61 protein-coding genes and 2 pseudogenes (2 of these 63 running past the window's edge) are annotated in these 57303 nt (G+C 45.0%); 20 read left to right on the forward strand and 43 right to left on the reverse strand.

Going from position 1 to position 57303, the window contains the following annotated elements; all coding sequences use genetic code 11:
* From K7J14_RS02335 to K7J14_RS02370, 9 genes are all read right to left on the reverse strand, one after another.
* Nucleotides 1–150 carry the 5' portion of a single-stranded DNA-binding protein gene (locus K7J14_RS02335; protein WP_230752617.1) on the reverse strand. 249 nt of this gene lie to the left of the window's left edge, so 150 of the gene's 399 nt are visible here — the first part of the coding sequence; it begins with the start codon at nucleotides 148–150; its stop codon lies beyond the left edge, outside the window.
* A gap of 320 nt (nucleotides 151–470) precedes the next feature.
* Nucleotides 471–659, reverse strand: coding sequence for a hypothetical protein (locus tag K7J14_RS02340; protein WP_230752618.1), 189 nt, complete (start codon nucleotides 657–659; stop codon nucleotides 471–473).
* 36 nt (nucleotides 660–695) lie between these two features.
* The gene (locus tag K7J14_RS16320) at nucleotides 696–965 is read right to left on the reverse strand and encodes a hypothetical protein (protein WP_408033965.1); all 270 of its coding nucleotides are present in this window, start codon (nucleotides 963–965) and stop codon (nucleotides 696–698) included.
* Nucleotides 962–1789 (reverse strand): hypothetical protein, encoded by an 828-nt coding sequence (locus K7J14_RS02345; protein ID WP_230752620.1) that lies wholly within the window; start codon nucleotides 1787–1789, stop codon nucleotides 962–964. The genes K7J14_RS16320 and K7J14_RS02345 overlap by 4 nt, the downstream gene beginning before the upstream one ends.
* 9 nt (nucleotides 1790–1798) lie before the next feature.
* Nucleotides 1799–2134 (reverse strand): hypothetical protein, encoded by a 336-nt coding sequence (locus tag K7J14_RS02350; RefSeq protein WP_230752622.1) that lies wholly within the window; start codon nucleotides 2132–2134, stop codon nucleotides 1799–1801.
* Nucleotides 2131–2874 carry a ParB/RepB/Spo0J family partition protein gene (locus K7J14_RS02355; protein WP_230752624.1) on the reverse strand — a complete coding sequence of 248 codons (744 nt, stop codon included), beginning with the start codon at nucleotides 2872–2874 and terminating at the stop codon, nucleotides 2131–2133. The genes K7J14_RS02350 and K7J14_RS02355 overlap by 4 nt, the downstream gene beginning before the upstream one ends.
* Nucleotides 2875–2888: 14 nt before the next feature.
* Nucleotides 2889–3650, reverse strand: coding sequence for a ParA family protein (locus tag K7J14_RS02360; protein ID WP_230752626.1), 762 nt, complete (start codon nucleotides 3648–3650; stop codon nucleotides 2889–2891).
* Nucleotides 3651–4040: 390 nt separating this feature from the next.
* Complete coding sequence (locus tag K7J14_RS02365; protein WP_230752628.1) at nucleotides 4041–4334, reverse strand: hypothetical protein; 294 nt, start codon at nucleotides 4332–4334, stop codon at nucleotides 4041–4043.
* Nucleotides 4335–4596: 262 nt separating this feature from the next.
* Nucleotides 4597–4833, reverse strand: a complete 237-nt coding sequence (locus K7J14_RS02370) for a helix-turn-helix domain-containing protein (RefSeq protein ID WP_230752630.1) — start codon at nucleotides 4831–4833, stop codon at nucleotides 4597–4599.
* Between the two features lie 212 nt (nucleotides 4834–5045).
* Between K7J14_RS02370 and K7J14_RS02375 the strand changes: the two genes are divergently transcribed.
* The 4 genes from K7J14_RS02375 (at nucleotide 5046) to K7J14_RS02390 (ending at nucleotide 9321) form a co-directional block, all read left to right on the forward strand.
* On the forward strand, nucleotides 5046–5369 hold the full coding sequence (locus tag K7J14_RS02375) for a helix-turn-helix domain-containing protein (protein WP_230752632.1): 324 nt from the start codon (nucleotides 5046–5048) through the stop codon (nucleotides 5367–5369).
* Nucleotides 5370–5505: 136 nt separating this feature from the next.
* Complete coding sequence (locus K7J14_RS02380) at nucleotides 5506–5871, forward strand: helix-turn-helix domain-containing protein (protein ID WP_230752635.1); 366 nt, start codon at nucleotides 5506–5508, stop codon at nucleotides 5869–5871.
* A gap of 383 nt (nucleotides 5872–6254) precedes the next feature.
* Nucleotides 6255–7982, forward strand: coding sequence for a PAS domain S-box protein (locus K7J14_RS02385; RefSeq protein ID WP_230752637.1), 1728 nt, complete (start codon nucleotides 6255–6257; stop codon nucleotides 7980–7982).
* 16 nt (nucleotides 7983–7998) lie between these two features.
* Nucleotides 7999–9321, forward strand: coding sequence for a methyl-accepting chemotaxis protein (locus K7J14_RS02390; protein WP_230752639.1), 1323 nt, complete (start codon nucleotides 7999–8001; stop codon nucleotides 9319–9321).
* Here K7J14_RS02390 and K7J14_RS02395 read toward each other — a convergent pair.
* Nucleotides 9281–10273 (reverse strand): IS30 family transposase, encoded by a 993-nt coding sequence (locus K7J14_RS02395; protein WP_230752641.1) that lies wholly within the window; start codon nucleotides 10271–10273, stop codon nucleotides 9281–9283. The two genes, K7J14_RS02390 and K7J14_RS02395, sit on opposite strands and share 41 nt — an antisense overlap.
* Before the next feature lie 182 nt (nucleotides 10274–10455).
* Between K7J14_RS02395 and K7J14_RS02400 the strand changes: the two genes are divergently transcribed.
* From K7J14_RS02400 to K7J14_RS02425, 7 genes are all read left to right on the forward strand, one after another.
* Nucleotides 10456–10767, forward strand: a complete 312-nt coding sequence (locus K7J14_RS02400; RefSeq protein ID WP_230752643.1) for a CZB domain-containing protein — start codon at nucleotides 10456–10458, stop codon at nucleotides 10765–10767.
* Nucleotides 10768–10885: 118 nt separating this feature from the next.
* Nucleotides 10886–11299, forward strand: coding sequence for an SRPBCC domain-containing protein (locus K7J14_RS02405; RefSeq protein WP_230752644.1), 414 nt, complete (start codon nucleotides 10886–10888; stop codon nucleotides 11297–11299).
* 5 nt (nucleotides 11300–11304) lie between these two features.
* Nucleotides 11305–11715: a YybH family protein gene (locus K7J14_RS02410; protein WP_230752646.1), complete on the forward strand. Its 411-nt coding sequence runs from the start codon at nucleotides 11305–11307 to the stop codon at nucleotides 11713–11715.
* A gap of 169 nt (nucleotides 11716–11884) precedes the next feature.
* Nucleotides 11885–12292 (forward strand): DUF3795 domain-containing protein, encoded by a 408-nt coding sequence (locus K7J14_RS16325; protein WP_408033972.1) that lies wholly within the window; start codon nucleotides 11885–11887, stop codon nucleotides 12290–12292.
* A 163-nt stretch (nucleotides 12293–12455) separates the two neighbouring features.
* Entirely contained in the window at nucleotides 12456–12923 is a 468-nt protein-coding gene (locus tag K7J14_RS02415; protein ID WP_230752649.1) for a hypothetical protein, read from the forward strand.
* Nucleotides 12924–13089: 166 nt separating this feature from the next.
* A complete protein-coding gene (locus tag K7J14_RS02420) occupies nucleotides 13090–13821 on the forward strand; it encodes a substrate-binding periplasmic protein (protein ID WP_230752651.1) in 732 nt (243 codons plus the stop codon).
* A 110-nt stretch (nucleotides 13822–13931) separates the two neighbouring features.
* Nucleotides 13932–14489, forward strand: coding sequence for a dihydrofolate reductase family protein (locus tag K7J14_RS02425; RefSeq protein ID WP_230752655.1), 558 nt, complete (start codon nucleotides 13932–13934; stop codon nucleotides 14487–14489).
* Nucleotides 14490–15175: 686 nt separating this feature from the next.
* Here K7J14_RS02425 and K7J14_RS02430 read toward each other — a convergent pair.
* Complete coding sequence (locus K7J14_RS02430; protein ID WP_230752658.1) at nucleotides 15176–16378, reverse strand: IS256 family transposase; 1203 nt, start codon at nucleotides 16376–16378, stop codon at nucleotides 15176–15178.
* A gap of 76 nt (nucleotides 16379–16454) precedes the next feature.
* Between K7J14_RS02430 and K7J14_RS02435 the strand changes: the two are divergent.
* The 6 genes and pseudogenes from K7J14_RS02435 to K7J14_RS02460 all read left to right on the forward strand — a co-directional run.
* Nucleotides 16455–16958 (forward strand): annotated as a pseudogene (locus K7J14_RS02435) (DUF6338 family protein); the annotation flags it as partial.
* A gap of 369 nt (nucleotides 16959–17327) precedes the next feature.
* Nucleotides 17328–17882: a YdeI/OmpD-associated family protein gene (locus tag K7J14_RS02440; protein ID WP_230752663.1), complete on the forward strand. Its 555-nt coding sequence runs from the start codon at nucleotides 17328–17330 to the stop codon at nucleotides 17880–17882.
* A 214-nt stretch (nucleotides 17883–18096) separates the two neighbouring features.
* Nucleotides 18097–18603 carry a GIY-YIG nuclease family protein gene (locus tag K7J14_RS02445; protein ID WP_230752666.1) on the forward strand — a complete coding sequence of 169 codons (507 nt, stop codon included), beginning with the start codon at nucleotides 18097–18099 and terminating at the stop codon, nucleotides 18601–18603.
* 293 nt (nucleotides 18604–18896) lie between these two features.
* The gene (locus K7J14_RS02450; RefSeq protein ID WP_230752668.1) at nucleotides 18897–19865 is read left to right on the forward strand and encodes a hypothetical protein; all 969 of its coding nucleotides are present in this window, start codon (nucleotides 18897–18899) and stop codon (nucleotides 19863–19865) included.
* Between the two features lie 223 nt (nucleotides 19866–20088).
* Nucleotides 20089–21990: an HsdM family class I SAM-dependent methyltransferase gene (locus K7J14_RS02455; protein WP_230752670.1), complete on the forward strand. Its 1902-nt coding sequence runs from the start codon at nucleotides 20089–20091 to the stop codon at nucleotides 21988–21990.
* Nucleotides 21977–22975, forward strand: coding sequence for a restriction endonuclease subunit S (locus K7J14_RS02460; protein ID WP_230752672.1), 999 nt, complete (start codon nucleotides 21977–21979; stop codon nucleotides 22973–22975). Before K7J14_RS02455 ends, K7J14_RS02460 begins: the two co-directional genes overlap by 14 nt.
* Nucleotides 22976–23318: 343 nt before the next feature.
* Here K7J14_RS02460 and K7J14_RS02465 read toward each other — a convergent pair whose 3' ends face one another.
* The gene (locus K7J14_RS02465; RefSeq protein WP_230752674.1) at nucleotides 23319–23633 is read right to left on the reverse strand and encodes a helix-turn-helix domain-containing protein; all 315 of its coding nucleotides are present in this window, start codon (nucleotides 23631–23633) and stop codon (nucleotides 23319–23321) included.
* 11 nt (nucleotides 23634–23644) lie between these two features.
* A pseudogene (locus K7J14_RS02470) lies at nucleotides 23645–23914 on the reverse strand (type II toxin-antitoxin system RelE/ParE family toxin); the annotation flags it as partial.
* Nucleotides 23915–24612: 698 nt separating this feature from the next.
* On the opposite strand from K7J14_RS02470, the gene K7J14_RS16200 reads away from it, so the two are divergent.
* Nucleotides 24613–25920 (forward strand): tyrosine-type recombinase/integrase, encoded by a 1308-nt coding sequence (locus K7J14_RS16200; protein WP_230752678.1) that lies wholly within the window; start codon nucleotides 24613–24615, stop codon nucleotides 25918–25920.
* 100 nt (nucleotides 25921–26020) lie between these two features.
* On the opposite strand, the gene K7J14_RS02480 is transcribed toward K7J14_RS16200, so the two are convergent.
* From K7J14_RS02480 to K7J14_RS02535, 12 genes are all read right to left on the reverse strand, one after another.
* Entirely contained in the window at nucleotides 26021–26335 is a 315-nt protein-coding gene (locus K7J14_RS02480; RefSeq protein WP_230752681.1) for a hypothetical protein, read from the reverse strand.
* A 1191-nt stretch (nucleotides 26336–27526) separates the two neighbouring features.
* Nucleotides 27527–28933 (reverse strand): DNA primase family protein, encoded by a 1407-nt coding sequence (locus K7J14_RS02485; RefSeq protein ID WP_230752683.1) that lies wholly within the window; start codon nucleotides 28931–28933, stop codon nucleotides 27527–27529.
* Nucleotides 28934–29222: 289 nt separating this feature from the next.
* Entirely contained in the window at nucleotides 29223–29513 is a 291-nt protein-coding gene (locus K7J14_RS02490) for a hypothetical protein (RefSeq protein ID WP_230752685.1), read from the reverse strand.
* Nucleotides 29510–31045, reverse strand: coding sequence for a hypothetical protein (locus K7J14_RS02495; RefSeq protein WP_230752687.1), 1536 nt, complete (start codon nucleotides 31043–31045; stop codon nucleotides 29510–29512). Before K7J14_RS02495 ends, K7J14_RS02490 begins: the two co-directional genes overlap by 4 nt.
* Nucleotides 31042–31593, reverse strand: a complete 552-nt coding sequence (locus K7J14_RS02500; RefSeq protein ID WP_230752689.1) for a hypothetical protein — start codon at nucleotides 31591–31593, stop codon at nucleotides 31042–31044. Before K7J14_RS02500 ends, K7J14_RS02495 begins: the two co-directional genes overlap by 4 nt.
* Nucleotides 31594–31603: 10 nt before the next feature.
* On the reverse strand, nucleotides 31604–31837 hold the full coding sequence (locus K7J14_RS02505; RefSeq protein ID WP_230752692.1) for a hypothetical protein: 234 nt from the start codon (nucleotides 31835–31837) through the stop codon (nucleotides 31604–31606).
* Nucleotides 31818–32165, reverse strand: a complete 348-nt coding sequence (locus K7J14_RS02510) for a hypothetical protein (RefSeq protein WP_230752695.1) — start codon at nucleotides 32163–32165, stop codon at nucleotides 31818–31820. Before K7J14_RS02510 ends, K7J14_RS02505 begins: the two co-directional genes overlap by 20 nt.
* Entirely contained in the window at nucleotides 32162–32428 is a 267-nt protein-coding gene (locus tag K7J14_RS02515) for a hypothetical protein (protein WP_230752697.1), read from the reverse strand. Before K7J14_RS02515 ends, K7J14_RS02510 begins: the two co-directional genes overlap by 4 nt.
* A complete protein-coding gene (locus tag K7J14_RS02520) occupies nucleotides 32418–33056 on the reverse strand; it encodes a C40 family peptidase (RefSeq protein ID WP_230752700.1) in 639 nt (212 codons plus the stop codon). The genes K7J14_RS02515 and K7J14_RS02520 overlap by 11 nt, the downstream gene beginning before the upstream one ends.
* Nucleotides 32987–33298 (reverse strand): protein kinase family protein, encoded by a 312-nt coding sequence (locus tag K7J14_RS02525; RefSeq protein ID WP_230752702.1) that lies wholly within the window; start codon nucleotides 33296–33298, stop codon nucleotides 32987–32989. The genes K7J14_RS02520 and K7J14_RS02525 overlap by 70 nt, the downstream gene beginning before the upstream one ends.
* Nucleotides 33295–34851, reverse strand: a complete 1557-nt coding sequence (locus K7J14_RS02530; protein ID WP_230752705.1) for a hypothetical protein — start codon at nucleotides 34849–34851, stop codon at nucleotides 33295–33297. Before K7J14_RS02530 ends, K7J14_RS02525 begins: the two co-directional genes overlap by 4 nt.
* Entirely contained in the window at nucleotides 34833–35612 is a 780-nt protein-coding gene (locus K7J14_RS02535; protein ID WP_230752707.1) for a hypothetical protein, read from the reverse strand. The genes K7J14_RS02530 and K7J14_RS02535 overlap by 19 nt, the downstream gene beginning before the upstream one ends.
* Before the next feature lie 270 nt (nucleotides 35613–35882).
* Between K7J14_RS02535 and K7J14_RS02540 the strand changes: the two genes are divergently transcribed.
* Entirely contained in the window at nucleotides 35883–36695 is an 813-nt protein-coding gene (locus K7J14_RS02540; protein WP_230752709.1) for an undecaprenyl-diphosphate phosphatase, read from the forward strand.
* A 58-nt stretch (nucleotides 36696–36753) separates the two neighbouring features.
* On the opposite strand, the gene K7J14_RS02545 is transcribed toward K7J14_RS02540, so the two are convergent.
* The 10 genes from K7J14_RS02545 to K7J14_RS02590 form a co-directional block, all read right to left on the reverse strand.
* Nucleotides 36754–37464 carry a transglutaminase-like domain-containing protein gene (locus tag K7J14_RS02545; RefSeq protein ID WP_230752711.1) on the reverse strand — a complete coding sequence of 237 codons (711 nt, stop codon included), beginning with the start codon at nucleotides 37462–37464 and terminating at the stop codon, nucleotides 36754–36756.
* Nucleotides 37465–37478: 14 nt separating this feature from the next.
* On the reverse strand, nucleotides 37479–39584 hold the full coding sequence (locus tag K7J14_RS02550; protein WP_230752715.1) for a heavy metal translocating P-type ATPase: 2106 nt from the start codon (nucleotides 39582–39584) through the stop codon (nucleotides 37479–37481).
* Between the two features lie 16 nt (nucleotides 39585–39600).
* Complete coding sequence (locus K7J14_RS02555; RefSeq protein ID WP_230752719.1) at nucleotides 39601–39951, reverse strand: ArsR/SmtB family transcription factor; 351 nt, start codon at nucleotides 39949–39951, stop codon at nucleotides 39601–39603.
* Between the two features lie 235 nt (nucleotides 39952–40186).
* Complete coding sequence (hflK, locus tag K7J14_RS02560) at nucleotides 40187–41293, reverse strand: FtsH protease activity modulator HflK (protein ID WP_230752721.1); 1107 nt, start codon at nucleotides 41291–41293, stop codon at nucleotides 40187–40189.
* A gap of 8 nt (nucleotides 41294–41301) precedes the next feature.
* Nucleotides 41302–42198 (reverse strand): protease modulator HflC, encoded by an 897-nt coding sequence (gene hflC, locus K7J14_RS02565; RefSeq protein WP_230752723.1) that lies wholly within the window; start codon nucleotides 42196–42198, stop codon nucleotides 41302–41304.
* The gene (hflK, locus tag K7J14_RS02570) at nucleotides 42191–43744 is read right to left on the reverse strand and encodes an FtsH protease activity modulator HflK (protein ID WP_230752726.1); all 1554 of its coding nucleotides are present in this window, start codon (nucleotides 43742–43744) and stop codon (nucleotides 42191–42193) included. Before hflK (K7J14_RS02570) ends, hflC begins: the two co-directional genes overlap by 8 nt.
* Complete coding sequence (locus K7J14_RS02575; RefSeq protein WP_230752728.1) at nucleotides 43741–45693, reverse strand: peptidylprolyl isomerase; 1953 nt, start codon at nucleotides 45691–45693, stop codon at nucleotides 43741–43743. Before K7J14_RS02575 ends, hflK (K7J14_RS02570) begins: the two co-directional genes overlap by 4 nt.
* 173 nt (nucleotides 45694–45866) lie before the next feature.
* The gene (locus tag K7J14_RS02580) at nucleotides 45867–47534 is read right to left on the reverse strand and encodes a sensor histidine kinase (protein WP_230752730.1); all 1668 of its coding nucleotides are present in this window, start codon (nucleotides 47532–47534) and stop codon (nucleotides 45867–45869) included.
* On the reverse strand, nucleotides 47531–48229 hold the full coding sequence (locus tag K7J14_RS02585) for a response regulator transcription factor (protein ID WP_230752733.1): 699 nt from the start codon (nucleotides 48227–48229) through the stop codon (nucleotides 47531–47533). The genes K7J14_RS02580 and K7J14_RS02585 overlap by 4 nt, the downstream gene beginning before the upstream one ends.
* Nucleotides 48226–49428 (reverse strand): lipoprotein N-acyltransferase Lnb domain-containing protein, encoded by a 1203-nt coding sequence (locus K7J14_RS02590; RefSeq protein WP_230752735.1) that lies wholly within the window; start codon nucleotides 49426–49428, stop codon nucleotides 48226–48228. The genes K7J14_RS02585 and K7J14_RS02590 overlap by 4 nt, the downstream gene beginning before the upstream one ends.
* A gap of 292 nt (nucleotides 49429–49720) precedes the next feature.
* On the opposite strand from K7J14_RS02590, the gene lnt reads away from it, so the two are divergent.
* Nucleotides 49721–51340, forward strand: coding sequence for an apolipoprotein N-acyltransferase (gene lnt / locus K7J14_RS02595; protein ID WP_230752738.1), 1620 nt, complete (start codon nucleotides 49721–49723; stop codon nucleotides 51338–51340).
* A 15-nt stretch (nucleotides 51341–51355) separates the two neighbouring features.
* Here lnt and K7J14_RS02600 read toward each other — a convergent pair whose 3' ends face one another.
* The 8 genes from K7J14_RS02600 to K7J14_RS02635 form a co-directional block, all read right to left on the reverse strand.
* Nucleotides 51356–51757: a hypothetical protein gene (locus tag K7J14_RS02600; RefSeq protein WP_230752740.1), complete on the reverse strand. Its 402-nt coding sequence runs from the start codon at nucleotides 51755–51757 to the stop codon at nucleotides 51356–51358.
* A 281-nt stretch (nucleotides 51758–52038) separates the two neighbouring features.
* On the reverse strand, nucleotides 52039–52452 hold the full coding sequence (locus K7J14_RS02605; protein WP_230752743.1) for a hypothetical protein: 414 nt from the start codon (nucleotides 52450–52452) through the stop codon (nucleotides 52039–52041).
* A complete protein-coding gene (locus K7J14_RS02610) occupies nucleotides 52452–52964 on the reverse strand; it encodes a hypothetical protein (RefSeq protein ID WP_230752746.1) in 513 nt (170 codons plus the stop codon). The genes K7J14_RS02605 and K7J14_RS02610 overlap by 1 nt, the downstream gene beginning before the upstream one ends.
* Nucleotides 52965–53035: 71 nt before the next feature.
* Complete coding sequence (locus K7J14_RS02615) at nucleotides 53036–53596, reverse strand: hypothetical protein (protein WP_230752749.1); 561 nt, start codon at nucleotides 53594–53596, stop codon at nucleotides 53036–53038.
* Nucleotides 53597–53599: 3 nt separating this feature from the next.
* On the reverse strand, nucleotides 53600–54913 hold the full coding sequence (locus tag K7J14_RS02620; RefSeq protein WP_230752751.1) for a phage major capsid protein: 1314 nt from the start codon (nucleotides 54911–54913) through the stop codon (nucleotides 53600–53602).
* Complete coding sequence (locus tag K7J14_RS02625; protein WP_230752754.1) at nucleotides 54903–55616, reverse strand: HK97 family phage prohead protease; 714 nt, start codon at nucleotides 55614–55616, stop codon at nucleotides 54903–54905. The genes K7J14_RS02620 and K7J14_RS02625 overlap by 11 nt, the downstream gene beginning before the upstream one ends.
* 3 nt (nucleotides 55617–55619) lie before the next feature.
* Complete coding sequence (locus K7J14_RS02630; protein ID WP_230752756.1) at nucleotides 55620–56258, reverse strand: helix-turn-helix transcriptional regulator; 639 nt, start codon at nucleotides 56256–56258, stop codon at nucleotides 55620–55622.
* A gap of 25 nt (nucleotides 56259–56283) precedes the next feature.
* On the reverse strand, nucleotides 56284–57303 hold the 3' portion of the coding sequence (locus K7J14_RS02635; protein WP_230752759.1) for a phage portal protein. Its footprint extends 111 nt past the window's final position; only the last 1020 of its 1131 coding nucleotides appear in the window; its start codon lies off the right edge, out of view; it ends in the stop codon at nucleotides 56284–56286.

Here is a 57303-nt window from a genome sequence, read left to right on the forward strand (position 1 = left end):
GTTTGCTTTTTTTGACCAGGTCTCCCCTGTTTTCTTTGAATAATTATTCGCAAGCGAGAACTCGCACAAGACTAGATTAGCGCCCTTGCGTTTCAGTTCTGCATCTCTCACTAAACGTCCCGTAAGAGACACATGGTTTAAATCGCCCATCTTCAAAAACCTCCGTACTGATTTACTATCTTCAAGAGAAGCTAATTCACGAACTCGTGATTCAAAGAAACCTCCGGATGAGTGGTATACTCGAAGGCAACCAAACCGTCCCCGCGTATGTAGGGCGAAATACCAATCCCCCGGAGGGTAAAAACATGACTCAAATAATTTGATCAAAACAAATCTTAAATTTGGTGAATGCAATGGCTGAAGCAAATGGCACAACGTATGATTTAACAAAAGGAAGTCTCGAAGACCTTGCAAAGCAGACTGTAGCTGCTGCTAAAGTCTTTCAGGACTTTCTTGAATTGAAAGACTAATTAGCCTTTCACCGGCGTGCATCGTATGAGGATCGCGCCGGTTTTCGCATCGAGTGTCATTACTTTTGAAAGGCTTCCGGCCTCAATAACTGCGTACCCAGCATCACGGGCATCCTCTTCAATGGCTCGATCTACCTGGAACCCTGCGCTTTCCAGCGCCGTAATCGCTTTCATCAGTTTTGACTCCAATTTGTCCTCCTTATGGTTTTAAAAAGTGAAACTAAATTATAGAAATGAAAAAGTAAGACCGTGAACACTATTTCGCATACCACGACAAACCCGAGATACTTGCGTAGGAGCTAGACCGTAACATCGTGCGGCCTCTGATATACTTTCAAAGGTCTTTCCCGTTTCATTACATATGACTGCTTTTGCCCACTGTTCGATAATTGCTCTTGTAACATTAACCTTCCATGAAGACGACAGAACTCTATTTTTCATGGCAAGAGAAATCTTTTGTCTTGTTAAGGGTGAATGCCTTTTCCTACTATTCATTCTTTCATAATCCTTTCCGCATAGATTTTTCCGTGACTAGCTTCACCTGCATTGATTCCATTCATTTCGCCTAACTCATTAATGATTTTACGGAGTCTTTCGTTCAAAGCGGTGATTGTTTTTTCAATACGCCTCTTTTCCCTTTCTAGTTCCTCGTCTCGTGCCGTTGATTGAGATTGAGTAGTGGTTTTGATTTGAGCAATGCTTTTACCAGATTCAATTGCACCGATTACCCGTTGGTCATTTCCCTTGTTGGAAATCAGAACATGCGCTGCATCGAGTGAGAGGTTTTCAACTTTATGAGCTGGCAGTGTACTTATAGCACACATTTTCTTAACCGTTACAAGGGAGAGTTGCAGATCATGCTGGAAAATATCTTCATATCTAATCGCTTCGTTTTCACTTGTTTCGTGGATTTCCTGAAGCAATACCCCTAATCGTTGTTCAAGGAGAAGTATTTCATGCTGTAATGCTTTAGCCTCATCTATTTTCTTCTGTATGGATGCAGATCGTATGCGTTGGTATATTCCTTTTGTTTCTGCATCATCAAGAAGCGTGTTAAAAAGAGACCAGAATGCAATATCGTGTGCGCGAGAAGAGGATGCTCCCGATTCGACACGAAGATGGTGGGCGTATTCATGTATCGCTGTATACAGAAGCTGATTATCCTGAGAAAAATTCTTGTTATGAAGAAAGATTTCTGCCGTACCAGGTTTATAAAGCCCGTTTACTTTCTTGCTTTTCTTACCAGTAAAAATAACAGTGAAATCTCGTTTGGTATCGGCAAGTGATAGCAATATTTCTTTTACTCTCTCTTGGTTCATTACCTCCACCTACCTTTTTTGAAATGGGTCTTCTGTATTCTGCTGTACGACGGAGGCATAGAAACATTCTTCAATACAATGGAGGCTGTCCTTAACTTGCCGCATAAATCTATTAAGACTTTTTTTATCCTTGAAAAACCAAGTATCTGCATGGAGGCGATCATCAAGGACGGTACAGACAAAACCTACTCCAGTAAAAATCTGGTAAGGAGCCATCCGTGAAAGTCTTCTCTTTGAAAAGTACATCTTAGGATGCAACAAGATGGTATCGACCTGACCATAGACGAGCTTCTTATCATGAGAACGATACAGTCCGCGCGTTTCGCTCTTTTTTACGGTACTCATATCCCGTACTCCTTTACATACGATGAAAGGCCTTCAATATCACCAGAGGTAAGAAATGACTGAATAGTAGTGATAATCTGTATGACTTCTTTTGAAGGCTTCTTATCCTTACTCTTCCTACCAGTCGATTCAGTCATTGTTTCCCGAACGAGGTGATACGCTTTATTAAGCGTGAGTTCACCTGACTCGATCTGTTTTTTGATTTCATCGGTAGCATATTTTTCCACCATGCGGGTCTTCTCAACCCGTGAGGTGGAAATACCCAAAACCTCTGCCGAACGTGCAGCGGATTTTCCGTCACCCGTTGCCCCACGTCCTCGTGTTTTAAGAGAATCCACTACTTTAAGCGCTCTCATAAGCTCCGCATCTGAAAGGTTGCGCCTTTCAGTTTGAAGGCTTATGGCATATTCAAGCGCATCTTCAATAGAAGAAAACTCGTGTAAGAAACATGGGATTTCGTGGAGTCCGGCACGAAGAGCGCCTTCCCGCCTATGATGTCCGTCAATAAGGATATGTTTCCCATTGAAATTCCATATATGTACCGGTTGGGAATTATCGTATCCGCCTTCCATGATTCGTTGCGTTATTTTCTCCACGTTACCAGGAATAAGCGGAAACAGTTCCTGGAACTCCTTCTGGAGCTTAATTTCGGTAAGTGGTATAAGACGCGCCAATAGCACGCGCCCGGAATTATTAAGGTCAAGCTTTTTCTCGTCTTTCAGAATGGTTAGTGGCTTCATTTCCTTTTCCTTCTTTAGAAAGCAACCGGTTCGCTTACCGGCTCTCCGGTGATTATTTCGACTAACGAAGCGACACCGTCAAAAATCTTTTCGCTTGTTTTACGGGTAATCTTCTGATCCCGGTCAATGCGGTTTGTTACCGCAGATGTTTTAGGCAGATAAATGTTAAGGCACTGGGTGAAGGTCTTTTTATAGAGTGATATGTACTGATAATGGGATGAGTTTTTATTTTGGGCGTATTGATTAACACCATTGAAAAAAAGACCCCAGGAAGACATTTTCTCGGCTTCCACAATCTTACTTTGCAAAGTAAGACATGAAATCATGTCGAACTGGCACAATAGTACCGGAGTTAAAATCAGGTCAGACGCATAGATTGCGTTATTGATCGTGGAATTAAATCCCTGGGACGTATCAAGGAGAATGTAGTCATAGAGAGATAGTTCTTTATGTTCCATTTCCACAAGACGAGAAAGAACCAGATCATCCTTCAATACCAGGTGTTCAATGTCACTGTTTGAAGGAATTAACTCTATATTCTCATTTTGGGTGGATACGATATTATCTGTAAGGCGACCAGTCTTTACGGCCTGAGAAAACCCTTTCCCCCGCAACCCGGCTTTGCTTTCAAGATAATGCAATGTCGTTGAATTGCTGTAGTCGGTATCAATTACCAATACCGACTTGCCGACAGCAGCCAGGTAATTTGCGATTAAAATGGTGGAGGAAGATTTCCCAACTCCACCTTTGGTTGATACAAAAGATACGATTTTCATACTTGAGCTCTCCTTTAGTACGGTTTCAACTAGTCTCATAACATGGAATAGTTAATTATTTGTATATGGCAGAAAGGGGAGTCGAACCCCAATAGAGTAAAAACTTGGAGTGGAGAGCTCCTGACTCTTTTTACTCCCGGAATACCATCCGCTGCCAAGAATTATATTTAAGTATAGCTTCGCCGGAACAAGCTTCTCTCCAAAGCTTGAACTTCATCAATGGCACTTTACTCGCCATTCTTAGCCTCCCAGCCGAAACATGGTGAAGCAAGGCCGGTTGCGTACCCGGCGCCGTACCTAAGGTTGGTAGGCCGCTTTCATAACAAGTTGAAGAACTTATCTTCTTTCAGTAATCCACTGCTTTTTTTTATCCCGAGGAAGGCTTTGTTATTAAAAGCTGTCTGCGTAATTAATCTGGAAAGAACGTGCTTCGGTTCGCCCTTCTTCATATCCAGAAAACCATGCATCTAACTGACAAGATCCCTTTGAGAAAGGAGGTTTAATTAATTGATCTTTGTATTTCACTTGGAGAAGTGTGTTAAAGGCAGCTGCATGGAATCCATCTTTATATTCCCGGCTTCGAGGATCTCGAGGTTTGGTAAAAGAATTAGTTAACAAGTCAGAAGCTATATTCTTTGCAAGAGTAGGATTAAACCGTATGTCTTTTGGATTTACATGTTCCATCGTATAACTCCCTTATATTTTCTTGTCTGCATTTAATTTGTTTCTTTCTATTAACTACACTCTTTCATTACTTCTGGGACTTACTAATCTTTATGCGTAATTTTCATTGCCTCAGCTGTCTGTATTTCAGTTTTCGATACACGTCCAGAATGAAAGGTTAAAATCAGAGAACAGGTCCCAAACTCAATGTCAGCACTTTTCTTTTTTAATTGGGAAAGACATGAAGCGATTAATTCATAATTCTCTTGAAGGTATTTTTCATTTAGCATAAAACAGACTCCCCTACCCGTACGGAATTTTGTGTTTTAACTTTTCCAGGAATTCTGTATTTCTCGATTTCTTTATCCAACTCAGCCTTTTCAAACATCACTTGATTTCCAAAAAGTTTGACCCTAGGAAGCTCTGAGTGACGATCAAGCGTTGCGATACTGATATTGAGATACTTAGCTGCCTGTTTACGAGTAAGCAAAGGCGACTCAATTTCAATTTTCATTTTCATTACTTGCTCCTTAAAAAAAAATCCCCATCAAATCCGAGCCGATTTGATGGGGAAGCACCGTTTCCGGTTAACCCGCAAAGCGGATAAGTCATGGCTCGAACTGGCTTATCAACTCTGGAAATAACGCAATTGCGTTATCTTTATTAATGTTATATATCACAAGTGCGTTATCGTCAATGGTTAAATATCGTATTTGTGATATTTACTATGGAGTGAACTTTAATGAACGTTTACGCGCCGAAATTGAATATTCCGGACTTCTCCACAAGGAAATTGCAGATAAAGCAGGAATAAAAAAACGCGCTTTTGATATGTATGTCGGATCAAGATTATCAATGCCACCTGCCGACATAGCCGTTAAAATTGCCGAAGTACTCGGTGTCTCTGTTGAATATCTCGTTACCGGTAATAAAGCTCCTAAAGAAGTCACTCTTCCACCAGAAACTAATAAAGTAATTGCCCTCCTTTCATCATTAGACAGTAAGGAAAAAGAAGCTTTTATTACCCTTCTTGAAGCTCTGGCCAATAAGCGGTAATTCCTTCCTTTTTTTAGACCTCACCTGTCATATTTTTAGTAGTTGTAAATACTTAAATTTAAGTATTTACAACTACTATAACGTCTTTTTACGTTTTGTCAATACGTTGATACGTATTTTTAAGTACAATGAATTTATGGGTTTTAAAGAGAATTTACGGTCAGAACTTGATTATCAAGACATGATTGTAAAGGAACTATCTGAAAAAACAGGAATAAATAAACGTTCTCTCGATAACTATTTAACAGGGCACAACTCGATTCCTTCTGCAGATATTGCAGTGACAATAGCAAAGGCATTAGGAGTTTCTGTTGAATATCTTGTAACAGGACAGGAAACACATTCAAATGGAGCTACCTCACCAAAAGAGCGCAAACTTCTTAGCCTATTTGAGATCCTTGATGAACGAGATCAACAAACAGTCTTAACCATGGTCGAATCCATGGCGGAGAGGTATGCAAACGATGGAAGGAAGGAAAAATCCTCTGTACAAGCAGGTTAATTATCTTTAGTTGCTGATTGTTTTATTAACTTTTATATACAAAAAAGTACTATTAGTACATAGTTATACATCTGAAAGATACTTTATATAAGCAGAGCAATTTTTAACACGCTAGAGGATTTTTTTCTCCGAGGTTTACTAGTCATCCTGTTAATCAAGGAATCGTATATTGCTCGATATGCAATTGGAGAGTGTATGCAGCTAGTACCAATAGACTCTTAATAGATTCTATGAACAAAAATTGATTGAAAACACATAATTTGATTGACCATCAGATAAGCAAGGGTTAACATCAATTAACAATAACCCCCATAGCAAATGAGTCTGCGAGGATGCAGTATTCCCTTTTATCGTATATTTACCTTATATATGGGAGATTTCAGATGGATGAAACGATATATAAATATGCCCTACAAACTTCACCTTTTGGCTATACGTTTAACGAACTAGTAGTTAATGAGAACAATATTCCGATTAATTATATAATTAGAGACTCAAATCAAGCCTTCGCGACCTTCCTTGGAACAACAAGAGAGGCTTTATTAGATAAACCAATAACAGAGTTCAATTCTTCAGTATTTAATGATTCATTCAATTGGCTCGCAACATTCGCATCTGTTGCCCTCACAGGAGAACGAACAGAGTTTGATGCATTCTCATCCATCATGAATCGATATTTTCACTTTTCTGTAAGTTGCCCTAAAAAAGGCTTCTTTATCGTCATTTCAATTGATATAACCCAGCAAAAAGAAATGACAGATGCTCTTGCACGAAAGGAAGAAGAGCGGAGACAATATTTCGATAACACACCTGATGGGTTATTCATCACGGATGAAAACTACAAATATATCGATGTAAATGAAGCAGGCTGCAGAATAGTCGGCTATACACAAGAGGAATTGAAGAATCTCCATATTCCGGACTTGATTCCCACTGAGGAGAACTCTGTACACAGAGATAATTTTAAGCGCTTGCTCTCGCAGGGGAAATCCAGCAGAGTGGGAAAATTGAAACGAAAGGACGGTACTCTGGTTACCGTGCTGTTGGACGCCGTGAAAATGAAAAACGGCAGGCTGTTGGCCTTGTGCAAGGACTTGAGCGGTCAGGAACGACTGGAAGCCGAGAAGAAGCAGTATTATCTAGCCTTCCAAAGCAGCTCTCAGCCGATCTTGATTACAAATGCGGACGGAACCATCAGTTCTGTAAACGATGCGTTTATTGATATGTACGGATATCCCCGTGACGAGATCATCGGACAGAACCCTCATTTTCTCAATCCGGGAAAGGAAGTGTACAACAATCTCGGTGTAAGCTACTTCGAATATGATTTTCTTTTCCGCGATCTTTGGCAGGCGGTGAAAGACCCGAATGTAAAAACATGGAAGGGCGAGATTATTAACAGGAAGAAGAACGGTTCATTACTGTGGATCAGCCTGCTCGTTAATGCCCTATACGACGAAAATAACGAACTTACCAGCATTGTCGGGATGCCGATCGATATGACGGTTTCACATGATACTGCAATGAGTAACCGGATACAGCTTTTTCAGACAATCGCGGATCTTGCAGAGCTTCGCGACGATGAAACAGGGAACCACATGAAACGAGTTGGGCTTTTCGCAAAACTCATTGCACGCAGCCTCGGGATGAACCAGAAATATTGCAATGATATTGAGGTCTTCGCTCCCATGCACGACATTGGGAAGGTCGGAATTCTTGATTCAATTCTTAGAGCACCGAGAAAGCTTACCCCCGAGGAATTCGCAATAATGAAAACCCACACAACTCTCGGACACAACATCGTCAAAGGAAAAGCAGAATTCGAAATGGCCGCAGCTATAACGCTCTGTCATCATGAACGATTTGATGGAACAGGATATCCGAACGGACTATCAGGGAAACATATACCTCAGTCAGCTCAAATAACTGCTATAGCTGATGTCTACGATGCCCTAAGAAGCAAGAGGCCATATAAAGACCCATGGCCACACGACAAGACAGTAGAACACATACGAGAAACGGCAGGATCTCACTTTGACCCGGATATTGTGGAACACTTTGTAGAACTACATAATAGATTTGACGTTGTGTTCAAAGAACTTTCTGATTAGATTTTTGGAGGAGAAATTGATCACAAAACAGAGACTGTCGCATGTACTTTTTGTAACTGAACAGATCTTAGGCAAACTGGCAATAGTTTCAATTATACTAATTCCACAGGGACGATTTCTTCTTATTCCTTCATTGCTTGGCATACTCATTCTAGATGGTTCCATCCTGATCGTAGTCTATTCAAAATACAGAAAGCAGTTACAGACTTTTAAGGGCATTGTTACTAAACAATTGAATCAAGGCGATACCTCTGTTGGACACACATGGGAGAATGCGGTAAATTTTCTAAATAATCACATATCTTCCTGTCAACAATCCCGAAGTAGCACTACAAAGCTAATATCAGAAAGCCGGGTTCATGCACTGCAATTCTCCATGAAACTTAAAGACTCCATTTACACTGCGACAAAAATTAATGGAAGCGTCTTTAAAATACGCGATACAATTGCACAATTAGAAGAAGAAATTCTTGCAAGCATGAACGCAATTGAGCGAATAACACATACAATCACCTCTTTCTCTGAACAAATTGATACTCAATCAAAATCCGTTATGCAAACATCCAGCGCGGTGGAACAGATGGATGCTTCAATAAAGAACGTTCGTACCATAACAGGAAAGAAACGTGATTCCGTCGAAACACTAAGGAAAAGAACACTCGATGGACAGGAACAAATGGAGAAGATGGCTGAAGTCGTCGTCGATATTCATTCAAGTATCGATACAGTCAGCCAAGTTATGGAAGTCATTAACAATATTGCAACACAAACAAGCTTATTATCCATGAACGCGGCAATTGAAGCAGCTCATGCAGGAGATGCGGGGAAAGGATTTGCAGTAGTAGCCGAAGAAATCAGATCCCTTTCAGAGTCTACGACAGAAAATGCCCAAGTAATTGCCTCTTCTCTGGAAACAATGGTCGAACATATCAAAGAAATTCAGGGGCAAAGCAATACAAATATCTCAATATACGGTACTATCGTACAGGAATCACAAAGTCTTTCAAGAGCATTCGCAGAAATTCATGCTGCAACGGAAGAATTGGAAATCGGTAGCACAGAGATTGTCAATTCATCCTTGACTCTTAAGGACATTACCAAGTCTATCGAAAAGGGATCATCAGAAATCCTGAACAGCGCAGGTAATATCCGCAGTTCAATTCAGCACATCATTGAGACAAGCACTGAAAGTAATACTGAAACATCCCTAATTGCTGAGGTTGCCCAACAGCTCAACATTGTTTTCCTGGAAATATCTGAATTATTCCTTAGCTATGAAAATGTTATCTCGCCCACGTTCAATGACGAAGTGCGACAAAAACCTCTTCAGGTGTTTTGAATCCTAAACACTTCATTGGTCGAGTGTTAATCTTCTTGACCACCTTATCAAGTTGTTTTTGAGTAATCAAGGACCAGTCTTTTTTTTTAGGAAAGTATCTGCGTATCATACCTATCCGATTTTCAATACTTCCTTTTTCCCAACTATGGTATGGATTACAGAAGTACGCTTTTGTCTTTAAAACCTTGTCGGTTAATTTATGGTTTGCGTTTTCCGTACCATTGTCATAGGTAATGGTTTTCCGGAGTTTCTCAGGAAGCTTTTTCAAACTATTAACTACAGCATCATGCATGGCTATTGCAGTTTTGCCTTTGATTTTTTTCGCAATTAGGTATCTTGATTTTCGTTCCACGGTTGCAGTAATCGCTGCCTTGCTTTGCCGGGAAACAGCAGTATCCGTTTCCCAGTGCCCGGCCTCATTTCTCGTTTGTATTTGTGGATCGCGATGCTCAATCATTGTACGATCTGGAACTCGTATACACCGCTTATTCTTTATACTGGAACGCTTTTGACGGTTTCTGTGTGCCCTCGGAAGACATTGAATCAAGTCTCGGCGATCCTTATATATCCACAAATATATGGATTCATGGTTTGTCTTAAACCCTGGTTTATCAAGTGGTAGTTTACCTGCAATTATTTCTGGAGTCCATTCTTCCTTGAGCTTTTTAACAACGTACTTTTGGATTACCGGGTTCGACAAGCGCTGTCTGTTATGACTTTCTTTTTTACGTTTATCTGCTCGTATTTGAGCACGATTTGCTCTGTATGGAACATCATTGATCTGCGCATTGTTTCTATTTATTTCTCTGTATATAGTACTTTCGTCTCTGTTTAATTTCCGGGCAATATCAAGAACACTTTTACCCGAACTTAATCCAACGGATATTTCTTCCCGTTCTGCAAACGATAGATGTATGTACTTTTTCTGCTTTTCTGTGCTATTCCTATCCATGGCGATGCTCCTGCATTTTGTTGTTGTGGTAAACACACAATACAGGTTTTTGTCGCTACTGGGGAGGGGTTTAGGCCCCTCCCTTCTTGCACTTCGTCATTGAACGTGGGTCGTCAATAAGCAACTTCCAAGATTCATCCACAACACAGGCTCAGTCAGGATCATTGAATACAGTCCCAATAATGATTCAACATCTATTATGGGTCATTCGCGCTCGTGGGGTTATTGATAAAACAATGACGATTGATCCTGATAAAGTCATCGACCACACCACTTGTCATCTCGGTAAATGGATAGCTTCTTCTGCTGCAGATTCGTATCGTAATTCTCCTTCATTTATCTCAATGATTAGCGATCACGAACAGATGCATAAACTAGTTAAAGACCTCATAACCCAGTCTCATACAGAAAAGAGACAGATATCAGAGGCAAAGTTCGATGAACTACTCGCCTACTCTAGTAGAATTATTTCTACACTTGCCAAAATGACCTAGACAAAGAAGTTGAGACTAAATAGTTGAGCAAGAAAAAAGGATATAGAGACTGGATAAAATGATGAGAAATAAGATCTGTCATTGATTGAGACTGATATTCCATCTGTGAGGAGATAACGTGCATAAGAAAGTAATAGTTGAAATAACAACGTATAAATCAATTTATGATGCATGGAATGTGTTCATTAATCCAGATTACATTACTCAATGGAATTATGCCTCGGATAGTTGGTGCTGTCCAACTGCGATAAATGATTTTGTTATACATGGTACGTTCAGTTACCTAATGCAATCAAAAGACAAAAAACATGGTTTTACCTTTTCTGGAAAGTATATTTCCATAATCGAACAAAGGGAAATTGTTTATGAATTAGACGATGGAAGAATAGTACAAGTTGATTTTATACAAGAAGGCGATAAAGTTATTGTTCGCGAAACCTTCGATGCTGAAAAAAGCAACCCAATAGAAATTCAACGAACAGGTTGGCAATCTATACTGAACCGTTACAAAATGGTTCTCGAAAGGATGTAATGCTTATGAGACTTCCTCAAGACTTTACGTCACTATACAAAACCGCTGTAGAAAATAAAGACAAACAGCTCATGTGCTCTTTATATCATAAGAACATCGTTTTTTATGATGTTTGGAATGACTTTTCACTTAATGGAATAGCAAACATCACCTCTATGATAAACAGCTGGTTTGATTCAATCAGTTCAGAAAATGTACTAGTTGATTTTGAGAATTCAGAGACCATTTTTGATGGTTCTGCAGGTTTCTCTACTTGTTCTTTCAAGTTCTCAGCTCAATCAGACCAAGGGGTTGAAATAAGACATATAAAGGAGAGAATGACGGTCTGTTTCATTAAAGAAAATGAAGAGTGGTTTGTGACTAATCAACACACTTCTGTACCTATACACATGGACACTGGTTTAGGCATCTTTTAATTAGTGCGGTAATACGTTCTGATTACATGAGTCGAAACGACTTTCTGTTTTTATCTTTTGACCTTCCACTTAATCTCTCTTCCTTGTTCAAATCTGATAAAAGGAATAAACAATAAACGGTTTTCATTGATATCTCACGATTGAAATGGAGGATTGAATAGAGATGAAAATGCCAGATAAAGTCGACGAGATCTATTTTGCTCCTTGTGGTGTGAACTGCTTTGTTTGTTATGTTCATCTAAAAAAGAAGAAAGCATGTAATGGATGTTATGAATCGGATCTAAATAAACCGGAGAGGTGTAAGCACTGTCTGATAAAGCAATGTGTTATCGACAAGAAAATAAAATACTGTTTTGAGTGTACTGAGTATCCTTGCAAGCGAATTAATAACCTAGAAAAGAGTTATATAACAAGATACGGTGTAAGCTTACTGGATAATGCAAAAATGGTACAAAGTGCAGGACTAACATACTTCTTTTCTGTAGAAAAAGATAAATGGCGATGTCCAAGATGTGGCGGAGTGGTTACACAGCACGGGAAATTATGCTCTGAATGCGAGAACAAAACTGAATCGTAATCATCAAACACTTTCAAAACTGGTTTCTACGATTAAGTACTAGTGTCCATAGTTATTTTTTTAGCATAACAAAAAGATGATTTTCTATGATAAAATTGGTTTCAACTTACTCAAATGAAAAATCGAAGTATCAATTTCAGAGAAGTTTATTTAAGAGGACATTATGCTTGACCTTAATATTCTTACTTTACTTGGTGGTATAAGCACCGGAATACTAACCGGAGTTATTGGGAATGCAATTTATGCTGTTTTGACAAGAAACCAATCACTCTTACCAATCGCAAATTATAGAAAAGAAGCATTATCAAAGAAATGGGTTGGTTTCTTTCTAATGCCTGAAAGTGAAGGTAAAGTAGAAAAAGTTGACATAATTATGACACTCCGAGTCAAGGGAAAAACAATTTTAGGGTCAGGAACATACTCAAACACAACAATTCTATTTAAGGGTGGTTTTTTCAGAGATGACTATTTTTATCTGAATTATGAAAATTCTGATAAATCAATATTTCAAAGAGGTATGATAATCTTCTATTGGCCGAATAATCCTATCGAAATCAAGGGAAAATTCTTGGGAATAAGACGGGCAAAAGATGAGATAGCTGCCGGAGATATGGTATTAAGATCAAACTAAAAGTATCAATACGAGATTTTTTTAACTTATATCAAAAAATTGTAAGAAATCAAACCTTAACAACTTATAAGAAGTCAACGTTGACAACAAGTAGTTCAAGTACGAGACTACACATTAAGAGAAGACCGAAGGAGTGTCAGATATATTAATAATTAAGGGATAAGGCATGATCAAAAAAAATTGTATAGTCTTGGTTGTTCTCATCTTTGTTCAGTTATTATTTTCTGAACAACAAACAATACATATTGCCACCTTGGAGTACCCTCCTTTCATATATTTTGAGAATGATCAGGTAAAAGGTCCTATCAGCGAGAAAGTAAGAGATTTGTTTCAGGAACTAGGTATTAATGTCATCATAAAGATCTATCCAATAGCTCGTGGCCTTTTTATGGTGACAAAAGGGGATGCTGATGCCTATTTCTCACTCAAAAAAACACCAGAGAGAGAAAAACAGCTTCTCTTTACCAATGAACCATTAATTCAACAACCCTTTGTCTTTTTTACCACAAAAGAATCAGGAATTGTCTGGACCGGTAGTATCGAGGATATTAAGAAATATACAATTGGAGTAGTTAGTAAAACATCATACGGAGCAGTGTTTGATAACTACGTTAGAAACGGAATTATTACTAACCTAGATGAAGCACAAACATTTGAACAGAATATCAGAAAACTAATAGCTGGGAGAGTCGACTTAGTAATCAACAGTTATGATGTCGGACTGACCTTACTGGATAAGCTTCAGGTAGAAAATCTTATTGCGCTTTTACCACCAGTTGAAGTTGTTTACAGCTATTTAGCCTTTACAAAAGCAAAAGATTATTCAGAATTAGTAGAAAAATATGATATTCTACTAAAACAGAAGAATAAATTGAAGAAACAAATCCTATCAAATTAATTACAATATTAGGCGAAAATAATATGTCACTGAGTACTTTATGTGATCAAATGAGTTCGTTTGAACACATGCAGTATCGCTATCTCAAATTCTTGTAAAAGGAGTCTATTTTGTTAACACAATATTATACAGCATCAACGCTTGATGGTTTTATTGCAACTACCGACCATTCATTAGACTGGTTATTTCCGCTTGCAGATATATCTACCACTAGCTACCCTTCCTTTTACAATGAAGTTGGAGCGATAGTTATGGGGGCATCCACCTATGAATGGATCTTGCAGAAAGGTATGATGATCGGTACGCCTGATGAAACAGAATGGCCGTACAATATGCCATGTTGGGTTCTTTCCCATCAACAACATGTTATACCACAGGGAGCAGATATCAGAATAACACAAGGCGATGTTCGAAATGCTTATAATGAAGCATTCAAGATCTCCGGAGACAGAAATTTATGGATAGTTGGAGGAGGAGATATCGCTGGACAGTTTTTTGATGCTGGATTACTTGATGAACTCATTATTCAAATTGGCTCTGTTACCCTAGGAAACGGAATTAAAGTCTTTCCCCGAGAGATCCTGTTTCCCAGGCTAAAACTTATTTCATGCGAGAAATTTAGTGAATCTATGGTTGAACTACGCTATAAAGTGTCAAATTTTGAATAATTTTCACTTTTTATCAGGCATCAATTTGATGTTCTTCATGGAAAATACAAGAAGTTTCTTCTTGTAAGAAGCCCGATTCAGAGAAAGAAACTCAATGAAAAGTATATCAAAACTAATCACAGAACCAAATTTCATGGTGACATCCAGGTTTTTCGTGTTATACTGACCAGCATAAAAAGCTTGTTGAGAGTAAAAATCTGTGAAAAATAATGGTCGAAGAGAAGCAAGTACTAAAGAACTCAAATTAATCAGTCAAAAATTGCATTTATTCACCAGAAATTTTACTAATTCAACCAAGCTTTCTTAGCAATGCAAAACAAGAAAGTGTAGTAACTTTCCGGCTAGAGTCACGTAGTTTCGGCGCGGACACACAGCTGTGCAATCTGTCTCAACCCGTGGTCTATAAGCCATACAAATAGGCTCACCGTGCCCAATTCTTTATGACATAATCCCTTTGATGAAATTTTATACTACAAAGATATACCAAACAAGAAATTATTTATGAACAAAATAATTATTGTTAGATTGACCCTTCGGGCCGAGGAAAAAAGAGGTAATAGTGAATTTATTATCATCCGAAATTATCAATATTCTAAAGTTTTTAATACCTGGTTTTATTTCAATAAGAATAATTGAATCATTAACTCCGAATGAAACAAAAAAAGAATTTGATTTAATTATTAAGATTATGCAACCTTTTTTCTGTAAATTTCGTTCAAAGCAGGTCGGTCGGTTGACTCAGGCAAGTACCGTTTGTCATTCTGCCACTGGTCGTTTTGTTCGATCAGCATAGAAGCCGCAAGGCGAAGTAAACTCTCGGCGTTCGGGAAAACACCCACTACTTTCGTTCGCCTGTTAATCTCCTTCATCTGGCGTTCTGCCAGATTCGATGTTCGCATCTTCCTCCTGTGATTTTCAGGGATGTTGAATACACTCAATCCTTCCCGTATATTTACATCGGCCCAAGCCGCTAAACGCGGATGGGTTTTTTGATATTTTTCAACGAGCTGTTGCAAATATCGTTCTGCATTCTCGCGGTCAGGCGCATTGAACACCTTCCGAATATCGGCGGCTACCAGCGGGATGTCATCTTTTTTCGTGACGTAGGAGTGGGCATTCTGCTGCAGATGAAACTGGCAGCGTTGCCACAGAATTCCAGGGAAGACAGCATCGATTGCAGCGCGAAGTCCTGAGTGGTCATCACTGGTGATCATTCGAAGGCCGTGCATCCCTCGTCGTACGAGATCCTCGAGAAAGGAACGCCAGTTTACCTCTGCCTCACTGTTCGCGACTTCGGCGTCAAGAATATGCCGATTCCCGCTGTAATCAACGCCAATAGCCACTAGAAGAGCCTGCTTGACCACCTGGGAACCGACGCGCACCGATTCATAGGTCGCATCAAGTACCAAGTATTGAATCTGTCCGACAGGCTGCGCCTTCCAAGACGTAATCTCTTCATCGAGCTCCTTTGCCAGCCTGCTGACCTGGGACGAGCTGACTTCGGTGCCACAAAGAATTTCGACGATATCCGAGACCCTGCGGGTACTTACTCCTTTGACATACATTTCGGCGATGGCGAGCTTGAGAGCACGCTCACTGCGCATGCCTTTCTCGATGCAGCTGGGGTAAAACTCCATCCCGCGAACTTGTGGTACTTTCAAGAGGACTTTCCCGGTCGCAAGATTGAGCGTCTTGTCTTTAAATCCATTGGCATGCCCAGTACGCTCTTCCGTGCGTTCATATGGTTCGGCGTTGAGAGCCTTTGCTCGCTCGATCTTCATGGCCTCATTGACGACCACTTCGATAACACGAGAAAATTTATTGTCCCCATTCGCTGCCAGCATCTGGATCACTTGCTCCAAAAGTGTATATTCTGATTCGTAGGCCATCGGGTTCTCCTTATGGTTGGTTTGGTCACTTACCATTTGAGCCCGATCGGCCTGCTTTTTTCAACCCAATTTACAGAAAGAATTGTACACTAACATTATTAATGCATTGATATATACGGTAATTATAAATGCAGTAGTTTACTTGGTATCGATAGTATGTTCTTTAATTGGGAATATATTCACAATTGGGGTTTGGGATGATACAGTATCATTAATCTGGTCTGTAATTATTTCAATTATTCTTGCGATTATTATTTCGTTTATTTTAAATAGTGATTGTATTCATAAGTTTTTAAGAGATAAAAACCTAACAAAACAGACACCATATCCATCTGAATGGTATGGTGTGTTTTCTGAAAATATTACATTTATTGTTTTACATTTAAATGACGAAAGAAGAATAATGGGCTGGCCTGATGAATGGCCAACAAATCCACTTGAAGGACATTTTGCATTATCACATGCTATGTGGTTAATTGAAACAGATGGAAATGAAGATAAAAATATTGATCTTGATATGGATTCATATATACTAATTAAAGCAACCGATGTTCGGTTTGTTGAATTTATGAAGGAGTAAAAGGAGTTTATTATGGGAAGAAAAGAACCACAGCCATTGCCCGGTACAATTATTCCTGGGAAGGTCCAAGACTCTCGTAATCCACCTGTTACAAGAGGAAGGAATCCAATCAGTGATGTTGTTAGACCTACGCCACCTCCTGCGCCGCCACAACCTCCAAAAAAATAAAAAAATCTAACAACTGCTTCAACCTGATAATTCCTTTTGTCACACTTTTTTTGCAGTCGCTACGCTCGGCAAAAAGTGCGCCAATCCCTTCGGGCCGGAATTACAGGTTAAGCAAATGTTAGGCGGACCCTTCGGGCAGAGGAAAATATATTTAAAACTTGAAATATTTTTTTCTTTGTATTGATTGTAGCGAGGTTCGATATGAATGAAGATGTTGTTGTTCTTGAATTTGAGAATAGGGTTAAATATAGAGAATGGTTGGTAATTAATCACAAAAAAGAAAATAGTATTTGGATAGAGTTTAAAAAGGGTAATAAAGATTTTACTGCAAATGACGCACTAGAGGAATCAATCTGCTTTGGATGGATTGATGGGGTTATGAAGTCAATAAATGATGAAAGATATAGAAAATATTTTTCAAAAAGAAAAGATGTTCATAAATGGTCAGAGAAGAATAAGCAAATATTTAGGAAAATGGTAGATAATAATGCAATGACAAAATCCGGTGTTGATGTTTATTTACCAGAAATTAGCAACGAAAATACTCAATTAAGTATAGAAGATAAAATAGAGTGTTTAAGAAATGTGCTTCAAACAATGCCCGAAATAGTAAGATTATACAATGAAAAACCATTATCAAAACAAAAGCAATTTGCTGGCTTTTATTGTGATGCTAAAACCGAAGAAACAAAAAATAAAAGAAGAAATAAAATAATTGATGCACTCCAAAATAACTATAACGGAATGTTGTATTAATTTAATCAAATAGACGCCTAACAACTGCTTCAACCTGACTTATTTGCTTGTCACGGATTTTTGCTCTTCGCTACGCTCGGCAAAAACCGCGCCAAACAAAACGCAGGTTAAGCAAATGTTAGAGCGACGCCTTCGGCGCGGCAGAAGAGAATATTTTTTCTATTCTTATTTAGATAACGCCTTTATAAACATATTCATAGGGATTAAATGAAAAATGGAATTAAAAGAGAACACAGGGTATTTATACGTATTATTTCACCCAGATCTTCCGCATTATTACAAGTTAGGTCAAACTACAAAACATCCAATGGAGAGGCTTAAAAGTCATAATACTGACAGAACTAAGATACTTGGGAAACTAGTTCAGCTTACTAATAAACCATGGCAACTTATTTATTATGTGCCTGTTACAAATCCACGAAAAGCTGAATCTGCGACTCTCTGGTATGACGTATTACCTCGTTGGGATAATTTAGAGCTCAATAATGGGGATGTAATTGTAGTTATAGAAGACATTATTAAAAGTCCATATCTTGATCAAGATAAATACAATTTTTTATTAGGAACAGAACTTGTTTTTTATGATTACAAATCGTTGATTGAATCATTTGAACGAGGCTGGGAACGAGATGGATTAGTTGATCAATGTGATGAATTAATAAAAAAAGTTAAAGACGAAAGATTGAAAAATGATAAACGACATCGTTATAAGGATGATTAAGTAACAGGAATGTATTTCTTTAGAAATTAATAATGAAAATATTGGAATTAAGTGAAAAAAATAAAAATATTAGTGAAAAACGATTAAGCATTTTAGGAAACTTTTTAATTTAGGTAATCAATTAAGTAAAAAAATCTCTAACAACTGCTTCAACCTGATAATTCCTTTTGTCACGCTTTTTGCAGTCGCTACGCTCGGCAAAAAGCACGCCAATCCCTTCGGGCCGGAATTACAGGTTAAGCAAATGTTAGAGGGACGCTGCTATCGCAGCGCAAAAAATATAAGGAGAAAATATGCCGGATATTGTATTGCGAACAACAGAAGATTTGGTGAATATCATTAATGGTTTTATCGAAGGCGATCAGTATTCAGGCAATATAAAGTTTGAAGAATCCTTATTAACATTAAATTATCATTTCACTGGTAGTAAATATAATTCTACTTTAACACCAACAATGATGAAATCATTAATTGGCTTACAAGATATAATTAATGATATTTATTTAAATTGTATTGCTGATACCAAAAGAATTCGATTAAAAGATGAAGAAAAGAAGCAACTAGAGATTACATATACTGTTACTGATGGCTCAACTAAAATATTAGCAAGCTTCGCAGAAGCAATTGAAAACCTTGAATTATTATTAAAAGGTTTAGATTCAAAACAAAAAACTAAAATTGTTATGGCCTTAATTGCAGTCTTTTCAATAAAATCAGTTGCTGATATTGCATCAGATGCATATTTAAAAGCTAAACAAGTTGAAATCGAAAATAAAAAAATTGAGTTGGAGAATAAAAAAGAAGAGCATGATTTCATTGAAAAAATGGAACTATTACAAATGACACAATCAGCTATAGCGGTAGCAACCGAAAATCGTGATAAATCCATTAGGTTATTGGCTAAGGAAAACTTTGATACTGTTGTGATAGATGATGTATCCTTTGATCATGAAGTTCTTAATGAACGAGTCAAAATTGAACGTCCACGTGTGGAGACTGAAAGAAAACCGTTAGAAAGTAACTTTATAATTAATTCAATTGATTTAACAAATCCAGAAATTATTTATATTGATATTACAGATGAAGTAACAGGTATTCAGTACCACAAAGTTGATATTTTTACAGGATTTATTTCAAAAGATGATTATTCAATGATAGAACAAGCAATGAAACGAGAAACAATTAGAATGCGGTTAGTATTAGAAATAAAAAAAGGAAAGGTATTAGCTGCATTTCTTCAGAGTATTGTAAAAGACCTCTAACAACTGCTTCAACCTGATAATTCCTTTTGTCACACTTTTTGCGTCGCTTCGCTCCTGGTGCAAAAAGTGCGCCAATCCCTACGGGCCGGAATTACAGGTTAAGCAAATGTTGTACAGATGCTCCTAACGGCGCACCAGCCCGCACCTTATTTTACGCGCGCGCCATCCTTGGCGCGGAGTTTGTTTATATAATATTCTAAAGCACTTTAATTGGAGTCAACAAATGGGCAAGAGTGAACGAATTACTGAAAACATTGTAAGAGAGATGTTTCGAAAAAATGGTTATTATGAGCATGATAACAATATCACAATAGAAGAGCAAAAATCTGAAATCGTAAAAGTGAAAAATATTCTATCAAAAGCAAGCAAAAATCAAAAAGGCAATGCTGGTTATCCTGAGTTTATTGTCTCTAACAAGAAGGACCATAAGTTTCTTATCGTCTTTGAATGCAAACCTGATGTGAGAAAGCACCAAAGCGAAAACCTTGATAAACCTGTGGAGTATGCTGTAGACGGCGTAATGCACTATGCCACTCATTTGTCAAAATATTATAACATAGTGGCAGTTGCAGTTAGCGGGGTGACAGAAAGTTCCTTACGAGTATCTAATTATGTTTATGCTTCTGGAAGTCAACAAGCGCGAGTACTAACAAATGAATCAGGTTTGCCAATTTCTCAAATATTGCCATATGATGACTATTACCGTCTTGCAGCTTACGATCCTGAAATTTCACAACGCAGACAATCTGATTTATTGGCCTTTTCCAGAGAATTACATGAATTAATATGGACTAAAGCAAAAATATCTGAAGAAGAGAAACCGCTTTTAGTTAGTGGTACTTTAATTGCATTAATGAATACATCATTTTTACGAACATTTTCTACATTAGATTCTGAAGATATTCAGGAAGCATGGTTGGGTGCAATAAAAAAAGAACTAGATAAAGCTGATATTCCACAAGGTAAGAAAGATACAATGTTACAACCATATACGACAATAGCAGTCCATCCAAATCTAGGCAAACCTGATTCAAAAACTGCAAAAGAATACCCAGATGGCGTATTTAAGGAAATAATCACACGCATTTCCGATAATGTTTGGCCATATATTAGTGTATATCATGATTTTGATGTTGTTGGACAGTTTTATGGGGAGTTTTTAAAGTATACCGCAGGGGATAAAAAGGCATTAGGAATAGTCCTTACTCCTCGACATGTAGCTGAAATATTTGCACTCATTGCAAATGTTAATCCTAAATCAAAGGTACTAGATATTTGCGCGGGAACTGGAGGATTCCTCATTTCTGCAATGCAACTCATGCTTAAAAAAGCAAAAACTGAAGCTGAAAGAACTGATATTAAGCGAAACAGATTAATTGGTATTGAAAATAGCCCAAAAATGTTTGCACTTGCTGCTTCAAACATGATATTACGGGGCGATGGTAAAGCTAACTTACATCAAGCTAGTTGTTTCGATGAGGCCGTCATAAAATCTGTCAGAAGCATGAAACCTAATGTAGGAATGCTAAATCCGCCATATTCTCAGTCAAAAGGTGATGCAGAATTACATGAGCTATACTTTGTAAAACAAATGTTAGATTGTTTAACAGTTGGCTCTATAGGTATCGCAATAGTACCTATTTCGTGTGCAATTGCACCACATCCAATAAAAGCAGAAATGATGAAATACCATACCCTGGATGCTGTAATGTCGATGCCACAAGAATTATTTTATCCTGTAGGAGTAGTAACATGTATTATGGTTTGGATAGCAGGGATACCTCATTCAGAAAGCAATAAAAAAACATGGTTTGGCTATTGGAGAGATGATGGTTTTGTTAAGACAAAACATCGAGGAAGAATTGACTTAAATGATAAGTGGGCATCAATAAGAGATAGATGGGTAGAAAACTATCGAAATCGAGAGGTCCATCCTGGCGAAAGCGCTCTTTCAGAAGTTGATTGGAAAGATGAATGGACAGCGGAAGCTTATATTGACACTGATTATGATAAAATAACAAAAGATGACTTTGAAACAGAGATCAAAAAGTATCTCCTATTTAAATTAATGCTAGAAATTAAAGGTGGTTCGGAAGATGAAGGTGAATTAGATGAAACTGAGTGATCTGTTTGAAATACATAATGGCTTAACAACAACAAACCTCACAATATATTCAAAATCTTTTCCTGGAAGCATTCCTTTTCTACGGCCATCTAGTACTCAACAAAGAACTCTTGCAGGTTGGATTAAGAAAGAATCAATATCATCCGAAGATGTTTATCCGATCGGATCATTGTTTGTATCAACAAACGGAGAGGGTAGTCATACATATTCATATGTGTCGCAATTTGAATTTGCATGTAATTCAGATGTGTCTGTTCTTCTTCCAAAAAAAAATATGAGCATTTCTGAGAAAATTTATTATGCCAAATGCATAACAGCAAATAGGTTTCGTTTTTCATATGGAAGGAAACCAAAGGGAAATCGTCTGAAAGATATTGATCTTCCAAATGCTATTCCAATATGGGTTCAATCTTTGAAACTCGATGATATTACGCTGAATCTCGACATCTATAAATACACCACACCTTCAAAATCTATAACCACTGGTGACAGAGAATATGTTAGATTGTCTGAAATTTTTGATGTAAATTATGGTACATCTTTAGAACTCAATAGACTTGATAAAACGACAAAATCAAATGGTGGAATTCCATTTATATCCCGAGTAATGGGGAATAATGGAGTTTCTGCATATGTAAAGAAGATCAGTGGTATTGATCCTATTCAGGCAAATGTGCTTAGTTGTGCATTAGGTGGTAATGTTCTTTCGACATTCTTGCAGGAAGAACCATTTTATTCTGGTAGAGATGTTGCGTATTTAGTTCCAAAATATGATTTAAGTAAAGAAGAGTTATTATTCTATTGTTATTGCATTGAACTGAATAAATTCAGATTTAGTTATGGTAGACAAGCAAATAGAAGCTTGAAACATTTATACATTCCTTCAATAAGCAGTATACCAGAATGGGTATATGGATCGGTAAATCGCGTTATAGAAAGTATTGATATATCGCCTTCGCCATCCCTGGCTCAGGCGATTTTGTAGTGGCGGGCTGTACTAACTAGGACATAGTTTACAAAACTACAAGGACATCGTTTACACTTTATTGTCGTTTCAACCGTCCTTGTGTATCTTGAATTCTAAGTTTTCTTGCTTCAAGATATCCAACGATCTTGAACCGAAAATATATACGAAAGGAAAAGATCAAATTTGGCTTCCGACTACTTCGCGCAAAGTACTTAGTAACTGACCACTCCTCCAAGTCTGGACATGACCATAAACCGTCGGGCGTTTCTAGTGGTGTTAAAATACGAAAGTCATGTCAAAGATCATGGTAAAGAATCAAGGAAATCTGTACTCGACATTCTTACCACTAATCACATTCGGGCTATACCTTAAGAAGCATCTCTGTTTCAGATATCCCGTTTGTTTCTTTTGGATATACACGAAGTTCCAGACCCATTCCAATTCCATCAAGATATTCAATTAATGTTGATAGCTTCATATCTTTTCGTCGTTCCAATTTGGATACAGCAGTCTGGCTAAAAGAGCCCATTTCCGACTGTTTAATCCCACGGCGTTCCCGAAGCTCGGAAAGACGAATTGATAGTATTTCTCGTTCAGCCTCATTTCGTGCGCGTTTAATCTGATCTGCAGTCATCGAAGATTCCATACTTTTAACCGCGTTCTTTGCTGTTTCCATTCAGAACCTCCTTAATGCCGGTATCGCTTTATCAAGGATTCAGCCTGGTGTATAAGCCGGTCATAAAAATCCTTTTCGTTTTTCCCTTTCTTGTCACCACCGATAAGAAGTAACGCTTGCCGATCTTCATCAAAGTAAAACAAAACTCGAAGAACATGTGAAGTAGTTCGAGCGCGAAGTTCCTTCAGATTTATCATAGAACTACCTTTTAAAGTATCGACATGTGGTCGTCCCAAAGAAGGACCAAATTCCTCTAATAGAATTACCTTGTAAAGTATAGATTCCTTAGAATCTCCATCCTACAAACCGAACCACTTAAGATATTCATCCGTTGCAACTACTTTCCACATACTTAAATATGCCTTATTGTTCATATGAAGTCAAGAGCATAATAATTTGTTTAACTAATTATAGAAAACAAACCTAGATAACCCGAGCCTTTATTAATAGAATAAGTTAAATAGTTCAACATACGTCACTAGGAATTTTCTGATAAGTATAGATATAATCGTTTTCCTATACATATCACATCGGTAATATATAGAAAAACAACATTTAGTATATATATTTGATGAGGTTAAAAAAAACACCGACTAATTTAATATGCAATACACAAAGTAGAGATACAATTTCCCCTATGTTCTTCCGCCTGTGCAATGAAATGTGCAATGATTCTCCAAGAAATGGTATGATTACGTTTGATTACGCCTGATAATTGACAAAATCACTGATAAGCAGCTATTTTAGGGTAATCAGTAAGGTAAAGGCCATTTTCCAGTGCTTTTAAGGCGTGGGTCGATGGTTCGAATCCATCGTGGCTCAAAGTAAAGTTCTTATGTTATAAGAACTTGTATAAGAAACCCGTTAAAGCGGGCCATTATTAATCGGTTTTCTGTCAGAAGAATTGACAGAAAAGAGAGGAATGATGCGCCCGCTTTATTGTTATAAAAGGAATAACGGGTTTTATTATGTCCAGTTCGTGGACCCGCTCACCAAAACCCTGACATATGGTCGCACAACCCACCAACGGGACCGCGACGCCGCCCTTCTGACCGCCTACAAATGGCTTGAACAGGGCATTCCCGGCAAACAAGCCGAAAGCACTCCGGTCGCTCAAATTCTATCCTTCGATACCGCCCTTGCCCAACTGAAACAGCTCAACATCAATGCATCGGAAACTGAACGACTTTTGGCGCTGCTGAATACTAAAGGCCAGGCCTGCGCCAAAGCCGATCCAGTCGCCACAAAACCGACCGGGCACCCCTTCATACAGTTTCTGCTTGACTTCTGGAACTACGACAAATCGAAATATATACAAGGCCTCCTTGCGCACGGTACGGGCATCACTCGCCGCCATTGCTACGAAATGGCAAACCGGGTCAATACCTATTGGGAACCGGCTTTCGGTAAGACAATCACCATCGAGGAGCTGAAAGATGAAGATATCGAAGAATTTCTCCTGAAACAAAAAACTGCGATACGCGAAATCAAAAACAAAAAGACCGGGACTACAGAAATAGTGACCACCGCGCTATCGGGCGCGACCGTCAACAAGATCCTGAACTCAATACGCAAACCCCTGAAATGGGCCATGAAAAAGAATATCATCAGCTATGATCCCACGGCGTCCCTCGATTCGTTCAGTTCGAAAATAAAGGAGAGGGGAATACTCGAAGACAACGAAGTCCAGGCGCTCATTACGCTTGACTGGAAGGACAAGCGCGCCCGGGTCGCGACCCTCACCTCAATGACAACAGGACTCCGCGCCGGGGAACTCCTCGGCCTCCGGGTACAGGACATCAGGGAAAAAAGCATATCGGTCGAGCACGGATGGAATACCAAAGACCGCCTGAAGACGACAAAAAACGGAAAATCCCGCGAAGTGATTCTTTTGCCGTACATCCGGACTATTTTGCTTGAATACGCCAAGACCTCCCCGCACGGATTCAAGCCCGACAGTTTCGTTTTCTGGTCACCACTGTACGCCGATCAGCCCTGTGACACCAAGAAATTCAATGACGGTTTCTATGAAGCCCTGGGCGATATCAAGATCACTGAAGAAAACCGTAAAACACGGAATATCGTGTTCCATTCCTGGAGGCACTACAATGCGACCATCATTGCCGATCACCTGGACGAGCGGACAGCGCAGCTTCTCCTCGGGCATCTTACCGCCTCGATGACCAAACGTTATGCCGACCATGCGACAAAAAAACAGCTGGATATCGCGGCCACCGCACTCGACGAGACCTTCGGGACCTCATTCAAATTCGGCTCAGGAACGTAATGGCGGGCCAGCAGGAAGGGTATCTATGCGAAATCAAGAGATAAGAAAGGGTCAACAAAACAGCTTCTTTCTCTCCGTCGCTCGTGCCTCGCTCCTCCGTTCAAGAAACTGTTATGTTCCCAAGAATCAACGTCCCCTGTTCCTCCGGCTTTTCACTCCTCCCCGGTTGCCTCCCGGTCCCCGAGTTCTCCGGCTGCAACACCCCTTTCGGCGTCTTTTCTCCCGACCGCTTCATTCTTTCGCTTTCCATTCGTCCAGTTCCTGAAGAAGTTTGGTTAACAAAAATAAACTCTTTCACTTTCGTCACTCGGTCGCCGCTCAGCCAAGGATCGCTCCACTGCGTTCCGCTCTCCACGGCCTCGCGCTCGCTCGTTCCTTCGTTCAAGAGATTATTTTTCTTTGCATCGGGAAACATGCCCGCATTTTCTTGCCTCTCCCCGTCAATCCTGCAACGCGTCCCGCCGGGTATTTCACGCTCCGTCGCTTCGCGGTCTTTTTCTTCGCGGGAGTATCACTCGCCAAAATCTCGAGTTCAGGCGCACGTCCGTGTGCGCCTTCACTTCAGTCGAACCCTACGCGCTACGGGCCTCCTGCCCTTGCGCTCCCGGGTCCTCCTTCAAGATGCGCCCGCCTGTACTTCTGCCGTAAACAAAGCGGCACCACCGGCGTCCCGGATTCCTTTCGCCCCCCGCCGGCCCCCTCTCCCCAAACCCCTCACCCCCCGCACCCCCTGCAAAAGGTACCGGATCGAAATTGGGGAAAGGGGGGCCTCTATCGGCCTGAAGGCCTGGGGGGCTCCAGCTCGTTCCACTCGTCCGGGACGCCGGTGGTGCATCTGGTTCAAGGTGATGCGATGACACCGAACAGGCGGGCGCCCGGGAAGACCAGCTGATTCGAACCAGCCCGGCGGGACGCTTACACGCTTTCCTGTGATGACCGGTCAATCCGGGGTGAATGACAGGCACCGATTTTCTTCCCTCGCCCGATACCGTGAGCGGGAATACAATCGTTCGCAAGGACTTCTCGCCTTCGGCTCGTAGACCTGCCGAAGGTTTCTTCACGCGGTTTAGTGCTGTGCGTTCTTCCGCCTTCGCCTTATCGTTCAGCGGACACTCCGGCTTCGTTCCTCAGCCTCCGCGACCGCTTCACTGGCGAAGGCGGAAGATTCCGATAGTGAATGCAAAGCCCGCCGCGACACTTCCGGCCCCTGCGGGGCCGGACCGATATAATCACGCTAATTTTTTTTATCCCGCGAAAAATATTTTCTCACGGGGAGCGCACGACAGGGAAAAACTGCTTGCTTTTAATCGCATCAATGACACAATGACGCTTACTGACTTCGTTTTCGGAAACTTTCTGTATTGTCTTGTTTCTGCCTTTATTATTTTATCCATAGGTCATAAAAAAAATAAAAAAGAAAAATAAGAAGAACTCTGTATCTTTCGTTTACTTCTGTTTACCTGAATTGACATGAGTTTACATTCTTTTCGCTGCCGCTTTTCGTTCTTGTGTCATTGCTTTGTGTCATTTTCAAGACTCATACGGAAGGGGGAGCACGGGGGAAACCCTCAAGGACAAAAAAAAGACCGGAACAACCGGCCTTTCATCAACTTTCTGTCCTGATCGCAATACCTTTCCAGTACCGCGTTGTGGAATCCCGCTCCTTTCCCACACCCATGTTCTGCAGGTGTATGCCGAATATCCGCTGGGCATACGGCCTCTCGCTGTTCTTTTCGCACCATACCGTATACGCGCGGTACAGTTCCCCTGAGCCGATTCGAAGATACCCGCTCGGGTCCACAATGCAGCATTCCCTGATAAAGGAGCCGATAAGATCCATATCCTCCTGGTATTCCTCGGTTGCGAGTTTTACTTCTTCCGGTTCACCGAGCCATTCCTTTTGCCACAGGAGACATCCTTCGACCATCCAGTTGAGAATCCCGGGAGCCTCCTTCCGCAATTTTTCCATCAGGTTCGGGTCTCGCTCTTCGTAGGGTATCGTTACCGTAAAGGGAACCAGACGGATACGCCGCCAGATTCCGTGGTCATTTCCCCTGATTACCGGTTTGTGGTTCGTGGCCATGAAAATCTTGAAGCTCGGGGCAAAGTCGAAATACTCGCCATACAGAAACCGTGCCGTCATCATGTCCTGTCCGGTTACCTGCTTGATGAGTGGCTCGCTCATCCGCTTTCCTTCCTCGGCCTCAACCGTCGTGACAAAACGCGTTCCCCGCAGGCGCGCGATATCGTTCGAGATTCCTTCCCCGTGCTTTTTCATGAAGGTTTCGGTCGGGCTCGACATCGCGTAATCTCCGAGAATTTCCATGATGGCATTGAGAAACGTGCTTTTGCCGTTCGCCCCCGAACCGTAGAGAATAAACATAACCTGTTCGCTCATGTCCCCGGTCAGCGCCCAGCCGACCGCCTTCTGCAAAAAGGTAATGAGACGTCCGTTCCCGTCCATTATCCGCAGCAGGAACATGTTCCATTCAGGGCTTTGCGCATTCCTGTCGTGGACAACTTTTGCGCACTTCGTGATGAACTTTTCCTTCATCGGTTCATGGAGTATCCCGGTACGGAGGTCAATCGTGCCGTTTTGGACGTTGAAAACAAAAGGGTCGCTGTCAACCTCGTGCGGGAAGAGCCTTACCGCCTGTTCATGGCTCGCGCTCTCGATCAGTGCCTGCCTCTTCCGTATCGATTCGCTCTTGATCAAATGCGAACGGAGAAGCACCGACCGCTCCGCGTCGCAGAGCGGTCCCGTTTTCAGGTACATGCCCCGAATGAACGATTTGACCAGCGCATATATTTCATTGCAGTCATCGGGATGCCAGGTATTCCCGTCCCAGATCAGCCATTTGTTCCAGGCCGTGCAGAAGCGGATTTTCTCCCGGAATTCCTTTACGAACTGTTCTCCGTTCGTGAGGTCGGTAAACTGTTCTTTTCCCGCGACAAAATCATCGACGCGCAGGAGTTTGGCATCAAAAGATACCTGTTCATCCCCGTCGCTCAAAGGTACCCCCCTTGCATTAAAGCCTGATAATACAGCGCGTACCGCCTATCATGAGTCACACCCTCAGTCTCTTCAGATTTCCATACCCGGTACAGGCACAGGAGTGATCCCGGTTTTTTCAGATACTCCCTGCGCTGGAAAAACAAAAGTATCACCAGTTCCCGGTAGGTCAGCTTCGTACCGTTGAGATTGCACAGGTATTCAATGTCCTTCGCCTGTTCTTCCTCGAACGAGAGGAAGCCCTTCAGTCTGCGCTCCTGCCAGCCTCCCCGGAATGACCGCGCGGCGATTATCTGCCTTCTTCTTTAACGAATATTTTAACCGCATCCCCAAAGGCTGACCGCTCGTCATCGAAGGTCACGAATACCCAAAACCGCCACCATCCCGGAAGATCGAGTTCATTGCCGAGAAGGTCGTAGGAGACCACACCGCGCTCGGCGTCGCTCACAAAAGCCGCCCATTGTCCCCGTGTCCCGTCGGGCTTCTCGTATCTGATCTCGCACTCCGCGATATCGGCAAGGGCTGTTCCTGTCCGTGCCGATACCCGCAATGCCGATTGCCCGACATATATGTTTGTCATAGGAGATACCCCCTGAATTCGATTTCCCGCGTCACGCGCGAGACAAAGACAAGCTCTTCCTTTTTCAGCAGCATCCAGCCAAGCATCTGTTCGATAAACCCGCAGACGCTGGTAACAAGCCTCGATTGTCCGAGACTCCGCGCGACATTCTCCAGCACAGCGAGACCCGAAACGCAGAACCGGATAAACATCTGTACAAACGAGACAGTTCCAACAGCCTCAAGGGTAGAACTGCACAAGCGAAGCAGAACCTGAATAAATGAAAGCAAGTCGGTAATGTCGGCAAGCGACCGGCATTCCCGAATCAAACCTCTTTGTGCGACAGTAGTTTCGGTAATACCCGAACCATCAGCGCACGCACGCCTGAACGTAAAGTGCCTTGCAAGTGTCTCAGTCAGTCCAATCGTATCAAGCATAATCCGGGTAAGATTCTGGGCATCGGTGTAAGTAAAATACATACTCATCAATACATTTTTTATTACCGTGTCTGGATCGGGGTCCGGAACGAAGACATTCTCGACAAAGCCGTCGGTATACATCCGCTCGATACGATTCGCAAAATCAATATACGGAAAATAAACTTCAGAGGCACAATACCCATACCAAAACGTCTCACCGGCTGCGACTGGCCGCGACAGAGAAAAGGACGACGATACCCAGCGGGGCGATGTAACGGTGAAATTGGCATTCTGTTCGTTTTGCGAAATCCTGTTTGCCGGTTTCGCGTTCACTTCCGAATATAGTACGGGAATTCCACCTGCTCCCGGTGTATTCAGATAGCAGTACATAGAGGATGAACAACTCCCATAAATTGCGGATGATGCAGTAAACCTGTTGAGTCCTGTTTCCAGTTCCATCAAGAAAGTTACCGGTGAGTCTTCACCCCACCGGTCATACTCATAGGTTGCGCCTCTGGTCTGCGTTCCGATTACCGGATCTACCACTACCGGATAGGAAGCCTCAGAGAGCCAGTCTTCCGGTATCGTGATGGTCATCAAACATCCTGTCAGAAGGAGACGACCCCATACCTTTCTTCCCCGCGCATCATAAGCGAGCGGCCGGTATATGTGGCAGAACTTCCCCGTCTTGTATTTCCCGTTCCTGTTTTTCCAGTACACCGCATAGCTGTCTATTACCTCGGGGGCGCAGTAATACCGGGATTTTGTAATCTCCTCGAATGAAGGCTGCCGGTAAAACTCGAGACCGTCGGGAAACTGAAGATCAATCTCAATGACGTTGGTTTCCGGTTCCTTGAGGAGTATTACGTCATATTCAAACCGTTCACCGTCAAGTTTCCTGAAAACATGGTGCGTCTTCCTGGTCGAGTCGGGTTTTAAAAGAATCTCGTTTCGGCACACCTCAAGCCGGCCTGCATGTTCACTGCCGGTACACAGGCGAAGCGACGCCTCTCCGTTCCATTTGGAAAGCGAGATAAGGGATTCCTCGCATGCAAAACGTACCCGACACGGAGAATCCCGCGCTGACTGGTCAAGATAGAAAGAGTCCCGGTCTTGTTGGAAATATACGCTCATGATCCCGTAAAGGTTATTTCCCAGTCTATCTGGAGGGTATCGACGAGGGTTACCGTTGCCGCAGGCGTTACCTGAGCATAGGCCAACGATACGGCCGCTGCGGTATTCCCGTTCAAAAGGCTTGCCTCATTGATATTGCTCGCATTCAGTTTCCCCGCCTCGAAGCTCGCACGGAAGCGCAGGACATTGTCCCCGGTCGCGCCAAAAGCGGCATTGGTGACCGGATAGCCCGAATCCAGCGCCTCCATGGCTCCGGTCGGGGCATTGCAGCGGGTATTCGCCTTAACGCTGTTTCCCGTCCATCCGGTACCGAGCTGGATATACCCCGAGGCAGAAGTAATCTTCGTCTTCGTCGGGGCCGCCAACAACAGATCCGCTATCAGTCCCTCTCCCTGCCGGGTCACCGTATTGTGGCGTCGCGACAGCATCGGTTTCCCCTGCAAGCCAAAAACCCGCCGCCACCAGGACGGCTCATGAAGTTTTATCTTTCCATCCGGACCGATGACGCAGACGCGAACTGTCCCCTTTATTCGTAATTTTGCCTGCATTGTATCCTTCCTATTTTGTGAGATAGAGAACGAGGCTACCGCCAAGAATGATGGCTGTTTCGATAAAGAAAGCGTTTCTCCATCGTCCTCGCGAGCGGTCTATCTTGTCCGCTTCTTTTTTCCAGCTGTCCGCAAGGCTCTTCTGAAATGAAATCTCGCCTGCGTCCTTGGCCGCGACTTCGTGGGCGGCTTCCTGCGCCGTCCGTTCAATCTCCTCGTCGGCATCACTCAGGATGTTGCTCATCAACTCGGCGACCTCCTGCCGCGATAACTCTTGTCTTGACCCGAGAAGCGAATCGACTTCGTCCTGCGTCAATGGTGTCGCTGACACCTTCATACTGTTCAGCGACAGAACGAGCAGAACGACCACGAATAGCGTCTTCTGCCTCAACTCTTTTTGTTTCTGCTTTTGTGGCAAGTTTGTCATGCGCTTGTTCTCCTTGATCGGTCTTTGTATCTGTTATGCGGCTTCTCGCCCTGACCGTACCGGACAGGACGAAAAGAAGAATTGCTATCAGGCAAGTAAGCGCTGCAGCTCCGGCAATCTTTATTTTCTGCAAGAGCTGTTTCATATTTCTGCTCCCGTTCCGTTTCGAAACTGCGCTAGCACTTTCAGGCCAACGATGCCGAAAAGCACGGCAATCATGACGCAAAACCATACCCATTCGCCGATCTTGCCACTGACCAGCAAATAAGTTGTAAGGTACAGACAAAATGGTTTGAAGCCGATCATCTTCGACGGCAGTGCGAGGCATCGCTTCGCCAAAATCGTGAAGTGTTCCCGGAACGTATAGTCGCAAGCTTCCCGGTATCCCGTTTCAATGTCATTGGGCAATTGGTTTTTCCTCCTTCACAAATTGCGAAAATTCAGCATCAAGACCGAAAAGGTCAGTCCCGTCACGCCCAGCATCCCGGAGAGACTGCATATCAAGTCCCCGGATCACCAGGTCGCAACCCATAAGTGAATACGAATGACGCAGCGATAAAACGAGCCGGATATCCGCCTTCGGCTCCACCACATTCATGACAACCCCGTCATGAATTATTCCGGCCACATGGACTACCTCGCCTTTCTTGGCTAGGCGGTCTCCATGCTCGCGGTCGTAAGTCGTCGTAAAGAACACGGCCTGTATGTCGTCCGGTCCGGGATTCCGAAGCGTAAAATACTTCCGGTACAGCCCCTCGGCCGTCGTCCGTATCACGCATCCGGTTGCGGCAGCCAACGCCAGACACACTGCGCCGGAGCAGTCGGCGCCCGAGGGTAATTCCATTCCCCAAAGATACGGCGAGCGATACTGAAGCAAAAGAAAGTAGATAAATTTCTCCCGCACCGTCATTGCCTCAAACTGCTTTTTCTCGACTTCGAAAAGTTTTTCCCACACGATCACTGCATTCAGCTCCTTTTCATCAACGCCATCACTATCGTAAAGGCGCACATCACGGTCGAAACACAGACCGCCCATATCGACACTGCCAGTCCCTTGCTTCCCTTGTGGTCTTTCAGGTGGGCATCGAGGGCACGAGCATTCGCGCAGACAGCGGGATTCTTCTGGCATTCGTTTGCCGCCGCCTCAAGTCCCGTAATCCTGATGACCGCAGTCTGCTTGAATTCTTTCATTTCGCCGCGGAACTCCTGCATCTCCGAGCGGAGTCCGTGCATCACGTTCATTGTCTCCGTTATCAGTTTTCTCTCGTCCTCGTTCAATCGTCCTCCTCAAGCGTGAACGACGCCACAAAGGCTTCGTCATAGCGGTACCTGAGTTCCATTTCCCTGATTACCGCCCGATCCGCCGTCAGTCCGTCCCGCATCGCGATACGGCAGGGCGCGCCGACGCGGGCATGGAACACACCGTTGTTCGTTTTCAGAAAAAATCCCTTCCGTTTTTTTTTCAGCTTGTCAAGCTTGCGCTCCGCCCACCAGCGGTAGTACGGTTGCCCGTCGCGTTCGCTCTCCGACAAGTAGGGTGTCGTAATATTGAGCGCGACCGTTCCGTTCGCTGCGGTTTCCTCCGAATCGGAAATGTAATGGCAAAAGTTCGGTTCTCCCGCAATGGCGTCGCCATGGATACTGGCAGAAAGAAGAACCGTGTTTTCGATTGTGCCGAGCTTCAGCATAGCCCGGTCGCGTTTTCCGATGACGTCATAAAGGAGTGTTTGCAGCGCCGGTCCCTGGGTAACCAGTGAAGACTCGAACACTTCCTGCGTTTCGATGTTTTCCGCATATACCACCGTCAGGGTTTTTCCCTCGTCGGTTTTTGCGGTATATCTCGCCGCATATCCGTCTTCCTCTATACCCCGTTTGGTGCCGTCCACGACAAAGGGGAAGGTCGCGCTCAGGTCGGCGAGGTAGATAACCGGTGCGTCCTTGTATCTCCATAGTTCCCGTCCTGTCAGTTCCCGGTATCTTGTCCACTTGAGGCGGAGCGTATTCCGGTACTGGTCAAGAAGATCGTAGATGCGTATATGGGTCACGTTCGAATTGTCGAAGGTAAACTGTACCACGTCATCGGAATACACAAACACGAGCGGTTTTTCCGGTGCCGTTTCGATATGCGCGTCATAGAAAAAGGCAAGGGAAGAAAGTTCGTCCCATACCGTCCCGGTCAGTTTCACGTACGGGAGATATTCAGTGACGGTTGAACAGTCGATGTCGTCCACCCCAAGGCCGGCCCGCTCGGCGATCCGGTGCACCAAAGAAAATCCGGCGTTACCCTTGTCGCAGATGACACAATGGACAAGCAACTCGTCATTTGTCCAGTCCCTGTTCTTGTCTGTTTCCTTCAGCTTTTGTGAAAGATCAACCAGACCGAGTTTTGTTATCCAGTGCTTCGATCCGATTGCCGTCTGCTGGAAGCCGTTGTCGTCCACATAGAGGTTAAACCGTTTCACGAAGGCCAGATCCTTCCCGGCGCTGTAGGACATAAAAACCTGAACGCCGGGCCTCAGATAGCCGAGACCGTCCTCCTGCTTCTCTCCGTTGTATTTGTTGTAGCCGGGTCTGTAGGTCTCAAAAAGGCGTGGGCAATACGTGCCGAGAGTATTGTCCAGTTCCAGCGTTGCCCGTGTTACCGTACCGCCGGTTTTCTCCTGCAGGGATGTCACCGTAAGGGAGACAACGTCAAATTCCGGAATGGTTACCTCAACCCCGGTTCCGGTAAAGTCGAAGGAAACCTGTACGCGAACCCTGTTCCGCCGGTCTTTCAGCCGTTCGCCAAGCGTGTCGTCTATCGTGTAGAACTTCATGCGGCGCTGACCCATTCGCCCTTGTCATTCCGGATTTCAATCACAAAATTTCCGTCGACCCGGTATCGCCTGTAAATGAGTATTTCCTCGGCGTTGTCGGTTTTTGCGTAAAATGAAAGAAGGTTCAGATTGGTGCAGGTAAACCGTATGCGGTCCCCGAAAGTCAGGGTAACGGCGTCAAGGTTTCTCAAATTGTTGAGTACATGTGTTTCGCTCAGGCAATAATGGAGCTGGAGGACGGTTGTCTCGCAGGTTCCGGTCTTACGGGTCAGGGAAAACCGGTATATGCCGCCAGGTACCTCATCCCCGATTTTCAGGTTTCCTTCCAGGTACCGGTATGTCGGTTTCTGCTCCCATGCGATATCCGGGGTATTGTTTTCCCAATCGTCTGCTTCGCGGCCTTCGACATCAAGGCGGATATATACCGCTTCGTCCAGTTCACCCCGTACCTCAAAACCGGTAAGGGAAAGATTTTTGTATTTCCGTTTTTCAGCCACGCGGTTCAGGTAGAGGCTAAAGGGAACTATCTCGCCGGTATCGAGTACGCCTGAGAGGGGAATGGCCGATTCGTCGGAAACGCGGGTAACGACACAGCCCAGTATCAGCATGCCGGACTTCCCGGAAGGCACATTTTCCAGGGGCATCACATAGCCAACCAGCGGATCAAGCAGGGCTTCTTCAGGTTCTTCCCGCAAGGTTTCAAGGCTGTACGGCAGGGCCGTCAACTCGCCATCGCGGACGAGGGTAATAGAGCATTCAGACCCAAAGATATACATGGTGTGCCTCCGTGGGTATAACCGTACCAGAGTTTATACCTCACGCGGATGGCTATTTTTGCGATGGGTTTTGGGGGTTTTTCGTAAAAATGCGAGATTTTGGAAGATTGACAGTGCAAAAATGATAAATCTTGCTATGGAACAAATTTTTATACGATAATTAAGTATGTAATAAGGTCTTTGATTGGACTATACTGAATTTGATATATGAGAGAATATTAAAATAAAAACTTTTCACGTTTGATCAGCAAGACTCTGGAGTGTGATGCCATGAGAGATTTCTTTGCCGCGTTTATATTGGGTTGTATTGAAGGCATAACTGAATTCCTTCCGATTTCTTCCACCGGACATTTGATTCTTGTCCACCAATGGATAAAATTCGAGATACATTTCCAAAATATGTTTGATGTCGTTATTCAACTCGGTGCAATCTGCGCAGTTATTCTTCATTTTCGTCATCGGTTTTTGCCATTTGGCCTAAAAAACGGGAACCAAAAAAATCCTTTTCCCTCACATTTATGGTTGAAAATATGTATTGGAGCTTTTCCTGCACTTGCCATAGGGTTTTTCACTGGAAACGCTATACAGTCCAAACTGCTAGTCCCCCAAGTAGTTGCAGGTACATTGATTGGATGGGGATTCATGTTGATCTTAATTGAAAACCATCAGGTAAATAAATCCGCCAGAATTCATTCAATCGAGAATCTCGGATACGGAACGGCTTTCGGCATCGGGATGGTACAGTGCCTTGCACTTATTCCGGGAACTTCCCGTTCGGCCGCTACAATAATCGGAGCGATGCTGCTTGGTTGCTCCCGTCTGGTCGCGGCTGAATTTTCCTTCTTTCTGGCAATTCCGGTGATGGTCGCGGCGAGTTGTTACTCGCTTCTGAAATATGGTATGTCAATGAATGGCCATGAACTATTGATACTGGTAATCGGGTTCATGACATCTTTTACAATAGCAGCCATAGTATTACGCAACTTTATAAAATATGTAGAATCGCATACATTCATTTGCTTCGGAATTTATCGAATTATTCTGGGAATGGCGGTCGTGATAATGATTTTTCTGGCAAAGTGAATGTATTGTATTTATCTATACGTTTATCCCCTGATTGAGGACAAACGTACAAAGATATTTAGTGTTTTCCTTCTCCAGACCTTATCCTCGCAACTCGGGCATTCATCGCATGCCGGGTTATCGACCGGAAAATGAAACGTTTGAGTGGGCCCATGGGTTGGGAATGTTCGGCGAAAAATTCGTCCGGATTTGTGAAGATACCGAAATCCTGCTTGATCCCCTCCTTCTGGATATAGGTATCGTCCCCAATCCAATCCACCGCAGGGGATTCAAAACAATCGGTGGCAATTCCGTATCCGCAGAACCCACCACGGATTTCAGGGAATTTTGCCTGCACGGCCCGAAGGTAAGCCATATCGAGGATGAACCCCTCAATATTTATCCACTTCTCTTCAAAGAAAATCTCAACCCAACTGTGAACGATTTCCCGCGGGGCGAGAGCGTACCAAATGCCGGTGATCGCTCCCTTCTGGAGAGCCTTATCGATCGTGAAACCATGAAACCGGCAAGGGATACCGACACCCCGCAGCAGTGCCATGAAAAGGATCCCTTTGGTGTTGCATTGTCCGTACCCGTCGCTTAACACCTGTGAGGCGGGTATAGCGTCATCCTCGTTGTACCCGAAACCGATATCGTCCCGGACGAAATTGTAAATCCCGAGGATACGCTCCCGTCGTGAGAGAGCGCTCCAACCGCGTGAGGCGATGAGCGCTTGCACGCTCGCTGACTCATAGTTCAGCAGTACTGTCGACGCAAGGTTCCCTTCCATAACGATCTCCTTCCTCATGATATCCTCGACTGGTTCTTGGCGTATCCGGCCGTCCGCAACGCATTGAGTACGGCAAGGAGGGCGACGCCGACATCGGCAATGACTGCCTCCCACATGTTTGCCACGCCCATCGTCCCGAGAACGATGAACACGCCTTTAACGGCAAGCGCCAGGACAATATTCTGGATCACGACCCTTCGCGTAAAGTTCGAGATCCTCAGAGCGAGAGGGATTCTCGCTATGTCGTCGTCCATAACCACAACATCGGCCGCTTCAATGGCCGCATCGGACCCCAGTCCTCCCATGGCAAAACCGACATCAGAACGAACAAGTACCGGCGCGTCGTTCATCCCGTCACCGACGAAGACAACAGCTCCATTTCTGTTCGGGTCATTTTCGAGCATTTCAAGTTTCGCGACCTTTTCATCCGGGAGAAGCTCGGCGAAAAACCCGTCAAGTCCTATTTCTGACGCGACCATTTCTGCTACTTTGTGGTCATCGCCCGTGAGCATTACCACTTTACGCACTCCGAGCTTCTTCAGATCGGCAATGGTTCCAGCAGCGACCTTTTTGATGCGATCGGAGATGACAATAAAACCCGCATAGATGCCGTCCACCGCTACATAGGCCACCGTGCCGTCGACTTCGCAATCTTCGTGGACGATATTCTCGCGGTGCATGAGACGATCATTACCAACCGCGATACTGTGCGATCCTACTTTTGCGATTACGCCGTGCCCCTTGACCTCCTGTATATCGTCGGCCTTCTGTTCGCGGTTCCCTGCGGCCTCGCGGATGGATCTGGCAATGGGGTGGGTCGAATGCGATTCAGCGGAAGCGGCCCAACCAAGGAGATCATCCTTCGTGAAACCGTTTCGCGTCACTATATTCACGACGGAGAACACCCCTTCGGTGAGCGTGCCGGTCTTGTCGAAAACAACGGTATCGACCTTGGTCAAAATATCGATATAATTCGCCCCTTTGATCAAGAGTTTGTTGCGCGATGCGCCCCCTATTCCGCCGAAATAGCCGAGAGGAATCGAGATGACCAGGGCACAGGGACAGGAAATTACAAGCAATACCAATGCCCTATATATCCACTCCGAAAAGGTCGCGCCGCTGATGAAGAGCGGAGGAAGAAAAGCGACCATGACTGCGGCAATCACGACGAAAGGCGTATACACCGCCGCGAAGCGGGTTATGAACTTCTCGGTAGGTGCTTTGTGGGACGCTGCGCTTTCGACGAGCTCGATAATACGCGCGGCGGAGGTCTGGCCGAATTCTTTTTCAACCCTAACCAGGATTCGGCCTTCATCATTGACAAAACCGCCGAGAACTTTGTCTCCCGCCTCAACCTTTCGGGGAACAGATTCTCCGGTAAGGGAAGACGTGTTCACGAATGAGGTACCCTCAACGACCTCCCCGTCGAGCGGCACGCGTTCACCGGGAAGCACTTCGAGCAGCGAGCCTACGGAAACTTCTTCCGGAGAGACGATCCGTCGCTCCCCGTTTTCGAACAGCCGCGCCGATTCAGGTCTTAAGTCCATGAGAGCCGCGATGGATTTTTTGGAGCGGTCAACCGCCCGATCCTGCAAAAATTCACCGACAGCGTAAAACAACATGACACCGACGGCTTCAGACAGCTCATGAATGGCGATAGCACCAACGGTCGCGATGCTCATCAGAAACATTTCATTGAACACTTGCCCACGGAAAATACTTCGTACTGCGGAGGCAAGCACCGGTGCGCCGACGAGCGCAAAGGCAGTAAGAAGAACGAGGTATTCGACTATTGCGTACGGTGTTGCATGGAGATCCGCATTAAATACGGATCCGACAAGAAAAAGAACCCCGGCTGCAATAAGCCGAAGAATTCCCCCTTTCCCGGAATCCTCATTTTCTTCCTTCTCGGGCTTTGTCCCCTCAGCCGTGATAGTCACACCCGGTTCTACCTTGTCTATAATGCTCCGGGCCTGATCCTCATAGCGGGAGTCTATGTATGCGTATCCGGTAGCGAAACTTATCCGTGCATCAGTTAGTCCTTCGTTCTTCTGCAGGGCACATTCGATTTCATTGGCGCACTGTGCGCAATCGAGCCCTTGTATCTTATACTTGGTCATATCCTCTCCTTATGGATCAAGTCCGGTCAATATAATGTGCTCTCGCCAGCTCTATGAGAGCGACTACGTGGTCGTCATCCAGACTGTAAAAAACGTTTTTCCCGTCCTTTCTGCTCCGCACCAAGCGCATAACCTTCAGAAATCTGAGGTGATGTGAAATGGCCGGGAGAGTCATGTCTAAAAGGAAGGCAAGATCGCATACGCACAGCTCACGTTGGGCGACAAGATACAGAATTCTTGTCCTCGTCTCGTCAGACAAGGCCTTGAAAAGCTCTGAAACACCCGCAATTTCCAGCAAGGATTTGCGTAGACTCTCGGCTTCCTCGGTACAAGTAACGCCCAATTGACTACAAATATCATCATTCATGGAAAACCTCGATTAAATGATTGCTTAACCAAGCAATCATTTAACCTAATCTACCTATTCTTGTGAAAGATGTCAAGAAGGCTGCCACCATTTTGAAGGATATGAATACCAGATTCGATGATAAGATAAAAAAACGATAATTTTTATATGGCGGGTTAAAAGGGCCAAGAAGCCGGATACACAAGTTGGGAGGAGAGCCGCCAGCGGTTCTCCTCCCATTGTTTCATAATAAAAACTATTCAGTCCCGAACAAGCGCAAATTTACCTTTCCGCCGGTACCCGAGACAATGTACTTCTTCACATTCGGCATGACCTTTTCCATTGTTTCGATATATAAACGTTGCCGGGTGACATCCCCGGAGGCGCCAATCGATGCCGTGCGGTATTCCTTAAGCATTTGTCCAAATCGTTGCGCTTCTCCCTGGGCGCGATTGGTTACGTCGATACTGTAGCCCTCGGCTTCCCGAAGGTTCTTTTCAGCCTCACCCTGGGCCGGTGGAATCAATCCATTCCGATACCCTTCTGCCTGGCTAATTTCCCGCGATTTGTCTTCCCGGGCACTGCCAACGTCCTGGAATGATTCTGCCAGCTCATCGGGAGGATAGAGCTTGTTGAGGTTGACCGTTACTATCGTGAGGCCGCTTTGATACTTATCAAGCAATTCCTGGGCTTCTATTCTTACCCTTTTTTGAATATCCTCCTTTGCTACGGTCAGAATATCATCAACCTTCAGGCTTCCGGCAATACGCGTTGCCGCGAACCGGACAGCTTCATTTATGAGCTGAAAAGGCCGGTAATCAACATTGAATAAATACTGAACGGGATCGCTGATGCGATATTGTATGATCATTTCGACATCGACAATATTCTCATCGCCCGTCAATACCTGTATCTTTTCCGGTGCCGTATGCAGTCCGGCATGTTCCTTGTGGTCAATGCCGATTGATTCCCGGCGTATCTCCGCCGTATTCACCTTGTCTACCTTCTGGAACGGCCATGGCATGCGATAGTGCAAGCCCTCGCCGATACCGCTCCGTACTACCTTGCCGAAAAGCCGTTCAACTGCCTGTTCCCCCGGATTTACCAGATAAACCCCGGAAACGACATATAGACCGAAAAGAGCAGTGAACAGTGATACTACAACTCGGCGGGGACTTAGATGACCGAATGCCTTGAGCAGGTCCTCACGCAAATTCAGATTTCGAAAACCGGTCTTCAGGAAAGAAGATATTGAGGTCAGCACTGACTTGACCTTGGCTATCAGTCCCGAGAATGATTCCTCCCTTCCAGGGCTGTCCGGCAGAGATGGTGAAGGCGATTCGTCACGCTTTTTTTTTGACATGTCTCCCCCTATTGCTTTTTGGGCTGTTCCAAGTACTTGAAGAGCTCGGAGTCAGCGGGAATGACGATCGTCGTCTTTCCATCCAGGATCTTTTCGTATGCCTGAAGGGAGCGTACGAAATCATAGAAACGCGGATCCTGCCGGAATGCCTCGGCATAAATTTTGATGGCGCGTGCATCTCCTTCTCCCCGGATCTGCTCCGCCTTTTCATATGCCTGCGAGAGCAGGATGACTTTTTCCTTATCGGCTATTGCCCTGATCTTCGAGGCTTCCTCAGTACCCTCAGATCTGTACAAACGCGCTATCTTTTCCCGTTCAGCCCGCATTCTCTGGAATACGCTCTGTTGGTTTTTCTCGGGAAAATTCAACATTTTTACGCGAAGATCGGACAGCAGAATTCCATAATCGTCCAGCTTCGTACTTGCCGCATTTTTTACCTGTTCCATCATGTCGTTGAGTTTTATCTGATCCGGTATGACATTAATCAACATGTCAAGGTCATAATTTCCGAGCGCGACACCCAATTCGGAAAAAACTATATCATTCATACGCTGCTGGGTACGTTCGGCCGTATTAAGCGTCTTCATATACAGTTCGGGATCCTTGATCCGATAGCTGACAAAGCTCTCGACCAATATATTTTTTTTATCCCGCGTCAGAAACTCGGAAACCGCGGGGGAATAGATTTTCAAGCGATTGTCGAAGCGTTGTAAATTCTGGACAGGAATAGGCCATTTCCAATTAAGACCGGGTTCGGTGATAGCCCGGACCACACGTCCGAATTGAGTTATGACCGCATATTCGCTTTGATCGACCGTAAAGACGATCGAGCCGCTAAATATCAAGATGACCACGGCCGCTGTGATGGGAAAAAGTGCAACCCCTTTCTTTTTTGACTCATTCATATTTTCCCGCCTCCTTTTTAACGGATAATTGGTTGCCGTCCGTAAGCCACAAGTCGGTGGTATCCAACTTGACGCGCTTATCGACGATCAGCTTCTCTATCGAAACCAGGTTCATTTCCATTGCCTCCAGGTACATGCGCTTCTCCGTGATGGACGGATTGGCCCGATATGCTGCAGCCTTCGAAAGAAACCTCGCCGCCTCGCCGGACGACATACGGATTTTTCGCTCTCTGTATGCGGTTGCCTCTTCAATTGACTTTTGAGCATCACCGCGCGTTTTTGGGAGCAATTCGGCTTGGTACGCCAATGCTTCGTTGATATAGGTATTTTTATCCTCGCGGGCGCTTGCCACATCCCGGAAAGCCTCAAGAACGTCGGATGGCGGAGTGTCGCGGATTACCTGAAGGGCGAGAAGCTTTATTCCCGTACCTTGGGCTTCAAGCTGAGCCTGAGCAGCGGCAAGGGCCTCAGTTTGAATACGATCCTTTCCCTCGGTTATCAGAAAATCTACCGGATTCCGGTTAATATAGCCGCGTAACGCCGCAAGTGCCGCGTCGCTGACGAGGTTCTGGGTATCAGCCACCTTGTAGAGGAATGCGAATGGATCGCTTACTTGATAATGGACAACGGCTTCAACCTCGATGAGGTTTGAATCGCCGGTCACCATGAGGGATGTCGGAACCCGCTCCATGCGTACTTCCGAGGTAGTGACGGAGTCTCTGGATTCGATAGGCCACGGAAGTCGGTAATGCAATCCGGAGGTAACCTGGCGGACGGGCTTTCCAAACCTCTTGACGATGGAGACCTCATCCCAACGGACCGAAAAGACGCCGGAGGAAACGTAGGCGACTGCCGCAAGCGCTATTCCGACCGGAAAATACCGCGACGCCTTCTTCCAAATGATATTTTCCAGTGTGAGGTCATCATGTCCAAGATGCAGAAGACCTCCCTTGCGCAATCCCTCTATCGCGCCAACCAGTACCTCAAAACCGTTCATCATGATGAGAAAGGCAATAAGCAGGGCCGCTATCTTGTCCAATGCGGAGAAACCCATAAGGGCACCAACCAGTGCGCACAACACCGCTATTGAACTATACATGTCGGCACGGGCATGTATTCCGTTCGCCTTGAGAGCCGGCGAATGCGCTTCCTTCCCGACGAAAATTTGGTACTGCGCCATAAAATACGTGATCGCTATCGATACGAGCGAAATGACGGTCACCAGCGCAATATTCGTCAACTCCCTTGCTTCCTGCGCAAAGGCCTCCCGAATAATCTCTATGCCGACCAAGAAAATGAATCCCGATACGACTATCGCAATGATATTCTCGATCTTTATCACTTTCGGTGAAGCGGAGTTACCGTCTCCACGAGTCAACAAAAGTCCAAAAAGAACCACCGCTGACGGAAATAAATCCGAAAAGGAATGCCAGGCGGAAGCTCCGAGCGCGATGCTGCCTGATATACGCGCCAGGAAAAACTTTATCCCGATTAAAAACAAATTTGCGACAATCGCCACGAGTATCGTACGGATTTTTCGATTCATAGCTCCACCTGCCCCTTATATTTGTCCATGACCGATCGCAGCGCCGATTGATAGATGATCAATTTTGCCTCCTTTAGCAAATCTTCGTTCATTTTTGCCGTCGCTTTTTCATGTTCACCCAATTGCAGCTCCTGTGCGATATATTCGCGTACTTCCTCAAAGGAGAGATTCCTGGAATCTTTCCTCTCCACTATCTGCAGGACATAGTAATCTCCTCCTAAAATTACCGGCTTACTTATTTCACCCTTTTTCAGTTTTTGAACTGCCTCATGGAAAACGTGAACCCCCGTTTCATACATGTAGTCGCCGGATTCCTTGATCCACTCATCGATCAGACCGCCGTTAGCAGCGCTCTGACTGTCCTCCGAGTATTCACGCGCAACTTCTTCGAAGGATGCGGCTTTCTTGTTCCATCCTCCGCGCAATTTACCGTATGCCGCCTGGATCTTCGACAGGGCCTTTTCCGGATCCTCGTCGCCTCTGACAACGATTACGCGTATTTTATTCTCGCTCGGAAGCTTGAACCGGGATTTATGCTTATTGAAATAGTCTTTGATGTCCGCATCGGAAATATCGATTTTCTGATCTATTTCTTCTTGATGAAGTACGCCTGCGAGTAATTCTTGCTGCTCCTGGTCTATGTCGTCGCTGTTCTGGATATTGAGCATTCGTTCATAGGAATCTTCCAGCAGCACCAATCTTTCGATCATCCGGTCAACGAGCTGTACGCGCTGGTCAAAGCTTCGGTATCGCGCCTGTTCATTTCGGGGCATCTCCCTGAATTCTTGATAGAATTCACCGAGTGTAAATCTTTTGCCATGAACCGAAAAAAGGGTCATATCACGATTTTGATCGAGTATTCGGGCCTCGGCAATTTCCAGCAGGCGACTGCGAACTTTTTCCCTTACCGCTTCAAATGGCAATCTGCCCGCCGGAATCTTTTGTCTGATGCGATAAATACCGAAACTATCGCCCGTTTTGACAGGCGCGCTTGGATCCCCTTCGGCACTGGCCCGCAATGCGGTCTCGATGTTCTCAACGTCCGTCCCGACGATATATTCGCTCGCCACGTAGGCACCGGTCATATCGTAGGCGGACGCAACGGATTCGAAGCTTTCACCTGCCCCGAGCAAGGCGGAGGCCTTTTGTGCACGTTTTTCCGCGCTATCCCTACCATCTGCCGTGATTGTAAATCCCTCGAGCCTCCATCTCTCGGGTTCCATATACTCGTCCCGATTATCCTGGTATGCGAGTACTAGCTCTTCCTCGGTCGGTTCCGGAATTCTCATGATCTCATAGGAGCGCGTGATCGCTGCCGCATCCATCAGCTCCCGCAAATATTCGACCACGAATTCTCTTTCTTTGCCCTCAACCAAAATTGACCGTATCTCTTCCTGGGCGCTTGAAAAGGGTATCGATCTATAACGGGCGGTGTTTGTATCGTAGTACCGCTGTATTTCCTCCAAAGTGACGGGGATTCCATCCGGGCCATGCATCGACTCGTGGAATTGATCAAGCGTTATCTCTTCTTCAACGTGTTTTAAAGAATCCCGGATATTACCGGCCTTGTCGAGTTTCTTTTCTTTTACCTTGATTTTGATCAGCTCGCGCATGGCCATCTCGTTGATCAATTCAATATAGAATTTCTTCTGCCCGAGAAGTTCTTTTTTTTGAGCCTTCAGGGCATCAGTTTCCGCATCCGTTTTGCTTTTGACGGCAGTCCCAAGGTGTCTTTGAATTTCCTTGTCGAGCGTCTCCGTTGTTATGGTTCCCCCTGAGAACGATGCCACGACATCCGATTCTGGCAGGTTGACTGCGGTACAGCCGATAAGTAATGACATGATACCGCACCCAAGTAAAAGCAATCGGAAAGACGTTTTTATCACAGTGTTTTTTGGGTTATCCATAAACATCAATTTCGTATGTAGTATGCGCACATTCTGGTGCATGAAACCTCCTGTTCGAATTCATTTTTCAATAAATTATTGCATGAGCAAGTTGCGTCTCTGTTAATAATTTATTAAGGTTTGAAAACAATCAGGAATTTCAACTACATTCGGACTCTAGCCGGTTGGGATATATTTTTTAAATAGACCAGTTACTCAAGTATAATCAATCAGGTTCACGACAGCTTATCGAACGGAAGTCGTATCAGAAAACGGCTACCGTGCTGCAGGTGACTTTCAACTGTAATTGACCCACCATGAAGCGTGACAACCCTCTTGACGATCGCCAAACCAAGCCCGCTCCCCTCAGTATTGCCACTCTTTCCGCGATAAAAGCGCTCGAATATATTTGGAAGGTCTTCGTCCGAGATTCCAATGCCGCTGTCCTTTACCGAAAGGACCATGCTTTTATCTGCTAAATCCAAGTATGCCCCGAGCTCTATAACCCCGCCTGAAGCAGTAAATTTGATCGCGTTGTCCATTAAATTCGAGAGCGCAGTCAACATTCTACCCCGATCGCATCGGACATACTGCGTAGTGTTGGTGCTATTCATTTTAAGAATAAGACCTTTGCCTTGCATGGCTTCCTGGTACATTGAAGCTATTGCCTCAAAAAGTTCCGAACAGGGTATTTCTTCATTGACCATTTCCACAAAATCAGAGTCGAGCCTCGATAGGTCAAGCAGATTTCGGGTGATCCATTCGAGCCGCTCTATTTGTCTCTCGCTTTGCAGGAGAAAATGTTTTTTCATCAGAACGTCATTCAGTTTGTCACTTTGAAGTATTTCAATGGAATTGCTCAATGCGCTCAGTGGCGAGCGCAGCTCATGTGACGCATCTGCGATGAATCGCTTTAACGTGGCTTTTTCCCTATCGAGTGCCTGGAAATTCTCCTGCAACCGAAAGGCCATACGGTCAAATTGTCGGGCCAGTTGCCCGATTTCGTCCGGGTCTGAAATATCGGTTCTGACCGTCAGATCCCCGTCGCCCATGAGCATTGCCGCAGCATTGAGGCGGCGGATTGGAGTGGAGATCCGGATACCCGCAATGATTCCCAATACGGCGGCTACGGCCAACGCAACACAAGCGACCGCGATGAAAGTCCAAAGCGCGGTATGAAATGCGGTCTCGTATGGTTTTCTCCCATGGCTGAGTTCGAGGTATCCTATGACGGAACGAGACGAATCCTCAAGTACAACCGCTATCAACTGCCCCGTACTGTGTCCGTTACCTTGCAGCCGGCGATTCTGGTCCAGAGGGAGCGGGGATCTCTCTGGCAGCGGCGAAGGAATTGTCCTGTTTTCCTTTCCACCTGCGGAAGACGCAATGTCTCGGTCAGGTTCAATTTGAAAACGGCTCCCCATCGAGACCTGTGTTTTCGTAATATGCCAAAAAGAACGGCTCACCGTGGCACCGCTGTCATTGGGGCTGACGGCCGCATCACCGGACTCGGATGTCCATAAGGGCGTTGGACTGACGACCGGATTGATGCCCGGAACGAGAAGTGCCCATATGGCTTCGGTCACGCTTTGCTCCTGACCGGTATCGATGATCACATGCTGATCCGCGTCCGATATCCGCACGCGGACATCAGCGAGAAATGAAAATGAAGCTACCAAATCCGTCAGTTGTCCCAGCTGAATGTCCGGGGTCAGAAGGGTCGTCGCTTGAGCGGCCAGCGACTGGGCATTGGTCAGCAGATCCTCCCGCTCGTGTTTGCCCATAAAATAATCAATAAAGGGAAACGTGAAACCGCCCACGAGCGACAATGTCAGGACAGTCAGCAAGAGGTAGCTGCAGATAAGCCGCACTTTTATGCTTCGGAATAAGCCGGTAACCATCATTGTTCGAATTTATACCCAAAACCGTGAACTGTCAAAAACCATCGCGGTTTTTGCGGATTTTCCTCAAGCTTCTCGCGTATATGCAAAATATGGACATCTATGGTGCGTTTGTCGCAAACCCAACTTTCATCATTGTAGAGAACCTTTATCAATTCTTCCCGGTAAAAGACCCTGCCGGGATTCGTCAAGAGCTTCTGAAACAGCTTGAATTCGGCCGGTGTCAACAGAACCTGCTTCTCCGATTTTTGTACGGCCATGGTGTCCAGGTCAGCACGAATATCGCCGAAAAGAAACTGCCGGCCATCACGCCCGCCTGAAAATTCGCCATAGGTTCGCCTCAGCAAGGCGCGAATCCGTGCGACAACCTCACGGAGTTTATAGGGCTTGACGACGTAATCATCGGCACCCAGCTCAAGCCCAAGGACGCGATCGGCCTCCTCGTCCAGGGCCGTCAACATGAGAATCGGAAAAGTCCTGCTTGCCGAGCGAAGCTTCCGGCAAATATCGAAGCCGCTGACATCGGGCAACCTCACATCGAGAATCAGCAAATGGGGATCCTTCTCCTCAACCATCCTGAACGCTTTTTCGCCGCTCTCGGCACAGTAAACTTCGAATCCCTCACTCTTCAAGTAATATTCAATTCCCGATAAAATAGCGGGGTCATCCTCGACAATCAGTATCCGGACGGCTTTCATTTTCCCGCTCCGATACCATATTCTGTTTTGATGATCGGATTGAAATAGTTACGATGCACACGACTCACGCATCGGAGGAAAATGATCGCACAAAAGAACCTAATTTCTATCGATACTGTTTGGTTCCCAAAACCGCCGAAAATGGTTACGGCTATTGCGCCAAGCGATTCCAGTGAAAACAGGAGGGTCGATACCAGCCGTCTGGAATTCAGACGATTCCATAGCAATCCAATCAATGGAACCGGAGTCGCCCAAAGAAGATTCGTATTCATACCGACCTCCTTATATCCGGCAACTCCCCACAACAACGCAATGCATACGCCAACGAGAAAGATAGCCCCGAAAAGAACTGTATCAAAAACAAACGCAAACATTCGGGTGTTTGGGGAAGAAAGAGCAAGCAGTCCAGACAATATCGATAAAAACAACATAAGGCCCATCGGGGTTACAGCCGCTATCTTTGGTTCCCCCTGTACGGCCTCAAAAAATGGTTTCATGCCCTCGGTAGAGATTTCGCATCCGGAAATACCATGAGTCAAAAACAGTCCCATCTGATCCATCAATTCATGGGGTAGGAATAATGATGCTTTCAAGTCACGCGGTTGATCCGCTAGAGGTCCGAGGACCGTGGAAATAAATAACAGCAAAAATGGTTTACGCTCCAGGACTTGCTCTATTGGTTGTCTTAAACTTCTCGATGTTGATGGTAATGGCAGGTCATCCCGGATTATTATGTCCTTAATTAGCAGCCACACGCGAGTAGTACAATTATCCGTGAAAAAACGATAATTGTATTGCCGATTTTCGGGCCTGGAGTCATACTCAAGTCGGTCCTTTAGAACGGATGCGCGCTCTTGATCGAGATAAATCGGCTGTTCGATGACCTTCCTGTTCTCTACGGATTTATAAAACAGCATAGCTTCTTTGGTCTGGGATACACCCATCATAAAATCCATCCGTCCGAATGCTAAATTCACCAAGAAAGAAATATCGAACGGATGAACCGATTGTCCATAATTGTAAAGAAGGTCGCTTTTTTCATCACGATCAACGATCCTGAGGGCTGTGTGTCCGAATGAAGAATATAACGATTTTCCAGGAAGAATCGTTATCAGCGATACATCGATCGTTGTCGGCTCGACAACCGGTATTGGTTTTTCCAACTCGTTTTCTGCCAAAACCGGTATGTTGTTAAGCATAACGATACAGATAAAAAAGACCCACCGTGGAGTCATGCAGAGCCGATGAATGAATGTCCTGAATACCTCTTTTTTTGTATACTCATAGGCTGCGATTTTCTCCTTGACCTGATGCAGGACCGATGATAACATATCAATGTTTGCTTAATTGATCAATCATATTCATTGAAACCGTTTACAAAAAGCACTGAAAGCGGCTCGGGTACAACCAAATCTTGTAAACCATCCTCCAATCGGTTCTGTAACACGAAATGTTCAAGATATATCAATAATAAAGTTAGGGTGGTGTAATTTGTTACTTGATAAAGAGAAAGGATTCAGATGGTTATTAACCCCGGCACTAAAGCTCGTAGCCATCCTTATTGGGGCCTTACTCTTCGCGGGCTCATTCCCGAATCCGGTCATCACAGATGGAATACCATTCTTTGCCTGGCTAGCTTTTATTCCTGTTTTCTGGATAACCCGAAATTCTTCACTGGCCGGTTCAGCGTTTTACGGAATTGCCTATGCGGTGAGCGCATATGGATTGTTCAACTACTGGCTAAGTGTTTTCCATCCCTTGGCGGGCATGATCGTAGGAGGCATCTATGCAATATATTTCGCAATTCTATTTCCCTTGCTTACGTTTTCATATCGGCTTTATCCTGACCGCGGGTATGTCCTCCAGTGGATTCTATGGCTCTCGTATGAATACTTGCGAACATTAGGATTTCTCGGATATCCCTACGGAATAAGCGGATATACCCAATGGCGGATGATGCAAATTATTCAAATAGCCGATATTACGGGTGTCTGGGGAATATCCGCGCTCGTGGTTTTTCCTTCAGCCTATATTGCCGCATCTCTGCAAAACGGGTACAAAAATATCGGAAAGTTCGTACTTAAAGAGAAAATCATTCTTTTTGCTTGGCTTATAGCGATAGCATGCTCCCTGGTGTATGGCTTGTTCTCGCCCGTCGATTATTCCAAATCGCCCAAAAAAAGAATAACCCTGGTACAGCATAATAACGATCCATGGCAGGGCGGTATAAATACATATCGCGAGAATTTTTATACTCTGAGACGCTTATCCGATATTGCCCTCGCATCAAATAATAAACCTGATCTTGTTGTCTGGTCTGAAACGGCCTTTATTCCCCGCATTTTCTGGCATTCAACCTACCGTGAAGACCCGGAAGCATACCTCCTGGTAAAAGAATTGCTGGAGTATCTTGCCAAGCAGGACATCCCGTTTGTTATCGGAAATGATGATGGAAGAAAAGAGTCTACTCCCTCGGGGGATTGGGAGCGCGTGGACTATAACGCCGCACTTCTGTATATACAGGGGCAAGAAAGAGGTCTTTATCGAAAGAGGCATCTCGTTCCATTCACGGAACACTTTCCGTATCAGAAGCAATTTCCGGCAATCTATAGTGCGCTAAAGGCTGCCGATACACACTTCTGGAAAAAAGGAACAGAACCGACTGTATTCAGACTTCCCGAGTTTACGTTTTCTACGCCTATTTGTTTCGAGGATTCCTTCGGCTACATTTCCCGCCAATTCGTCGCAAATGGAGCGGATCTGCTTGTCAACCTTACCAATGACGCATGGGCAAAAAGCTTGTCAGCCCAAAACCAGCATCTCGGGATGGCCATATTCCGAGCCGTGGAAAACCGGCGATCTATGGTCCGCGCGACCGCATCGGGGCAAACATGCGCGATTGACCCGAATGGGCGAATCATTGATTTGGGTATTCCATTCAGCGAAACACAAATCACGGTAGAAGTTCCGATCTTCAATCGGAAAAGAACAATATACACACGATTTGGTGATTATCTTGGAGGCATTTTCCTTACCGCTGCAGGTCTCGCAATGGTATCCGCGATGAGAAAAAAAATCCACGGCAAATTACATCAAAGGGTCAGAACATAACTATCATTAAAAGCATCATGACTTTCTGAGCAAAAGGGCCGCGTTATAGTCGGTCATTTTATCAACGACAAGTTTTTTTTCTTCAACTTCGAGGTTGTTCGACTCAAAAACAAACTTTTGTATCACGTTTTCTGGTATAAGGCCTCCTTCTCCTTCGAGAATTCCCGAACTCATATGGGAAACACCCTTCTCAAAATACGTGTCCGAAACTAATCTGTTGCTTCGGTATTGTGGGGTCCAAGTAAATGCCTTTTCTTGAAAATTTCTTGAATAACAAATTTGAAATCCAATTAAAGCACCTCCTTTTGAAGAATACCAGACTATTAAATCAAAATAAGAGTTGAGATACCATTTTCTATATCCTTCATCATCACGTTGTCTGACAGTAAGGTTTTCCGTCAATTGTTCATGGTGCATTCAATAGCCTCCAGAATAAATAAATATCAATAGAAACATTTTCGAATAATCACTGTTTTAGTTGCACAACCAGAATAATGCAGGAAATAAAACAAATTATATGCACTGCTCTTAATTTAATGGAAATTTAGCTGCGCGCAAATAAAAAAGCATGCCAGAAAACGTATTCAAATTCTATTTAGTGCCTGTACGGTTTTGAATCATTAAAAAATTGATTATCCTCTTTCTTTAAACCCCGCAAGCATCGTCTCATCGGAGATAATTACAGGTTTTTACGAATATTACCCTATTTTATTTGAGTATTTAACTTTAATCAAAAAATTACCCGTTCGGGATTTATTTATTACCTGGATTCTATAGGTATTGATTTTTTTTTGATACAACACTTTTTCAAGGCATGCGAAATAACACCAAATCAGGTCTAGTTCCGCTAGTTTTATGGTAATTTTCATCGAATAGATGACGTTTTTTATTATTCTGTCTTTCTCGGTAAGGCTGGCATCTTCGAAATCTAGGAAAGCATGGGGAAGACCACTTCCCGGAGGAAGTTTCTCGGGGGAACCGACATACCGGAATGGAGGGAGATGTCTTCCGTCATCTGATTGTTCCTCTATTTCAAGGAGAACCTTCGGAAGCTCGTTCATGAGAAGGTCTGTTATGTCTTCAAGTAGTTTTTCTTCCGGTATTTCTATCATCAAAGGTTCAATTTCCGGTAAGCATCGATGTCCCTCAGCCGACTCTGGCTGTCCGGTATATCTTTATCCGTCCCACTCAAGGCTTCAAGGCGGTCACGTATCAGATCCAGGAGGCATGCCTTTATCAGTGCGGGCAGTTCACTCAGTTCATATCCATACCGGTAAGTAAACCTGATCATCCGGTCTGTTTCTCCTTGTATCCGGTATATCCGGTTACCATGCGCGTCGGGGCACTGGAAATCCCGGATGGCGCTTTCTGCGGTCAGTTGTAGTGAACTTCCGGTAGTGTCGTCCACAATTTCGATAATCTCCCGCACTGGGTACTGTTCGGGGTAAAATTCGCACCTCTCTGTCATTTGTTTCTCGGTTGTCGTTCCAGTCAGAAGATTTCTGTCAAGATACAAGCAAATCTCTTCAGATACTGCACTCAGGAAGAGGCGGTTTCGCTTTTCGTCGCGAGCGTCGAGTTCCAGAAGTTCGGCGACATCCTCAAATCTCATCAGATCCTGCATAGAGCCTCCATTTGACAAAATGGGGAAGAGGCATTCCTGCGCTCTTCCCCTCGTTAGTTCTTCTGTATGCCTTACACCCCGATGTATGCCACTGTTCCGCCCTCGATCACACATGCACCGTCGGTGTTCCTGATGTACAGTACCACCGGCCATCCGATCTCCTTTCCCGCCGTGAATCCCGGGCATTCCGCCTGCAGTATCGTCACGGCGCTTGCCGTAAGCGGTATCTCGGCGGTGCTTTCGGAGCTTGTATTGCCCATCAGGTAGAGCGTTACATTCGTTTGGGGGGCTATGCTTGTCCCGAGGGTCAGGTTCTCGCCGGTCTGGGCGCTGATCACCGTCGCCTTCGTTTCACCCGAAGGGAAGCGAAGCACTACCTGCCGACCGGTGACGGTCGCCGGGATTCCAGGAACGGCAATCACCGATCCTGCGGCAAGCAAGCTGAACTTGTACACGCCTTCGGTCTGCAGCACTTCAAGGTTTCCGCCCGGCGCCCCGGTCCGGCACCGGAGGTACGGGATGGTCACCCTCTGGTCCATCTGAGGAATTGCTGCATAGACGACTGCGACTCCCGCAGCTCCTTTCCGGGTAGGTATAGAGCCTGTCTTCATCAGGTTTGCGTTGTATCCCATACCTTACGCTCCCGTCTTCAGAAGGACCATGTTGCCCTTGGCTCTGGTCACGAGGAAGCCGTCGCGCTTCCGGAACCGCAAGAAAAGCTCGCCGTATTCGAGGGCTTCGGTCGTCGCGTCGAAGCGTTTTATCTCGACGCCCTTCCTGTTTCCGTGGATGATGCGCTTCGGGTTCATGAAGATCGCGAAGGAGCTGTTCGTCACGATGTCGCCCATCTGGGGGAGGATATGGCTTTCGGTATAGGCATAGCCGTCAACCGTGCCGGGCTTCCCGTCCGTCGGGCCGCGCCAGACCGGGCGGCCGTTCGCATCGACGATACCGGTCACATGCGCCAGAACCGATTCATGGAAGAACCACCGGCAGTCTTTCCGCTCTTCCGCCGGAACCATCAGCACCGCCTCGCGGAGGTCCTTGTACGTCAGGGCTGCAGCCGCAGCGCCCGAGATCACCTTCTGCTTGATGTCAGCGGCGTTGAATGCGCCGGTAAAGGGCGCATTGCTGGCAAGGAGACACTGCTTGTCGAACTCGAGGGCATAGGTCTCGGTAAACTCGTCCATGAACATGGCGCCGAGATCCACGAAGACGTCCTCCTCGAACTCGTCGTACCAGGGGATGAAGCCGGCAAGCGTGTATGCTTTCAGTTCTACCCGTGTCGCGCCCTGCGGCTTCGAGCCGTCGATCTTCTGTCCGTATGCGGTGAGCCATTTGAGCTCCACGCCGCCCCGGTCGCGCTGCGGGAGGAATATGCTCGGGCCCGTCATCGGGCGGTGCTTCACCAAGGGCATCATCACCGACTGTTTTGCGGCATCCTGCATGATGGCATTCTCGTAAATCGGGTTTATCAAAAACTGCTCGTTCGTCGCCATGTTACCCATCGGCTCGCCGAGGGCTGCTTTGGTGTTCGACAGCTGGAAACCCTTTTCCGCCGTCCACTGGAAATCTTTCGGGTTGTTCCAGTTGTCGCTTTTCAGGTTCGGCGTGCATTTCAGTTCCCCGAGGGCCTGCATGTTGCCTGTCCAGGCGGCGGCGATTGCCTTGCCCAGCTGGTATTGCACCTCCTGTCTGGTCAGTTCTTTCGGGTTTGCAGCGCTGCTTTTGAGCATCGTCCGGAATTCTTTCAGCGTAGCCTTCACGGCTTCGATCTCCGTTCCGGTCGCGCTCTTAACGCTTTCAAGCGTCTTCCCCATCTCGTCGAGAATCCCTTCCTTTTCCTGAAAATAACCGGCGGCTTCAGCCTCGTTGGTAAAGCCCGTATTTTCCACTCGCTTCATTCCCTTGAGCCTCAATTCAAGGGCCTGAAGCAAATCATCTCCCATGTATTCCTCCATATAAGCTGTCATTTGTTAAAGGCCAAAAGCTGGTCTTCCGGTTTGTTCCTGTCCTGTCTTGAAGAGAAAGTCCGGTAGGGTCGGATTCTCCTTGCGAACTTGTTTGCAGCGAATCCATTTGCAACGCAAACGGATTCGCGGGGACATTGCAGATCGAGAACTCGAGCAGTTCCTGTTTCCTGAATATCACGTCACATTTTTCCTCTGGATTGTGCCGGTGGTCGATGAACTCGACTTCAAGGAGGCGCAGGCCTACGCTGCCGGAACGGATGATTCCGTTTTTCACGCGCTCGCCGATGCCCCAGCCGAACTCGTCATAAGCCTTGTCGTTGAACCGTATAGTACCTGTCAGGGTGTCCTTTGCCTCCACATCGCTCGCGACGGCTATGGCCGGTATGCAGTGGTTATGCGCCCAGAGTACGACCGGGTTCATCAGGTAGTGCTCAAGGTCCCATCCGTTCTGGTCTATCCGCTCGTCGACGCGGTCAGAATCATAGGTGGAGAATATCCAGTGAAATGTATCCCCTGTATTTCCCGCATGGTCTGCATCCTTCATCAGGATACCGGAACTCACCAGCTCGATTTCTTCCCGCAGTTTCCCGCCCGTTCCGGTATGTTTTCTTAAAAATTCCATGAGCGACTTGTGTCCTATGCGCTCGTAGCGGTTCATTTCCTTTGTCCGGTAAAACACGCTCTATATTCCTCCCTGAAAATAGTTGTACATAAATGCGGTCTGGAGCATTTCAACCAATGAATTCGCTCCCATCTTGTCCTTTATGCTTTTGCGCATGTTTCCGACGGTTCCGGTTGTGACATGCATCGTATGTGCGGTACTCTTCACAGATATACCGTTCAGCGTCAGTTCGAGGCATTGTCTCTCTTTTGGGGTCAGATCAAAGAAATTCTTCTGGTCGGTCGGTTCCTGGTTGTTGAACGCGTCCCGGACATCCTTGGGGTAATACCTGAACTTGTTTCTGACGGCTGAAAGAACATTCTTGTATTCTGTTTCATTGTCGATATTCGCGTAGAGCACGTCGGCTCCGCTCGAGATAATCTTTTTCCCGGCGCAGGGGTGGATATAATGGGAAGCCATCACCACGATCTGGATACCCGGCTGCAGTTTCCTGATTCGGCTGATCTTCGATTCGATATCGAGGCCGATGTACAGGGCACTCAGAAAAATGGAATCGATCATATCGTTGTATTGCGCCAGTTCCTCTATGGTGCTGACGCTCTTGCATGCGGGCACTCCATAGATTTCCTGTACAAGCGGTGAAAAGAGCAATATGCCCTTACTGCAAAAGCCTACCATCATGACGTTACGGGTATCCATTTTAAGCTCCTCTGAAAACGTTTTTTTAGAGTTCTTTGGTATTTACCGGAATGACATTTGCGGGACGATACCAGGTATCGCCCCACACCTTTGGTTCCTTGCCGCGCTCAAGCAAAACATCGTTGACCGTTTTAAGGCCGGCGGTAATTTCCTCAATGTCTCTTTGGGACTGTGCGTCCTCGCTCTGCTGTAATTCCGGTATTGCGGAAAAATCAAATGTGCCGCGCTCCGCGAGGGCGAAGCGCCTGAAAAACTGCGACTCGACAATCTGCTCAAAATTCTTCAGTACCGGTATCAGGGTGTATTTCCAGAAAGCTGCGTGCTGCGACTCGGTGTCGCTTCCAGAAAGGCTCGATTTAACGTCCTGAATGTTTGCGACCCTCGGCGGGATGCCGTATTTTGCAAGAATTGTGTACAGATTCCATCGTTTGAGATCAAAGAGTTTGAGCACATCGGGGGAGAAGGTCAGCGGCTTGAATTCCGTGCCCTTGCCGATCACCGCAATCTTTCGGTTCTTTGAACTGGCGCCGTACTTGCGTTCCCATCGGGCCTCGATCAGATCGGCTTCCTCCTCGCGGATCAGCTGGTCAGTCTTGAGTATCCCTTGCGGAATCGCGTTATGTTTAAGAAGGTCTGTGTTTGATTTGTTTGCCCAGGTATCCTGATCAAGCTCGTACCGGAGAGATACGAGCGGCGTCACGCCCCGCCAGGGATTCCAGGGATTCCAGTCCCTGAAATGGATTATCTCATCCGGCAGGAGAGGCACCACATCGCCGTCGCTCCCGTAAAACCACCGGACAACACTTCCGTTCGCGACCTGCATTGTCATGCGCCGCGGATTCAGGACAAAAATACTGTCGGGCAAACCGCCCGAATAATCATTCCCGAAATACCAGAATGCCTCACCCTCAAGGAACCACCATGCGGCGGTTTCTTTCCATAGATCGAATCGGTTCAGAAAGGGATTTGGCTCATTGAAAAGGTCGAATACCTTTCCCCCTGTCGCCGCCTGTCCGTTTTTCTTGATGACATACTCGGTCCGTCC

The sequence above is a fragment of the Teretinema zuelzerae genome, from assembly GCF_021021555.1.
In the GTDB taxonomy this organism is placed as follows: domain Bacteria; phylum Spirochaetota; class Spirochaetia; order Treponematales; family Treponemataceae; genus Teretinema; species Teretinema zuelzerae.

Bases quoted from the DNA above. Each gene is read 5' to 3' on its own strand.
- K7J14_RS16320 (WP_408033965.1), bottom strand. From the start codon at position 965: ATGAATAGTAGGAAAAGGCATTCACCCTTAACAAGACAAAAGATTTCT.
- K7J14_RS02345 (WP_230752620.1), bottom strand. From the start codon at position 1,789: ATGAACCAAGAGAGAGTAAAAGAAATATTGCTATCACTTGCCGATACC.
- K7J14_RS02350 (WP_230752622.1), bottom strand. From the start codon at position 2,134: ATGAGTACCGTAAAAAAGAGCGAAACGCGCGGACTGTATCGTTCTCAT.
- K7J14_RS02355 (WP_230752624.1), bottom strand. From the start codon at position 2,874: ATGAAGCCACTAACCATTCTGAAAGACGAGAAAAAGCTTGACCTTAAT.
- K7J14_RS02360 (WP_230752626.1), bottom strand. From the start codon at position 3,650: ATGAAAATCGTATCTTTTGTATCAACCAAAGGTGGAGTTGGGAAATCT.
- K7J14_RS02365 (WP_230752628.1), bottom strand. From the start codon at position 4,334: ATGGAACATGTAAATCCAAAAGACATACGGTTTAATCCTACTCTTGCA.
- K7J14_RS02370 (WP_230752630.1), bottom strand. From the start codon at position 4,833: ATGAAAATGAAAATTGAAATTGAGTCGCCTTTGCTTACTCGTAAACAG.
- K7J14_RS02380 (WP_230752635.1), top strand. From the start codon at position 5,506: ATGGGTTTTAAAGAGAATTTACGGTCAGAACTTGATTATCAAGACATG.
- K7J14_RS02385 (WP_230752637.1), top strand. From the start codon at position 6,255: ATGGATGAAACGATATATAAATATGCCCTACAAACTTCACCTTTTGGC.
- K7J14_RS02395 (WP_230752641.1), bottom strand. From the start codon at position 10,273: ATGGATAGGAATAGCACAGAAAAGCAGAAAAAGTACATACATCTATCG.
- K7J14_RS02400 (WP_230752643.1), top strand. From the start codon at position 10,456: ATGATTCAACATCTATTATGGGTCATTCGCGCTCGTGGGGTTATTGAT.
- K7J14_RS02410 (WP_230752646.1), top strand. From the start codon at position 11,305: ATGAGACTTCCTCAAGACTTTACGTCACTATACAAAACCGCTGTAGAA.
- K7J14_RS16325 (WP_408033972.1), top strand. From the start codon at position 11,885: ATGCCAGATAAAGTCGACGAGATCTATTTTGCTCCTTGTGGTGTGAAC.
- K7J14_RS02415 (WP_230752649.1), top strand. From the start codon at position 12,456: ATGCTTGACCTTAATATTCTTACTTTACTTGGTGGTATAAGCACCGGA.
- K7J14_RS02420 (WP_230752651.1), top strand. From the start codon at position 13,090: ATGATCAAAAAAAATTGTATAGTCTTGGTTGTTCTCATCTTTGTTCAG.
- K7J14_RS02430 (WP_230752658.1), bottom strand. From the start codon at position 16,378: ATGGCCTACGAATCAGAATATACACTTTTGGAGCAAGTGATCCAGATG.
- K7J14_RS02440 (WP_230752663.1), top strand. From the start codon at position 17,328: ATGAATGAAGATGTTGTTGTTCTTGAATTTGAGAATAGGGTTAAATAT.
- K7J14_RS02445 (WP_230752666.1), top strand. From the start codon at position 18,097: ATGGAATTAAAAGAGAACACAGGGTATTTATACGTATTATTTCACCCA.
- K7J14_RS02450 (WP_230752668.1), top strand. From the start codon at position 18,897: ATGCCGGATATTGTATTGCGAACAACAGAAGATTTGGTGAATATCATT.
- K7J14_RS02455 (WP_230752670.1), top strand. From the start codon at position 20,089: ATGGGCAAGAGTGAACGAATTACTGAAAACATTGTAAGAGAGATGTTT.
- K7J14_RS02460 (WP_230752672.1), top strand. From the start codon at position 21,977: ATGAAACTGAGTGATCTGTTTGAAATACATAATGGCTTAACAACAACA.
- K7J14_RS02465 (WP_230752674.1), bottom strand. From the start codon at position 23,633: ATGGAAACAGCAAAGAACGCGGTTAAAAGTATGGAATCTTCGATGACT.
- K7J14_RS02480 (WP_230752681.1), bottom strand. From the start codon at position 26,335: ATGTTTCCCGATGCAAAGAAAAATAATCTCTTGAACGAAGGAACGAGC.
- K7J14_RS02490 (WP_230752685.1), bottom strand. From the start codon at position 29,513: ATGACAAACATATATGTCGGGCAATCGGCATTGCGGGTATCGGCACGG.
- K7J14_RS02495 (WP_230752687.1), bottom strand. From the start codon at position 31,045: ATGAGCGTATATTTCCAACAAGACCGGGACTCTTTCTATCTTGACCAG.
- K7J14_RS02500 (WP_230752689.1), bottom strand. From the start codon at position 31,593: ATGCAGGCAAAATTACGAATAAAGGGGACAGTTCGCGTCTGCGTCATC.
- K7J14_RS02505 (WP_230752692.1), bottom strand. From the start codon at position 31,837: ATGAGCAACATCCTGAGTGATGCCGACGAGGAGATTGAACGGACGGCG.
- K7J14_RS02510 (WP_230752695.1), bottom strand. From the start codon at position 32,165: ATGAAACAGCTCTTGCAGAAAATAAAGATTGCCGGAGCTGCAGCGCTT.
- K7J14_RS02520 (WP_230752700.1), bottom strand. From the start codon at position 33,056: ATGGGCGGTCTGTGTTTCGACCGTGATGTGCGCCTTTACGATAGTGAT.
- K7J14_RS02530 (WP_230752705.1), bottom strand. From the start codon at position 34,851: ATGGGTCAGCGCCGCATGAAGTTCTACACGATAGACGACACGCTTGGC.
- K7J14_RS02535 (WP_230752707.1), bottom strand. From the start codon at position 35,612: ATGTATATCTTTGGGTCTGAATGCTCTATTACCCTCGTCCGCGATGGC.
- K7J14_RS02540 (WP_230752709.1), top strand. From the start codon at position 35,883: ATGAGAGATTTCTTTGCCGCGTTTATATTGGGTTGTATTGAAGGCATA.
- K7J14_RS02545 (WP_230752711.1), bottom strand. From the start codon at position 37,464: ATGGAAGGGAACCTTGCGTCGACAGTACTGCTGAACTATGAGTCAGCG.
- K7J14_RS02550 (WP_230752715.1), bottom strand. From the start codon at position 39,584: ATGACCAAGTATAAGATACAAGGGCTCGATTGCGCACAGTGCGCCAAT.
- K7J14_RS02555 (WP_230752719.1), bottom strand. From the start codon at position 39,951: ATGAATGATGATATTTGTAGTCAATTGGGCGTTACTTGTACCGAGGAA.
- hflK (WP_230752721.1), bottom strand. From the start codon at position 41,293: ATGTCAAAAAAAAAGCGTGACGAATCGCCTTCACCATCTCTGCCGGAC.
- hflC (WP_230752723.1), bottom strand. From the start codon at position 42,198: ATGAATGAGTCAAAAAAGAAAGGGGTTGCACTTTTTCCCATCACAGCG.
- hflK (WP_230752726.1), bottom strand. From the start codon at position 43,744: ATGAATCGAAAAATCCGTACGATACTCGTGGCGATTGTCGCAAATTTG.
- K7J14_RS02575 (WP_230752728.1), bottom strand. From the start codon at position 45,693: ATGCACCAGAATGTGCGCATACTACATACGAAATTGATGTTTATGGAT.
- K7J14_RS02580 (WP_230752730.1), bottom strand. From the start codon at position 47,534: ATGATGGTTACCGGCTTATTCCGAAGCATAAAAGTGCGGCTTATCTGC.
- K7J14_RS02585 (WP_230752733.1), bottom strand. From the start codon at position 48,229: ATGAAAGCCGTCCGGATACTGATTGTCGAGGATGACCCCGCTATTTTA.
- K7J14_RS02590 (WP_230752735.1), bottom strand. From the start codon at position 49,428: ATGCTTAACAACATACCGGTTTTGGCAGAAAACGAGTTGGAAAAACCA.
- K7J14_RS02600 (WP_230752740.1), bottom strand. From the start codon at position 51,757: ATGCACCATGAACAATTGACGGAAAACCTTACTGTCAGACAACGTGAT.
- K7J14_RS02605 (WP_230752743.1), bottom strand. From the start codon at position 52,452: ATGATAGAAATACCGGAAGAAAAACTACTTGAAGACATAACAGACCTT.
- K7J14_RS02610 (WP_230752746.1), bottom strand. From the start codon at position 52,964: ATGCAGGATCTGATGAGATTTGAGGATGTCGCCGAACTTCTGGAACTC.
- K7J14_RS02615 (WP_230752749.1), bottom strand. From the start codon at position 53,596: ATGGGATACAACGCAAACCTGATGAAGACAGGCTCTATACCTACCCGG.
- K7J14_RS02620 (WP_230752751.1), bottom strand. From the start codon at position 54,913: ATGGGAGATGATTTGCTTCAGGCCCTTGAATTGAGGCTCAAGGGAATG.
- K7J14_RS02630 (WP_230752756.1), bottom strand. From the start codon at position 56,258: ATGGATACCCGTAACGTCATGATGGTAGGCTTTTGCAGTAAGGGCATA.